Below are 41,411 nucleotides of genomic sequence, written 5' to 3' on the forward strand. Positions count from 1 at the left end.
AGCTGGCCGAGCAGACCGCGCTGCTGGAGCGCGACGCCTTCGAGCGCATCGGCGTGGCCGACGCGGAACTGCCGCGCGCCAGCATCCCGGTCGCGGTCAACCACGACAGCATGGAGACGTGGTTCCCCGAGGCCGCGCTGGCCTTCGCCCAAGTCAGCAGCACCACCCTGGACCTGCATACCGAGGACCAGGACCACACCGCCGCGCTGCTGCGCCAGGGCGCGGTGCTGGGCGCGGTCACCACCCTATCCGAGCCGGTGCAGGGCTGCCAGATCCACGCACTGGGCAGCATCCGCTACGCCGCCACCTGCACCCCGGCGTTCCACGCCCGCCACTTCGCCCGGGGCGTCACCGCGCAGGCGCTCGCGCAGGCGCCGGTGCTGGTGTTCAACCGCAAGGACGACATGCAGGCGCGCTACGCGCAGCGGCTGGCCGGCTCGACGCAGCCGCTGGATGCGCCCACGTGGTGGATTCCCTCCACCCGCGCCTTCGTCCACGCCAACCTCGGCGGGCTCGGCTGGACCATGAACCCGCTGCCGCTGGTGCGCCGCCACCTGGAAAGCGGGCGGCTGGTCTACGTCAAGGCGCGCGCGTGGGAGGACGTGCCGCTGTACTGGCAGCACTGGAAGGGCGAAGTGGCGTCGATGGCGCAGCTGACCCGCGCGATCCTGCAGGCGTCGTCGGCGCTGGTGCGCAAGCGGCGTTGAGGATGGCGCGATGCCGTTGGGCGTCGCCTTGCTTGCGCCGCATCGGCAGTCACCGGGAAGGCCCTGTACGGGGCAAGCCCCGTACCTACGGCGTATATGCGGGGCTTGCCCCGCATGCAGCATTTCGCCGGGACGATGACACCCGCGACAGGCGGTTTCAGCCGTGCGCCAGCGCGTATTCCAGCGCGCCGCGCACCGCGGCCACCTGCGCGTCGTCGCATTGTTCCGGCGTGGCCTTCGGGCTGTCCGGGTACACCTCGGTGGTGGTGGTGTAGCGCGCGTCGCTGATGCCGGCGCACAGGCCCAGTGCCTTGAGCGGGTATTCGATGACGCCGTGCGCGACCACCGGCGAGCCGATGATCCGGCCATCGCCGTCGGCCGGCGCGATGTGCGTCACCTTCGCCACCGCCTCGATCACCGCCTGCTGGAACGCCGGCTGGCGGTTCTCGCTGTCGTCCACCAGGTAGAAGCCGTCGGGGATTTCGCCGGGCTCGAACGGCTTGCCGTCGCGCGCGGCCAGCGCCGGCCGGAACTCGCTCTCGTCGGTGTCGGTGGTTTCGTGCAGGTCGATATGCATCAGGAAGCGGCCGCGCAGCGGCGCCACCAGCGCCATCAATGCCGCCGATTCCGGTGCCGGGCTGTCGATCACGAAGGAGCGGTTCGGGTCCAGCGCCAGCGCGTTCCAGCGCTGGATGCGCTCGTAGCCCCACGGGCTCACGCAGGGCACGACCAGCAGGTTGCAGCGGCCGGTGTAGTCGGCGGCGTGCCGGTCGACGAACTTCAGCGCGCCCTGCACGCCGCTGGTTTCGTAGCCGTGCACGCCGCCGGTGACCAGCATCACCGGCAGCGCGTCGTCCCAGCCGCGGCTGCGGATCGCCAGCAGCGGATAGTGGCCGGAGGGGTAGTCCAGCTGCCCGTACTGCGAGACATCGAAGCGCCCGCGCAGCGCGTCGATCTTCGCCACCACCTCGTCCGCATGGCTGCGCTGCACCCGCTGCCGCGCCAGCCATTGCGCCCGCTCCTGCGCTCCCCAGGCCTGGCCGGGGGTTCCGATGGGATAAAAGGCGGTGGTCATGGCGGCTCCTCGTTGGTGCGGAAAGGCCCGCACTCTAAACCGTGGCGGCGCGCCGCGGGCGGCTGGGCTCCCGTAGGCGTGGGGCTTGCCCCACGCGATGCTTTACAGGCCCCATGCGGGGCAAGCCCCGCATCTACGGGGTCGATTGCTCCAGCAGCATGGCGATGTCCTCGTCCTTCTGCTGCCACAGGCCGTTCATCCATTGCTGGAAACGGGCGCGGAAGCCGCGGTCGCCCTGGTAGTCGCCACCGGCCAGTTCGGCCGGGATCGGCCATTGCCGCACCAGCACCTTCACCTGCGGCACGCGGTTGGCCATCAGGTCGAGCATCGACGGGATGCCCTTGGGATAGACGATGGTCACGTCCAGCAGCGCATGCAGGCCCTGCCCCATCGCGTCGAGCACGAAGGCCACGCCGCCGGACTTGGGCTTGAGCAGGTACCGGAACGGCGAGGACTGGCCGTCGTGCTTGGCGCGGGTGAAGCGGGTGCCCTCGACGAAGTTCATCACCGCCACCGGGATGTCGCGGAATTTCTCGCAGGCCCGGCGCGTCACTTCCATGTCGCGCCGGCCCAGCTCGGGGTTCTTCGCGATCTGCTTGCGGCTGTAGCGGCCCATGAACGGGAAATCCAGCGCCCACCATGCCAGCCCCAGCACCGGCACCCAGAACAGCGAGCGCTTCAGGAAAAAGCGCAGCAGCGGGATGCGGCGGTTGAACACCTTCTGCAGCACCACGATGTCCACCCAGCTCTGGTGGTTGGCCAGCACCAGGTAGTGGCCGTCGCGCGCCAGCACGGCATCGCCGCCCACCTCGAAACGGGTATCGGTGAACAGGCCGATCATCGTGCTGTTCACGCCGATCCAGCTCTCGGCCAGCCCGGTCAGCAGCGGGTTGCAGGCGCGCCGCACCGCGGCCAGCGGCAGCACCGCCTTGAACAGCGCCACCACGAACAGCGGCACGCAGTGCAGCAGCGTGTTGAGTGCGATCAGCAGCAGGATCGGGACGATGCGGAACCATTTCATCGCAAAAGCGGGCGCGCGCGTGGCAAAAGGTGGCACAGGGTAGCAAACCGCCCCACTCCCGCCTGGCCGCGGCAGGCGGCTCTGTTAACCTGTCGCGATGACACGACCTGCCGATTCCCCCGCTTTCCCGCCGATGGCGCAACGCTTCCGCGGTTTCCTGCCGGTGGTGGTGGACGTGGAAACCGGCGGCTTCGACTGGAACCGGCATGCACTGCTGGAAATCGCCGCCATTCCGCTGGAAATGGACGAAAACGGCCTGCTGCTGCCCGGCCAGACCAGCTGCGCGCACGTGGTGCCGGCCGAGGGCACCGACATCGACCCCAAGTCGCTGGAGATCACCGGCATCGTGCTCGACCACCCGTTCCGGCTGGCCAAGCCCGAGCGCGAGGCGCTGGAGCACGTGTTCGCGCCGGTGCGCGCGGCGCTGAAGAAGCACAACTGCCAGCGCGCGATCCTGGTCGGCCACAACGCCCATTTCGACCTGAATTTCCTCAATGCGGCGGTGGCGCGCAGCGGCCACAAGCGCAACCCGTTCCATCCGTTCAGCGTGTTCGACACGGTGACCCTGGCCGGCGTGGCCTACGGGCAGACGGTGCTGGCGCGCGCGGTGCAGGCCGCCGGTTTCGAATGGGACGCCAACCAGGCGCACAGCGCGGTCTACGACACCGAGCAGACCGCGCGGCTGTTCTGCCAGATCGTCAACGGCTGGCCGCAGGGCGGCCGCTGACCGGTGCGGCCCGGCCACTGGTCGGGCGGCGCGCGTGGCGGCGGGTTGCATGCGTGTCGACCAACGGTCGGCACCCACCGTGGTGCATCCCCCTGGCGGTAGCGCTTGATCGCTGATCGGACGACGTAGGTCGGGGCTACCGCCCCGATGGCTTCTGCGATGCACCAATGCGGAATGTCGGGGGCATAGCCCCGACCTACGGTTTCCGGAGGAATGCCCCCGGCAAGCTGAGCGGGAACTCAGCCGAGGCAGATGCGGTCGCGGCCCTCGCTCTTGGCCTGGTACAGCGCCTTGTCGGCGCGCTGGAACAGCAGCGTCGGGGTGCGGTCGCCGGGGCCGAGCAGCGCCAGCCCGGCGCTGAACGTCACCCGCAGGTCGTCGATGCCGGCCCAGCTGCGCTGGGAGTGGAACAGGCCGCGCAGGCGCATGCACACCAGTTCGGCCTCCTCCAGCGTGGTGTCGTTGAGCAGCAGCGCGAACTCCTCGCCGCCCAGCCGCGCCGGCAGGTCCGAGTCGCGGCTGCTGGCGGCCAGCAGCCGCGCCACCTCGCGCAGCACCTGGTCACCGACGCTGTGCGACCAGGTGTCGTTGACCCGCTTGAAGTGGTCGATGTCCAGCGCCACCAGGCACAGCGGCTGGCCGCTGCGCTGGGAGCGGGCGAAGTCGCGCGCCAGCCCTTCGTCGAAGGCGCGGCGGTTGGGCAGGCCGGTCAGCGGGTCCTCGTGCGCCTGCCGCTCGAAGGCGTCGGCCTGCTCGCGCAGGCGCTCGGCCAGCGCGGCCTTTTCCTGGTTGGCGGCCAGCAGCCGCTCGGCCTGTTCGCGCAGGTCGGCGGTGCGCTCGGCCACCTGCTGCGCCAGGCGGGTGCTGCGGGTTTCGTGGCGGTGGATCAGGTAGCGGTACAGCGCCACCAGCGCCAGCAACAGCAGCACGACGGCACCGGCCTGCACGTCGCGCCGCTGCCACAGCCGCGGTTCGACGGTGAAGCTCCACGCCGCGCCGCTGCCGCTCCAGTGCCCGCCCGGGTGCGCGGCGGAGATGTGCAGGGTGTAGTCGCCCGGCGGCAGGCCGAGGAACTCGACGCTGCGCTGGCCGCCGCGCTCGATCCAGCCTTTGTCCAGCCCTTCCAGCCAGGTGCGGTAGCGGATGCGGTCGGACATCAGGTAGCTCAGGCCCACGTAGTCCACCGTCACCCGGCGCCCGCCCGGCAGCGAGTTGCGCTGCGTGCCCTGCCAGCGCACCGGCACGCCGTCCACGCTCACGCCCTCGATCACCGCCGGCGGCGGCAGGCGCTCGCGGAAGCGCAGCAGCCGCAGCGGGTCGACCGTGCTCACCCCGCCGGCGGTGGCCACCCAGAAGGTGCCGTCCCGGCGCAGCAGCGCCGACGGCCCGGTGCTGCCGTTGGCCTGCGCGTTGGACATGCCGTCGATCTCGTTGTAGTGCTCCACCGCGAGCTTCGGGCTGCGGCCGTCGGCCACGTCCTCCAGCGCGCGCATGTCGGTGCGCAGCACGCCGCGGTTGCTGCTGATCCAGACGTTGCCGAGGCGGTCGGGCACCATCTGGAACACGGTGTCCACCGGCATGCCCTGCTCCAGCCCCACCCGCGCCAGCTTCCCGTCGCGGTAGCGGTACAGGCCGCGGTCGCTGGCGATCCACATCGCGTTGCCGATCTGCAGGAAGCCGAACACGCTGCGGCCGCCGCCCAGTTCGTCCAGCGCCAGCCGCTGCACGCCGTCGTCGCGCAGCACGCGCACGCCCTCGATGGTGCCGATCCACAGCGCGTCGTCGGCGCTGTACAGCGCGGTCACCAGCCCGGTGGGCAGGCCCGGGGTGGCCGGCACCTGCACGCGGCCGTCCTCGATCCGCACCACCCCGCGCTGGGTGCCCAGCCACACGCCGTGGCCGCCGTGGTCGGCGGCCATCACCCGCACGTTGCCGCCGGGCAGGCCGTCGGCCGCGTCGAAACGGCTGACCCTGTCGCTGCCGGCGGCGATGCGGAACACGCCGTCGCCGAAGGTACCGGCCCACACGTCGCCGGCGCCGTCGCGCGCCAGGCTCAGTATCGAAGGTGGCTTGCCGGCACGGTTGCGCAGCGGCACCGGGGCGATGCGGCCGTCGCGCTCCATCCGGTCCAAGCCGGAGGCGCCGCCGATCCACAGCCGGCCGCGGTCGTCCTCCAGCAGCGCGCGCGCATAGTCGCCGCTCAGGCCGTCGCTGTGGGTATAGCTGCTGAACAGGGTTTCGCGCAGCCGGTACAGGCCGCCGTTGGCGCCGGCCCAGATGCTGCCTTCGGCGTCCTCCAGCAGCGAGACGATGCGCCCGCGCGGCGGCATGCGCGCATCCGGCATGTGCTCCACGCCGTGGTTGCCGACGCGGAACAGGCCCTGGTTCTCGGTGCCCAGCCACAGGTCGCCGTGGCGGTCCTGCAGCATCGCGGTGGCGTGGGTGATGCCGGGCAGCCGCCGTACCAGCTGCGGGCGGTCGCCCTGCAGGCGGTACAGCGCGCCGTCGGCCACGATCCACAACACGCCATCGGGCGCGCGGTAGGGCCAGACCACGCCGTGCGACAGGCCGTAGTCGTCCGGCACCCGGCGCAGCACGCCGTCGGTGCCGCGCACCACCAGCCCGTCCAGGGTGCCCACCCATACCCGGTCCTGCGCGTCGACCTCCATCCAGGTGTGGGTCATGCCCATCGGCACGCCGGGCGGCGGCGGCTCGAACACGAATTCCCCGTCCGCGCTCAGGTAGCCCAGGCCGCGGCCTTCGTACAGCAGCCACAGCCGGCCCTTGCTGTCCTTGCGCATGGCCTGGATCAGCACCTCCGGCGCCGGCGCCTGCCGCGGCCAGCCGTCCCAGCGGCCATCCAGCGCGCGGCGCAGCACGTTGCCGCGCGAATCGCTGATCCACAACGCGCCATCCGAATCCACGTGCAGGGCGCCGACGCCGTTGTCGAGCAGGCCCGGCGTGGAGCCGCGATCGTAGACGATGAAGTCCAGGCCGTTGTAGCGCACCAGTCCTTCCCAGGTGGCGAACCACAGGTGGCCCTCGGGGGTTTGGGCGATGGCGCGCAGCGAGTTGTGCGGCAGCCCGTTGCGCGAGGTCCACATGTCGATGGCGTAGTCGCGCAACGGCGGGGTGGCGTCGGCCGCGCTGCCGGGGTCGGCGGCAAGGGCCGGCGGCGGCAGGCACGCCCCCCACAGCAGCACCAGCCACGCCGCAAGCACTCTTGCCGGGAACCATGCCCGCCGGGGCGGCGACGACATCGGGGCGGTACGGGCAGGCCGGGGTGGGGTCATGGGTACGGCGTGGGTGGATTCGGCATATGGTAGGGCGCCCGCCCCACCGGCGCAGCCCGCGCCGGCCCGCCATTCATGGCGCATCAGGCCAGCCGCCCCGCGCTCTCCACCCGGTTGCGGCCGCCGTTCTTGGCGCGGTACAGCGCCGCGTCGGCGGCCTGCATCAGCGCATCCAGCCCGGCCCCGCCCGCGCCTTCGACCACGCCGATGCTGACCGTGACCGGCAGGCCCTGCGCCACCTCGGCCAGGTCCGAATCCTGCACCGCCGCGCGCAGGCGCTCGCACAGCGCCAGCGCCGCCGGCAGCGGCAGCCCCGGCAGCAGCAGCACGAACTCCTCGCCGCCGTGGCGGGCGATGAAATCGCCGGGCCGGCAGGCCTCGCCCGCCACCTGCGCGAAGCGGCGCAGCACCGCGTCGCCGGTGGCGTGCGAACGCTCGTCGTTGATGCGCTTGAAGCGGTCGATGTCCAGCACCGCCAGCGACAATGCCGCGCCCGCCTGCATGCGCGCGATCTCGGCCGCCGCGCGCTCCTCGAACGCGCGGCGGTTGGGCAGGCCGGTCAGCGCGTCCTGGTGGGCCTGCCGCTCCAGCAGCCGCGCCTGCGCGCCCAGGCGGTCGAGCAGCCCCTGCTTCTCGCGGTCGGCCTCGGCCAGTTGCTCGGCCTGCCGCTTCAGGTCGCCGGTGCGCTCGTCCACCAGCCGCTCCAGCCGCGTGGTATCGCGCCGGTACTGCGCCAGCCGCCGCCGGTACAGGCCGAACGCCAGCAATGCCAGCGCCAGTGCCGCGGCCACGCGTACCGAGGCGCGCTGCCACCAGTACGGTTCGATGCGCAGGTGCAGGACCGCGCCCTCGCCGGTCTGCGCGCCCTCGCCGTTGGCCGCCTCCACCCGGAAGGTGTAGTCGCCCGGCGGCAGCGAGGTGAACTCGACGGTGCGGTGGCTGCCGCGCGGCACCCAGTCGCGGTCGAAGCCGTCCAGCCGGCTGCGGTAGCGCACGCCCTGCGGCGACAGGTAGGTCAGCGCGGCGTAGGAGATCGCCAGGCGCCGGGTGCCGGCCGGCACCCGCACTTCGCCCGGCTCGACGAACGACAGCGGCCGGCCATCGGCCAGCAGCCCTTCCACCACCACCGTCGGCGGCGGCAGTTCGCGGAAGCGGCGCATGCGCTCGGGCTGCACCACCGCCGCGCCGCCGGCGGTGGCGAACCACACCGCGCCATCGCTGGCCAGCAGCGTGCTGGTGCCGGAGCCGCCATTGCCCTGCGCATTGGCCATGCCGTCGCGGTTGCCGTACAGGTCCACGCCGACCCGTTCGGCGCGGCCATCGGCCACCGCGTCGAGCTGGGCGTAGTCCATGCGCAGCACGCCGCGGTTGCTGCCCAGCCACGCCGAGCCGTGGCCATCGACCACCATCTGGAACACCGCGTCCACCGGCAGCCCCTGTTCCAACCCGACGTGCGCCAGCGTGCCGCCACGCAGCCGGTACAGGCCGCGGTCGCTGCTGATCCACAGGGCGTCGCGGGCGGCGTCGTGGTACAGCGCCAGCACCCGGCGGCCATCGTCGTCGCCGTCCCCCAGCGGGATCCGCTCGGCCACACCGTCGGCATAGCGGTACAGGCCGGACAGGGCCGCGATCCACAGTTCGCCGCGCTCGGTTTCCAGCAGCGCGTGCACCAGCGTGCGCGGCAGGCCGGGGGCCTGCAACGGCTGCACCACGCCATCGCGCAGCAGCCCCACGCCCTGCCGGGTGCCGATCCACAGGCCGCCGTCGCGGGCGCGCGCCAGCGAGCGCACGTGGTTGTTGGGCAGGCCGTCGTCGTGGTCGTAGCGGGCCAGCGTGTGGCCGTCGCGCAGGCGGTACAGGCCGTCGCCATAGGTGCCGGCCCACAGCTCGCCGTCGAGCGCGAGCAGGGCCAGCACCGACACCTCGCCGCGGTTGGCGTTGGCCGGCTGCAGCACGACGTGGTGGATGCGGCCATCGGGCTCCACCGCGTCCAGCCCGCTGCTGCCGCCGATCCATACCCGGCCCTGCCCGTCCTCGGCCAGGGTGCGCACGAAGTCGTTGCCCAGCCCGGCCTGCACGCCGATGGTGCCGAACAGGGCCTCGCGCAGGCGGTACAGGCCGCCGTTGACCCCGGCCCACAGGCTGTGTTCGTGGTCCTCGAACAACACCGCCACCCGGCCCTCGGGCAGGCCCATGCCGCGCCCGACCTGCTCGACGCCGTCCTCGCCCACCCGCAGCACGCCGCGGTTCTCGGTGCCCAGCCACAACGTGCCGTAGCCATCCTGCAGCAGCGCGGTGATGCGCCCGGCCCGCGGCAGCGTGCGCCACGCGCGCAGTTCGTCGCCATGCATGCGGTAGAGCGTGTTGCCGGCCACCACCCAGATGCGCCCGTCCGGCGCGCGGTACGGCCAGGCCAGCCCCGGCGGCAGCTTGAAGGTGGCCGGGGCCGGCAGCAGGCGGTTGCCATCCACGTACATCAGCCCGCGCAGGGTGCCGATCCACAACCGCCCGTCCTCGCCCTGCGCCGGGCGGATGCCGACGAAGCCGCTGCCCTGCTCCGCCGGCCGCAGCAGGTCGAAGCGGCCGCTGGCCGGTTGCAGGCGGCCCAGGCCGGTGCCGTTCAGGGTGATCCACACCTGCCCCTGCGCGTCCTCGAACACGCCGTCGATGACGGTGCCGGGCAGGCCCTCGGCGCGGCCCCAGTAGCGCAGCCGGTCGCCGGACTGCCAGCGGCCGAGGTTGCCGCGCGAGTCGGCGAACCACAGCCCGCCGTTGCGGCCGGCGTACAGCGCGGCGATGGCGCTGTCGCGCAGCGCCGGCTGGCTGCGGCGGTCGTACAGGCGGAACTCGTTGCCGTTGTAGCGCACCAGCCCTTCCCAGGTGGCCAGCCACAGGTAGCCCTCGCCGCTCTGGGCCATATCGTTGATGGTGTTGTGCGGCAGGCCGTCGCGGGTGGTCCAGACGTCGTGGGTGTAGTCGCCGAGGTCGCCGTTGACGCCGGCGGCCAGCGCCGCCGGGGCCATGCACAGGGCCAGCAGCAGCGTCCACGCCCCGATGCACCGGTGCATCCACCGCGGCGGGGGCGTGAGCTGGGCTGGCGCGGGCGTCATCGCGGCCATGCTACATGAACGCGGAAGGTGAATGCCGTGCGTGGCGCTGCATGGCGCGCCTTCCGATCCGACACATTGCGTGAGCAATCGTGAGGCAACCGCCCTGCCATCCCGGCGGGCGATCCACGATGAACGCGATTGGTTCATTGACAGGGAACGTTGGACGCGCAGCCGTCAACGCCGCGCCGGATTCCAGGCCGGGGCCGGCCAGTTGACCACCGCCTCCAGCCCGCCCTCGGGATGGTTGCGCAGTTGCAGCGTGGCGCCGTCCTTCTCGGCCAACGCACGGGCGATGGTCAGGCCGAGGCCGGCGCCGCCGGTTTCGCGCGAGCGCGAGGTTTCCAGTCGCAGGAACGGGGTGAACACCGCTTCCAGTTCCTCCGCCGCCAGGCCGGGGCCGTCGTCGCGGATGCGTACTTCGACCTGCCCATCGCGCACCTCGGCGCGGATGCGCGCGGCGTGCCCGTACTTGACCGCGTTGTCCACCAGGTTGGAGAACAACCGGTGCATCGCCAGCGGCCGCAGCATCAGCACCGCGCCGCAGCCCTGCTCGAAGGCCACCGCATGGCCGGCCTCGGCCGCGTCCTCGGCCACGCTTTCCAGCAGCGAATCCAGATCGAGCGCGGCGCGCTGCTCGGCGCTCTCGGCGCTGCGCGCCAGCTCCAGCCCTTCGCGGATCAGCGCCTGCATCGCGGCCAGGTCGGCGATCAGGCGCTCGCGCAGTGCGTCGTCGGCGACGTTCTCCAATCGCAGCCGCAGCCGCGTGACCGGGGTCTGCAGATCGTGGGTGATCGCCGCCAGCATCTGCGTGCGTTCGCCGAGGTGGCGTTGCAGGCGCTGCTGCATGGCGTTGAACGCCTCGGCCGCGCGCCGCACCTCCAGCGGCCCGGCCACCGGCAGCGGGTCACGCTGCAGGTCCTGCCCCAGCTCGGTGGCGGCGGCGGCCAGCCGTTGCAGCGGGGTGCTGGCGATGCGCGCCACCACGTAGGCCAGCACCGCGATGGCCAGCGCCAGCAGCGACAGGAACAGCGGGTCGAACGCCGAGCCGGCGCTGCGCGCCACCGCCGGGTATTCCAGCGCCAGCCGCAGCGGCGTGCCGTCGCTCAGCTGCAGCTCCACCAGCCGGCAACGCGGCGGGGTGAAACCGGGGTCGCGTTCGCGCGGGTGGCGGTGCCCGCCGCGCTCGCGCGAGGGCATGAACTCCGGCAGCGGCGGCAGGCAGCTGCGGTAGCTGGTGGCGCGCACGCGCGCGGCGGCCACCGGCCCCTCGCGCCGGGCGAGGACGTCCATCAAGTCGCGATCGTCGTCGCCGGTGCGGTAGTCGCCGCGCACCGCGCGCACGCTCGGCCCGCCCACCGCCAGCAACCGCGAACGCAGTTCCGGGTTGCCGTCGAGCAGGTTGACGAAGCCCTGCAGGCGGTCGGCGATGCGCGCCAGGTTCTGCCGCTCGAACTCCTGCGCGCGGCGCATCCCGGCCAGCGCGGTGGCGCCGATCGCCGCGGCCATCATCCCCAGCAGCAGGATCACGAACAGCCGCCCGGCCATCGACGACAGGAACCGCCGCAGCCGCGTCATTCCAGTTCCACCGCGCTGGCGAACACGTAGCCCTCGTTGCGCACGGTCTTGACCAGCCCGTCGCTGCCGCCGGCATCGCCGAGCTTCTGCCGCAGGCGGCTGACCTGCAGGTCGATGGCGCGGTCCTGCGCCTCGTAGCTGCGGCCGCTGCTCAGCGCCACCAGCTGTTCGCGCGAGAGCACCTTGTTGGCATGCGCAACGAACACCCGCAGCAGCCGGAACTCGGCGCCGGACAGCATCACCACGCGCCCGGCCGGATCGACCAGGTGGCGGCGCTCGAGGTCGAACACCCAGCCGGAGAACGTGGCCCGGCGCATCGCCAGCGGTTCCAGGTTGGCCGGCAGCGCCTCGGTCCGGCGCAGCACGTTGCGGATGCGCGCCAGCAGTTCGCGCGGCTCGAACGGCTTGGCCAGGTAGTCGTCGGCACCCATCTCCAGCCCGAGCACGCGGTCGATCGGCTCGGCGCGGGCGGTGAGCATGATCACCGGCGTGGAAGAGCGCGCGCGCAGCTCGCGGCACAGCGACAGCCCGTCCTCGCGCGGCAGGTTGAGGTCGAGCACGATCAGGTCGACGTGTTCGCGCGCCAGCGCCTGGCGCATCTGCGCGCCATCGGCGGCGGTGCTCACCGCGTAACCGGCGCGGCCGAGCTGCTCGGCCAGCAGGCCGCGGATGTCGCTGTCGTCGTCGACCACCAGCAGGCGGTGCATGGTTTGGGTTTCCTTCATGGCGCCAATGATCCCCGCTCGCGCGCCGGAATGCGCGCCCGCGCGTGTTTCGCACTGCATCGACCGCACCGCTTGATACACGGCGATACACCATACCCGCCCGCCGACACACGCCGACACATGCCGTGCGTTGTGGCCGCCGTGCGCGCCGGCCAGACTGTCGCCGACGCCGCATTCAGCGGCCCCGAGCGCGAGACCACCGTGAAGTTGCCCCTGCCCAAGACCCGCCGCAACCGCCTCCTGCTGGCCGCCGCCCTGCTCGTGGCGGTCGCCGCCGCCCTCTACTGGGGCCTGCGCAAGCCGGCCGCGCCCTCGCTGGCGACCTCGCCGGTGACCCGCGGCAACCTGGAGCAGACCGTGGACGCCACCGGCGTGATCGACGCCTACACGCTGGTCAGCGTCGGCGCCCAGGCCTCGGGCCAGATCAAGTCGCTGAAGGTGCAACTGGGCGACGTGGTCAAGCAGGGCGACCTGATCGCCGAGATCGATTCCACCACCCAGCAGAACAGCCTGATGAACGCCGAGGCGGCGCTGGAGAACATCCGCGCCCAGCGCGCGGTGCAGCAGGCCACCCTGCGCGAGGCCGAGCTGGCGTTCGCGCGGCAGAAGCAGATGCTGGCCGACGAGGCCACCTCGCGCGCCGAGTACGAAAGCGCCGAGGCCAAGCTGGCCACCGCGCGGGCACAGGTGCGCGCACTCGACGCGCAGACCCGGCAGCGCGAAACCGAGCTGGGCACCGCCCGCGCCAACCTCGGCTACACCCGCATCACCGCACCGATCGACGGCACCGTGGTGGCGGTGGTGGCCGAGGAAGGCCGCACCGTCAACGCCAACCAGTCGGCGCCGACCATCGTCAAGCTGGCGCGGCTGGACCTGGTGACGGTCAACGCCGAGATCTCCGAGGCCGACGTGGTCAAGGTCAAGGCCGGCATGCCGGTGTACTTCACCATCCTCGGCAACCCGGACCACCGCTACGAAGCGAAACTGCGCACGGTGAACCCGGCGCCGGCCTCGATCAGCTCGGACAGCACCAGCAGCAGCTCGTCCTCGTCCAGCTCCAGCTCGGCGGTCTACTACAACGCGCTGTTCGACGTGGAGAACCCGGACGGCACCCTGCGCATCGACATGACTGCGCAGGTGTCGGTACTGCTGGCGCAGGCCAGGGACGCGCTGCTGATCCCCACCGTCGCGCTCGGCCCCAAGGTGCCCGAGGGCGGCCCCGGCCGTGCCGAAGGCGACGCCCCGCGCCAGCGCGGCAGCGGCAACGCGGCACGCGCGCAGGGCGACGGCGCACAGCGCCCGCGCCGCCAGCAGCAGCCCGATGCGGCCGCACTCGCCACCAGCAACAGCTACATCGTGCGCGTGGTCGGCAAGGACGGCCAGCCCGAGCCGCGCCGGATCAAGGCCGGCCTGAACAACGGCTCCAGCGTCGAGGTGCTCGAAGGCCTGGCCGAAGGCGACCTGGTGGTGGTCGGCGAAGTGACCGACGCCGAGCGCGCCAGCGCCCGCAGCACCATGCGCGGGCCGATGATGATGGGCGGCCCGCGCCGATGAACCAGCCGCTGCTGCAACTGCGCGACCTGCGCCGCGAGTTCCCGGCCGGCGAGGACACCATCGCCGTGCTCAAGGACGTCAACCTCGACATCCATGCCGGCGAGATGGTCGCCATCGTCGGCCAATCCGGCTCGGGCAAGTCCACGCTGATGAACATCCTCGGCTGCCTGGACCGCCCCACCGTCGGCTCCTACAAGGTGGCCGGGCGCGAGACCGGCAGGATGGAGCCGGACGAACTGGCCGAACTGCGCCGCGAGCACTTCGGATTCATCTTCCAGCGCTACCACCTGCTCGGCGACCTCGACGCGCGCGGCAACGTGGAAGTGCCGGCCGTCTACGCCGGCACCCCGGCGGCGGCGCGGCGCCAGCGTGTCGAGGCGCTGCTGGCGCGGCTGGGGCTGGACGAGCGCATGGGCCACAAGCCCGGCCAGCTGTCCGGCGGCCAGCAGCAGCGCGTGTCGATCGCGCGCGCGCTGATGAACGGCGGCGAGGTGATCCTGGCCGACGAGCCCACCGGCGCGCTGGACAGCGCCTCGGGCGAGGAAGTGATGAAGATCCTCGGCGAGCTGCATGCCGAGGGCCACACCATCATCATCGTCACCCACGACATGCACGTGGCCGAGCACGCCCAGCGCATCATCGAGATCCACGACGGCGAAATCGTCGCCGACCGCCGCAACGACAAGGCCCCGGCATTCCAGCCGCAGCGGCGCACGGCACCGCCGAAGACCGGCGGCAGCACCTTCCAGGCCGCGCGCGACCGCTTCCTCGAAGCCTTCCGCATGGCCCTGCTGGCGATGAACGCGCACCGCCTGCGCACCTTCCTGACCATGCTCGGCATCATCATCGGCATCGCCTCGGTGGTGTCGGTGGTGGCGATGGGCAACGGCTCGCAGCAGCAGATCCTGCAGAACATCAGCGCGCTGGGCACCAACACCATCGACGTGTACCCCGGCCGCGGCTTCGGCGACATGCGCTCGGGCCGGGTGCAGACGCTCAAGGGCAGCGACGCCGACGCGCTGGCCACGCAGAGCTACATCGACAGCGCCACCCCCAGCGTGTCCAGTTCGGTGACCGCGCGGGTCGGCAACAAGGCCGCCTCGGCGCAGGTCAGCGGCATCGGCGAGCAGTATTTCCGGGTCAAGGGCATGACCCTGGTGTCCGGCCGCTACTTCGACGCCGGCGAGGTCAAGGCACTGGCGCAGGTGGTGGTGATCGACGAGAACACCGCCAGCCAGCTGTTCGGCGGCGACGACCCGCTGGGCCAGGTGGTGCTGCTGGGCAACGTGCCGGCGCGGGTGATCGGCATCGCCAAGCGCCAGTCGATGGGCTTCGGCGGCAGCACCAGCCTCAACGTGTGGGTGCCCTACACCACGGTGATGGCGCGCATGCTCGGCCAGAGCTACCTCAGCAGCATCACCCTGCGGGTCAAGGACGACACGCCGATGGACGCGGCGCAGTCGGCCATCACCCGGCTGCTGACCCTGCGCCACGGCACCGAGGATTTCTTCCTCAGCAACACCGCCGAGATCCGCGAGACCATCGAGTCCACCACCCGCACCATGACCCTGCTGATCGGCGCCATCGCCGCCATCGCGCTGGTGGTGGGCGGCATCGGCGTGATGAACATCATGCTGGTGTCGGTGACCGAGCGTACCCGCGAGATCGGCGTGCGCATGGCCGTGGGCGCACGGCAGAGCGACATCCGCCAGCAGTTCCTGATCGAGGCGGTGCTGGTGTGCCTGCTCGGCGGCGTGCTCGGCATCGCCCTGGCGCTGGGCATCGGCTGGGCGTTCAAGAGCTTCGGCGCCAGCTTCACCCTGCTGTTCTCCACCGGCTCGATCGTCACCGCCTTCGCCTGCTCGACCCTGATCGGCGTGGCGTTCGGTTTCCTGCCGGCCCGCAACGCCGCCCAGCTCGACCCGGTCGAGGCATTGGCCCGCGAATGAAGATGACCATGAACCGTTCCTTCCGTCCCCTGCTGCTCTCCGCCGCCCTCGCCGTGCTGGTCGCCGGCTGCGCCACCACGCCCAGCGCCGACCCGGCCGCCGACCTGCGGGTGCCCACCGGCTACGGCCGCGGCGATGCCGCCGCCAACGCGCCGGTGCAGGCCATCGAGCGCGACCTCACCGCACCGCCGGCCGACGTCCGCGCCGATGCGTGGTGGCAGGATTTCGCCGACCCGCGGCTGGACCGGCTGGTCGAGCGCGTGCTCGACGGCAACACCGACATGGCCTCGGCCGGCCTGAAGCTGGAGCGCGCCCGCGCGCAGGCCGGGCTGGCCGGCGCCGAGCTGTGGCCGCAGGCCTCCGGCTCGGCCAGCGCCAACGGCAGCCGCGCCATCGACAGCGGCGACGATTGGTCGCGCAACCACAGCGCCGGCGTTTCACTGGGCTGGGAACTGGACCTGTGGGGCAAGCTGCGCGGCCAGCGCGACATCGCCCGCTGGGAAGCGCAGGCCACCGCGCAGGACCTGCAGAACACCGTGCTCAGCCTGATCGGCCAGAGCTGCGAGCTGTACTGGCAGCTGGCCTACCTCAACCAGGCCATCACCAGCGGCCAGGCCAACCTGGAGCGGCTGGAGCGCACCGCCGCGCTGGTGCAGTCGCAGTTCGATGCCGGCGCGGTGTCGCGGCTGGAGGTGCGGCAGGCGCGGCAGAACATCGAGAGCCAGCGCGCCGCGCAGGCGCAGCTGGAACAGCAGCGGGTGGAAACCCGCAACGCCCTGACCGTGCTGCTGGACGGCCAGCCGTGGCCGCTGGCCGACGAACCGCAGGACCTGGACATCGCCCACAGCCCGGCCATCGCCGAAGGCCTGCCGGCCGAACTGCTGGCGCGCCGCCCCGACCTGCGCGCGGCCGAACTGCGGCTGCGCCAGTCGCTGGCCAACATCAAGGTCACCGCCACCAGCTACTACCCCAGCCTGAGCCTGACCGGCTCGGTCGGCAGCTCCGCGCCCTCGCTCGGCGACGTGCTGCGCAACCCGGTGGCGACGCTGGGCGCGGGCCTGAGCCTGCCGTTCCTGAAGTTCCGGCAGATGCAGCTGAACATCGACTCGGCCGACCTGTCCTACCAGATCGCCGCCAACGACTTCCGCAAGACGCTGCACACCGCCCTGTCGGAAGTGGACAACGCCCTGTCCGCGCGCGAGCGGCTGGCCGAGCAGGTCGCCGCAGCACAGGCCTCGCACGACGAGGCGGTGGAAATCGCCCGCCTGTACGAAGTGCGCTACCGCGCCGGCGCCACCGACCTGCGCACCTGGCTGGAAGCACAGCAGACCCGCCGCAATGCCGAACTGTCGCTGGCGCAGGCCCGCCGCAGCCAACTGGTCAACGACGTGACCCTCTACAAGGCGCTGGGCGGTGGCGCCTGAGTAGCACACCATGGGAGCGTGCCTTGGTGCGCGATGGGACATCACCGGTACATCTCAGCAGAAACCCCTTCTCCCAACTCATCTGCCGATGGGAACGGGCGATGGTGCGCAGTGCTCTCTACATGGCGACGGTCGTGGCTATGCGGCACGACCCGGTCATCCGGGCCTGTTACGAGTGGCCGGTAGCGGCAGGGCGACAGCGGGCCATCACAAAGCCGAAGGGCCCCTGTCTCTCATGACCTGCGGGCAACCCACCCCTTGAAGGTGAATGCGCAATAGAAAAGGACGATGTCCGTGAATCCGGCCTCGCGCAGCAGATCGGCGTCCTGCTCGGGCGAGAGCACGGGCAATCGCTCCTTGATTGCCATGCTGCCTTCGGCCTGCACCGCAGGCACGCCAGACGCGGCCGCGAATGCCGCATTGCGCGCGAGCCACCGGTCTCCGGCAGCACCTCCAATGGGAAAGCTGTGATGCGCGACGACAAGGGACGCCCCGGGCTTGAGCCGCATAAATATTTGCTTCAACGTCTGCAGGCGTTCAACTGGCGGCAGGAAATGCAGCGTCAGCAGGCAGACCGCGCCATCGAAGGGCGCCTTGGGCGCACTATCGATATAGCCTTCGTGCAGGCGCACGCGCGGCATCAGTGATCCCAGAGTCATGCGGGCCAGGTCGAGCATACGGGCGGATGGATCGATGCCGTCGAAGTGCCAACCTGGCTGCATCTCGGCAATGGCCTTCAATTCCATCCCACCACCGGCGCCGAGCACCAGGATGCGTGCGTCGGCAGGCGCGTGCTCGGCCAGCAGCACGCCCGCCATCCGGTGCAGGTCCCGAAGGCCCGGTACGATCTTCGCAGTCCTCTCTGCATAGCCCGATACAGCAGCCGGGTCGGAGAACAGCGTCATCGAACACGGCCTTCGGCTTGCACGGGAACGATGGTTTCGGGCCAAAGCAGCGAACGATGGACCTGGGCACCTGCCATGGCACCGTTGCCCACGGCCAGCGACACCGAATGGGGTGCCCGCGCCACGTCACCGCAGGCAAATACCCCACTCACCGAGGTCCTGCTCTCGGCATCGGTGAGGATCTGCATGCCCATGGGCGTCTCTTCCAACACGCAGCCCATTGCCTCGACCAGAGAACCAGAAGGAGAAGTGCGTGTCGCTGTAAACAGGCCAGCAAATCGGAGTAGACGCCCGTCGGCCAGCATCACGTCGGCATGTCCCTCGATTCTGTCAATGGCTGTCTCCTCGATCATTACGCCCCGGCGCTCCAGGGTGGACCTGACCTCTTGACTCAGTTCCACAGCGCCATTGACGAGCAGGGTCACACTGCCCCAATCGGTCAGCAGTTCGGCCTGGTGGATGGACATCGGGCCCGTACCGACAATGCCAATGCAGCCTTGGCCGAGTTCGTATCCATGGCAGTAGGGACAATGGAAGATCGCCGTGCCCCAACGCTCGGCGAGGCCCTCGACTGCGGGCAACTGATCGGCTACGCCGGTGGCCAGCAAGATGCGGCGGCCTCGGTACGCTCCGCCGTCAGACGTCTTGACGGTGAATTCATCCACCTGCCCCGTAACGGCTTCGACCCGGCCTTCAAGCCAGTTCAGTGTCGAATAGGCCCCGAGTTGGCGGCGCGCGCTCGCTGCGATCTCGCCGGGGGGGACGCCATCCTGACCAAGAAACCCGTGCGAATGGCGGGCGAAACGGTTGCGCCGCTCGCCCGCATCGATCACCAGCACGGACCTGCGCGCACGCACCAGTTGCAGGGCTGCGGCCATTCCCGCATAGCTTCCACCGATGACGATGACGTCGTGGTGCATGGTCACCCCCTTTTGCGTCGTGCCGCCGCATGCCGGCGCGCGAAGTCAGCGGCCAGATCGGCGAGGGTGACTTCCGAGAACCGCTTCAGCAGCAGCGCCTCGGCTTCGGCAATAGTGCCTTCGAGCGCGGCATTCACCACCTGCTCGACCAGGCACTCCGGTGCCTCGTTGCGGTTGCCGATGGCAAACATGGCCGGTTCGCCCAGTGCTTCGTGCAACTGGCGAAGGGTGACGGAGCCAAGGTCGGCATGGATGCGCCATCCACCCGCGTGGCCTCGATCCGAAGTCACGATACCTGCCTCCCGCAAATACCCCATGGTGCGCCGGACGACGACCGGGTTGGTGCCCAGGCATTGGGCCAGGGCGTCGGAAGTGATCGGCCCCTCCTGCTCGGCCATGTGCAGCAGCGCGTGCAGGACGGACGACAGGCGGCTGTCGCGTTTCATGTAACTAACGATGTTTCATATCGAAGTGCATGTCAAGTCCGATCTGGACCGTGGACTCCGTCAAGCCGACTGCGCTTGATACTCAGGACAACTGTCCGTGCCTCCAGAATCAAATGGCCTGGAAATCCACGATCACTTCGCCCAGCCCAGATCCGGCTCGGCGTGGTAGTCGATACCCATCGCATCCAGATGCCCGCGCAGCGCGCCCACGCGCTGCACGAAGCCGGCGTAACCGCGCTGCCCGGCCGGGCTCCACGCCAGTTCCGCGGTCGCCGCCAGCCGCGGCCACAGCCGGTTGTCCGCCGCCGCGTCGGTGTGCACCAGCTCCGTCCACAGCGCCGCCTCGATGCCCACCGCGGTCGTGAATGGCGCCGGGTCGAAGCCGTAGAGCCGCGCCAGCGGCACGCCCTCCTTGCGGCACCAGTCGTAGGTTTCGGGCTGGCCGGCGTAATTGCCGTGGTCGATGTAGAAATACGAGCACGGCGACAGGATCAGCGGGTGTCCCTTCGCCACCGCCGCACTGATGTCGTAACCATCATTCCAGAGCTGAAACACCACGTCGGGGTTGGTATCGGCCACCGACCCCTCTTCCCACGCGATGGCGGTGCGCCCCATTTCCTCCACCATCGCCGCGGTGCGGGCCACGAAGTCGGCATACAGCGGGTGCTTGATCTCGTCGCCGCCGATGTGGATTTCCTTGGACGGGAAAACCGCCAGCACCTCTTCCAGCACGTTGCGGACGAAGGGATACACCACCTCCGGCTTGTCCAGGCACAGCACGCTGAAACCCACTTCCAGCCCCGAATAGGGCGACAGGTTCTCCACGTCGTCGCAGGCCAGCTCGTTGTACGAGGCCAGCGCCGCCTGCACGTGGCCGGGCATGTCGATCTCCGGCACGAGGGTGATACCGCGCGCCTGCGCGTAGGCCACCAACTCTCGCAATTCTTCCTGCGTGTAGAAGCCGCTGCGGCCGCCCTTGACCGCGCTGGCGCCACCGATCTCCACCAGCTTCGGGTAGCGCTTGATCTCGATGCGCCAGCCCTGGTCGTCGGTCAGGTGCAGGTGCAGCCGGTTCAACTTGAAGAAGGCCATGCGGTCGATGGTCTTCTGCAGGTATTCGACCGGCAGGAAGCTGCGCGCCACGTCCAGCGAAAGGCCGCGCCAGCGATAGGCCGGGGCATCGGTGATGACGACATGCGGCAGCGCGTAACCCGGCTGTGCCCGCGCCGGCAGCAACTGGCGCAGGCTCTGCACCGCATGCAGCAGGCCGACATCGGTCTGCGCGCTCAGGCGGATGTCGTCGGCCACCACCAGCCGGTAGCCCTCCTCGCCCAGCGCCGCATCCTCCACCAATTGCAGGTGGATGCGCGTTGCCGCCGCATCATCTCTGGCGATGCCCAGCCCGGCCAGCGCCTCGGCCAATGCGCGCTTCGCATCGGGCGCGGCCTCGGCCGCATCCACCGCCACCGCGCCGGAAATCTGCAATTCGCCGGGCTGCGTTTCCACCGACTGCGGCACCGGCACGAGATGCAATGGCAAGGCAGCGGCCTGCGACGACGGGCCACACGCGATGCCCGCGACGGCGAGCAGGCAGGCCAGCAGGGTTTCAGGCTTGATCGGCGATTTCATCTCGGCAGGCAATCCGGGCGAAGGAGTCGCAGGCATTCTGCATGGCCCCGGCCGGCCCCACCACCCGGATCACCCGCGGCAGGCCAAGCCGCCCTTCCGTACCTGACGAAACACCGGCAAAGCCCGCCTACAAGGTCCGCGTGACGTCGGCGCCACGCCCGGCGAGGAAACCCGCGGCTTCCTGCTGCTGCGCGGTCGAAAGCGCATGGACGACCACCGCGCCGCCACCGGCCGCGATCGCCTTGCGCACGGCCTGGATGTAGCGATCGTGATCCGGACGCAATGCCACCAGCCCGCCCAGGAACAGGCCGCCGATCGCCCCGTACAGCACCCACCAGCCGCCCGCGGCCCACGGCGAACTCTCCACGTACGGCACGCCCGCCCACATCATCGCCGCGAACACCAGGCCGCCCACCACCGCGCCGAGCAGGCACAGTTTGAGGTGCGCGAGCACGATCGTGCGCCAGATGCCGCCGCCTTCCGGCTCCAGCTTGATGTCGACGTCGCGGGTGTCCGCGGTGATCACCTTCACCTGCGCGGGCTGGAAGCCCAGTTGTTCGACCAGCTCCACCGCCGCCGCCCGCGCCGATGCCGGCATCGGGAAGACCGCAGCCAGCTTGCTGTTGGACACCTCACCGGTAATGGGATTGTCGGACATGGCCAACTCCTGCTACTCGGGATTGCCCTCCGTTTAGCAGTTCCACGGTGGAAAACACGTGAGACGGCATGCCCGTTCGCAACGCGTCGTTCACAGGGCGACCGGGGGGGGTTCAGCATCCCTCCACTGAAAGAACGGCAGGACAGCCGTCTTTCACGGCGAAGCCACCCAAAGGGTGACGCACAAGGATATGCGTCATGAAAAAACGCACACGCCCAATGACTGGCTCTTGGCCCGGTACATGGCCGCGTCCGCGGCGCGCAGGTAGTCATCGATGGTCGCCAGGCCGGATTCGCTGCTGACCAGCCCGATACTCGCACCGCTGGCCACGGTGTGCGCGCCGATCTCATAGGGCACCGCGAGGGCGGCGGCAATCTGCCGGGCGCGGTCGGCGGCTTCGGCCGGATCGATGGATTCGAGCAGCACGTTGAACTCGTCGCCGCTCATGCGCGCGACCAGATCGACCGTGCGCACGCAGGATTCGAGCCGGCGCGCCACCTGTTGCAACAACTGGTCGCCCACATGGTGCCCCAGGGTGTCGTTGACAGTCTTGAACCGGTTGAGGTCCAGCAGCAGCACCGCGAACATCGTGGTGCCACCGCGTGTCGGCACCTCATCGCCTCTCGCGGCCTCGTTCCGGTGCAGCGCGATGGCATGCGCGAGGCGGTCGCGGAACAACGGCCGGCCGGGCAGGTTGGTCAGGGCATCGTAGGAACTGCCGCGTTCGGCCAGGTCGCTCAACGAACCCGCCATGCGCACGGCGACGCCGTCCTCGAACTCGGCGACCCCGCGCCAGTTGACCCACACCAGCCGCCCCGAGCGGTGGAACGCGCGGAAATCCACCGAAAAGTTCGGGCTGTCCCCCGACAGGTGCCTGCGGTAGGCGGCCTGCACCCGCCCGCGGTCATCGGGATCGATCAGCTGCTGGAGAAAATGCCAGCCCCCGTCGTGCACGTGGTGGGTGCCGCCCAGCCCGACGATCTCGTGGAAGCGCTCGGACGCATGCAGCGCATCCGTCCGCAGGTCCCAATCCCAGATGCCGTCGTTGGAGCCGCGGGTGGCGAGCGAATAGCGGTTGTCGGAGCGCAGCAGCTCCAGCTCCGTGTTCTTCTGCCGGGTCACGTCGATCATCAGGCCGATCATGCGGTTCGGCCGCCCCGGCTCGACCACCGCGCGGCACAGGTCGCGCACCCACACCACCTTGCCGGACTTGGCGATCAGCCGGTAACTCATCTCGTAGGCATGGCTGTGCGTGGCGTTGTACGCGGCATCGTCGATGACCAGGGCTTCCGCCAGATCGTCGGGGTGCACGCGCGAGCGCCAGAAACCCGGATCGGAACGCCATTCCTCCACCGTGTAGCCGAACAGCCGCTCGACCTGCGGACTCAGGAAGGTATTGCCCACGCCGCGCTCGGCTTCCCAGACGACGCCATCGATGGTTTCCAGCAGGCGCAGGAAGCGCTGGCGGACCTCCACCAGTACCTGCTCGGTGACCTCGGTGATCTCGATCAGCACGCCTTGGCGGCTGATCACCCGCTCCGCCGCATCCAACTCCGGGTGGAGCTGCAGCCGCATCCAACGATAGTCCGCGTCGGCGAAGCGCAGCCGGAACACCGGCATGCCCGAGCGCAGGGTGCCGACGTCGTCGGGATGCACGAATTCAAGCAGGGACCGGCCGAGCGCCGTCTCCAGCGGATGGCCGGTGAGCGTGTGCCACGCCGGGTTCAGGTAGGTGATCTCCCACAGCGCATCGGTTTGCACCACCGCCTCGGGCAGGAGTTGCAGCAGGTGTGCGGAGGGCGTGGAGGTGGTGGGCATGCGGAATTATGGTCATCGAAGCATGATCGTCCAGTCCAGCACGGCGGCGGGCATGAATGACGTGACTGTCACATTTCGGCGAAATGGGAACAGGTCATGCCCTCTTTGGTACAACGCTTTGCAGGCGTGTGGCCCGCGCGCCTATCAGTCGAATCATGCCCCCGCAATCAATTAAGCGCCCCCTTTTCCTCCTTTCGTTTTCCCTAATCGAGTGGAGGCAAGTCAAGGGTTTCGAGTATCTCATTTTTGTCTTGATGACTGAGCCATATCAAGAAACCTCGATCCACCACATTCAATCGTAAATTCGTTTGATCGTAATCGAGAACGAGAGGCTTAATGTCCTTCTTGACCTGCAGAGCAGCTGCGGCCTGAAGCGCCTGAGTTATGTTCCCAGCAATCAGATTACTTCCATTTGGATGCTTTCGCACCAGAACACGCCTGATTTCAGCAAGACGGAGTCCCTTTTCTAGCTGCTCCGCAGTTGCAGCGAAAATTGGATAAAGCAACCACTTATACATCTGCAATTGTGTATCTTGAAACCCATCAGCAAATTGCGTAAGGAAAGAATTGTACCTCCCCCTTTGATTATTGACTACGGCCCGAACAAGCCCGCCAACATCAACACCGCCACCAACTTCGCGAAGCTCATCCTGAGTTCTGTTTATGCCAGCATCTTTACAAATCTTGTGACAGGCCTCCTGAAGAATGGCAACGCTTCCTTCACACTCGACAATCAAACTCTTTTTAGTAGCGCCTGCGAACCGGATATTCAAGAGCGCCTCGCCAGCCTCCACTACCTCTCCTAATTCCTCAGGCTTCCATTCATCCGCATCAATAGCTGTCACCCGACCACTAAGATCACCATTATAAACAGTCAACCTATTTTCTTCGAGCCACACACCGACAACTATGAAACAAAATTTCGAGGCCTCATGAAAAGCCTTGAGAGAAACAGAAAAATCTTTCTGCGTCTCAACTGGCAAATAATGAAAATCCTCTAGAACGATGTATTTATTAAAGCCAATCTCAGTCAATGCAGCGATTATGTCATTCACATCCCCAGCTTCAATTTCCAACGCCTTCGTGACAACTTCTTTTGCATCCAACTTGTCTTTCGAGCCCCCAACATCGACTCCTACACCCAAGGATTTGACGGAAAATTTCGCCTCAATTTTCTGCCTACCTTCAGACGTCTTTTTTGTAGAAAGAGTAATTTCGTATCCAGCACGCTTCAAAATGTTGGAATGAAGATCAGAAAGATCCCACTTATTTGAGCAATGAACAGTAATGTAGTCAGCGTCATTTAAACAATGCTTACGCAGAGATGTCTTACCTTGCTTAGAACTACCAAATACAACAATGTGCTTCTCTCTTGTAAGGTTCTCTACGAATTTTGAATCGACTTTCTCTCGCCCAACATAATTCATTGGCAAATCACGGGAAATGCCAAAAACGTCATCGGTCATATGCACGACTTCTGCGGGCATCGCTTCCTCCAATTGAGTCTTACCTCCGCTTAACAAGCGGAAGAATCTTCCCAGCATGTTTTACCTCTAAGCGGAAGAGCCGCGCCCGCCTACATGTTGCGCCGATATTCCCCACCCACCTCATACAACGCATGGCTGATCTGCCCGAGGCTATGGGTCTTCACCGCTTCCACCAGCGATTCAAACACATTCCGCCGCTCCCGCGCAGTCGCCTGTAGCGCTTTCAGCCCATCGGCAGCATAGCCGTTGCGGCTGCCCTGGTAGCCGGCCACGTTGTCAATCTGCTGGCCCTTTTCTTCCTCGGTCGAACGGATCAGCTCGATCTCGGTAGCCACCTCGCCGGCGTGCTCCTTCGGCAGGAACATGTTGACCCCAACCAGCGGCAGGCTGCCGTCGTGCTTCTTGTGTTCGTAGTACAGGCTTTCTTCCTGGATCTTGCCGCGCTGGTACATGGTGTCCATCGCGCCGAGCACGCCGCCGCGCTCGCTGATCGCCTCGAACTCCTTGTACACGGCCTCTTCGACGATGTCGGTGAGCTTGTCGACGATGAAGCTGCCCTGCCACGGGTTCTCGCAGAAGTTCAGCCCCAGCTCCTTGTTGATGATCATCTGGATCGCCACCGCGCGGCGCACGCTTTCCTCGGTGGGCGTGGTGATGGCTTCGTCGTAGGCGTTGGTGTGCAGGCTGTTGCAGTTGTCGAACAGGGCGTACAGCGCCTGCAAGGTGGTGCGGATGTCGTTGAACTGGATTTCCTGCGCGTGCAGCGAACGTCCGGAGGTCTGGATGTGGTACTTCATCATCTGGCTGCGCTCGTTGGCGCCGTAACGCTCGCGCATCGCGCGCGCCCAGATGCGGCGGGCGACGCGACCGATGACGGTGTACTCCGGGTCCATGCCGTTGGAGAAGAAGAACGACAGGTTAGGCGCAAAGTCGTCGATCTTCATGCCGCGCGCGAGGTAGTACTCGACGATGGTGAAGCCGTTGCTCAGGGTGAAGGCCAGCTGGCTGATCGGGTTCGCCCCGGCCTCGGCGATGTGGTAGCCGGAGATCGACACCGAGTAGAAATTGCGGACGCCGTTGTCCACGAAATACTGCTGGATGTCGCCCATCATCCGCAGCGCGAACTCGGTGGAGAAGATGCAGGTGTTCTGCGCCTGGTCCTCCTTGAGGATGTCGGCCTGCACCGTGCCGCGCACGGTGCGCAGGGTTTCGGCCTTGATCCGCGCGTAGGTGTCCGCGTCCAGCAACTGGTCGCCGGTGACGCCAAGCAGGCCGAGGCCGAGGCCGTCGTTGGTCGGCGGCAGCTCGCCGTGGTACTGCGGGCGCTGGCGGCCTTCAAACAATCGCGCGATCTGCTTTTCCGCCTCGGCCCAGCGCGCCGGGTCGGCCTTAAGGTATTTCTCCACCTGCTGGTCGATGGCGGTGTTCATGAACATCGCCAGGATCATCGGCGCCGGGCCGTTGATGGTCATCGACACCGAGGTGGTCGGCGCGCACAGGTCGAAGCCGGAGTACAGCTTCTTCATGTCGTCCAGCGTGGGGATGTTGACGCCGGAGTTGCCGATCTTGCCGTAGATGTCCGGGCGCGGCGCCGGGTCCTCGCCGTACAGGGTGACGCTGTCGAACGCGGTGGACAGGCGCGCGGCCGGCTGGCCGACGCTCAGGTAATGGAAGCGGCGGTTGGTACGCTCGGGCGTGCCTTCGCCGGCGAACATGCGGATCGGGTCTTCGCCGCTGCGGCGATACGGGTAGACGCCGCCGGTGTACGGGTACGCGCCGGGCAGGTTCTCTTTCTGCAGGAACACCAGCAGTTCGCCCCAGCTACGGTAGGTGGGTGCGGCGATCTTCGGGATCTGCTGGTGGCTGAGCGATTCGCGGTAGTTCTCGACGCGGATGGCCTTGCCGCGCACCTGGTATTCGTTGACCTCGTCGGTGATCGACTTCAGCCGGGCGGGCCATTCGCGCAGCAGGCGCAGGGCTTCGGAATCCAGCGATTGCACCGCATCGTTGTAACGCTGGCGCAGGGTCAGCAGTGAGCGGTCGACCGCTGCCTGAGCCCCTCTCCCCTCGGGAGAGGGGTTGGGGTGAGGGTGCGAGGTCGCAAGATGGTCGGCAGCCGAACCCTCTCCCCCAGCCCCTCTCCCGGCGGGAGAGGGGAGCAAAGCATCGGCCGCATACAGTTCCAGCGCGGCCGGCAACCTGTCGTCGCCCAGCTCCTTCAACGCCTGCCAGCAGCCCTGCGCACGTTCGGCGACTTCCGCCTGCGATTCGATGCGGGCGTTGATCGCCCTGCCCTGCTCGGCGATCTCAGCCAGGTAGCGCACGCGGCTGCCGGGAATCAGCACCGTGGCGCGCGGCTCCTTGAGCGTGGTGTCGATGGCCGGCACCCAATCGCAGCCCCCTTCCATTCCCGCGTCCCCGTTCCCCGTTCCCCGCTTTTCGCGCAACAACCGGCACAGATTGGCGAACATCCAGCTGATGCCCGGGTCGTTGAACTGCGAGGCGATGGTCGGGTAGACCGGCACGTCCTCGTCCTTCATCTGGAAGGCGACGCGGTTGCGCTTCCACTGCTTGCGCACGTCGCGCAGCGCGTCCTCGGCGCCGCGCTTGTCGAACTTGTTGAGCACCACCAGCTCGGCGTAGTCGAGCATGTCGATCTTTTCCAGCTGGCTCGGCGCGCCGAAGTCGCTGGTCATCACGTACATCGGGAAATCGACCAGGTCCACGATCTCCGAATCGCTCTGGCCGATGCCGGCCGTCTCGACGATCACCAGGTCGAAATCCAGCGACGTGAGGAAGCCGATGCAGTCGCGCAGCACGGTATTGACCGCCGCATGCTGGCGGCGGGTGGCCATCGAGCGCATGTACACGCGCGGGCTGCGCAGCGAGTTCATGCGGATGCGGTCGCCCAGCAGCGCGCCGCCGGTGCGGCGGCGGGTGGGATCGACCGAGACCACCGCGATGCGCATCTGCGGGAAGCTGGCCAGGAAACGGTTGAGCAATTCGTCGGTGACGCTGGACTTGCCGGCGCCACCGGTGCCGGTGATGCCGATGACAGGAGCGCGCCGGGAATGGGGAACAGGGAACGGGGAATGGCCGTCCACCCTGGCCCATTGCTTGCGGAGCTTCTCAAGCTCGGCGTCACCATAAGCACCGTCCTCGATGGCCGAAAGCATCCGGCCAATACCAATTTCGTCGTCAATGCCGGGTTTGGCCAAAACATCCCATTCCCTGTTCCCCGCTCCCTGTTCCCGCGCGCCGCCGGCGCGCTTCACCACGTCCTCGATCATCTCCACCAGCCCCATCTTCATGCCGTCGTTGGGGTGGTAGATGCGCTCGACGCCGTAGTCCTGCAGCTCGCGGATTTCCTCCGGGGTGATGGTGCCGCCGCCGCCGCCGAACACGCGGATATGGCCGGCGCCGCGCTCGCGCAGCATGTCCACCATGTACTTGAAGTACTCCACGTGGCCGCCCTGGTAGGACGACAGCGCGATGGCGTCGGCATCCTCCTGCAAGGCCGCGCGCACCACGTCCTCCACCGAGCGGTTGTGGCCCAGGTGGATCACCTCCGCGCCCTGCGACTGGATCAGCCGGCGCATGATGTTGATGGCCGCGTCATGGCCGTCGAACAGGCTGGCGGCGGTGACGAAGCGCAGCGGCGAGCGGACCTCGTCCAGGGCGGTGGACGGCGGCTGCGGGAGGTGGGGGGCGGGGGTACTCATGGGGCGTGCGACATCCTGTTTCCGTTGAAACCGATGATAGGGCCGCGTGCCCGGCAGGTCAGGTTGCAGCGCAGCGTGACCGGTGCCTCCCGCGGTGCTCCCACGCGCCATCGGCGGCCTCGACAACCGCCGGCCGCCGAATGCATTAGAATGGCCGCCCGCGACCCGTCACCCCAAGGACGAAGTCGCATTTTTTGTTTTACGGCCCACCATTTACCCGCAGGATCACGGACGTTGCCGCAGCAGCGCCCATCGGAGCATCCATGCTTTTCGACACCCTCGAAACTTCCGGCCACGAGCAGGTCGTGTTCTGCCACAACCGCGATGCCGGCCTGAAGGCGATCATCGCCATCCACGACACCACCCTCGGCCCGGCCCTGGGCGGCGTGCGCATGCGCCCCTACGCCAACAGCGACGACGCGCTGCGTGACGTGCTGCGGCTGAGCCGCACCATGACCTACAAGAACGCGCTGGCCGGGTTGAACGTGGGCGGCGGCAAGGCGGTGATCATCGGCGACCCGAAGGCCGCCAAGAGCGAGGTGCTGTTCCGCGCCTTCGGCCGCCAGGTCGAGGCGCTGGGTGGGCGCTACATCACCGCCGAGGACGTCGGCACCGACGTCAACGACATGGAGCACATCTACCTGGAGACCGGCTACGTCACCGGCGTGCACCAGGTCCACGGCGGCTCCGGCGACCCGGCCCCGTTCACCGCCTACGGCGCATTGCAGGCGCTGATGGCCTCGGTCAACCGCAAGTTCGGCCACGAGGAAATCGGCAAGGTTTCCATTGCCGTGCAGGGCCTGGGCCACATCGGCATGGAGCTGGTGAAGCTGCTGCGCGAGCGCGGCGCCAAGCTGCACGTCACCGACCTCGACCCGGCGCTGGTGGAACGCGCGGTCGGCGAATACGGCTGCGAGGCGGTCGCGCCCGAGGCCATCTACGATGTCGCCGCCGACGTGTTCGCGCCCTGCGCGATGGAAGGCGTGATCGGCATGGAAACGCTGGACCGGCTCAAGGCCAAGGTCATCTGCGGCACCGCCAACAACCAGCTGGCCAGCCACGCGGTGGGCGACGAACTGTTCAAGCGCGGCGTGTTGTGGGCGCCGGACTACGTGGTCAACGCCGGCGGCGTGATGAACGTGTCGCTGGAGATCGACGGCTACAACCGCGAGCGCGCCATGCGCCTGATTCGCAGCATCTACCACAACCTCGAACGGATCTTCGACCGCTCCGAGCAGGACGCGGTCTCGCCGCAGCGCGCCGCCGACCGCATCGCCGAGGCCCGCATCGAAGCCATCGGCAAGCTGAAGATGCCGATGGGCCGGGCCACGCCGCGGATGTGCCGCCTGCGCGGCGAGTGAATGCCCGGCGGCGTGCGTTCAGCGCGCGCCGAACAGCAGCAATGCGCTGATCAGCACGCCCATCAGCAGGGCGCTGAGCAGCAGCCACGGCCAGCGCCGCTGCCGTGGCCGCGCCACCAGCGCCGGCCGGGTTTCGGCGGCCGGCACGGCCTCTTCGGCAACGGCCGGCAGGTAGGTCGGGGCGGCGCCCAGCGGCACCTCCAATACGAAGCGCTGGTTACCCTCGAACACCACCTGGTCGCCCGCGCGCAGCCAGCAGTGACGGACCGCGACGCCATTGACCCGGCAACCGTCGGGCGAGCCGAGGTCGCGCAACAGCACCCGCTCGCCGTGGCATTCGAAACGCGCCTGCAGTTCGGGGAACACCGGGTCGTCGATGACGATGTCCGCCGCCGCATCGCGGCCGATGGTGCGCGGCCGGTTCAGGGCGTGGGCGCGGCCGTGGTGCTGGCCGCCGACGCCGCGCAGCAGCACACGCTGGTCTTCGCCGTTTCCGGTGATCGCCTCGGGCGCCTGCGGCGGTTGCGTGGCCGGCGCGCAATCGCCGCGCAGCAGCATCTCCACGCCATCGGCATGCACCGAGTCGCCGGCGCGCAGCAGCGCCATGCGCCGCACCGGGCGGCCGTTGACGTGGATGCCGCGCACGCCACTGGCGACCTGCAGCCACAGGCCGCGTTCATCGGTGCAGAAGCGCGCCAGCAGCAGCGGGCCGACGCTGTCGTCGCCCAGCCGCACCTGCCCGCTGGCGTCCCGCACGATGCGCTGCATGCCCGGACCAAGGGCTTGATCTGGCTGCTGGCGGTTGCCGAAATGGACTTGCAGTGTGCGCACCGGCGGCAGACTAGCAGGTCCACGGGACATGCAGAAGCTGGCTATGGGGCTTGGACTGCGCCGCGCATGTCCGCACAATGCCGCACCATCCCCACGCGGTCCCGCGAGTCCCTTCCCCATGTCCAGCATCGACATCCACCATGCCCATTCCCTGTCCGACGAAAGCGCGCACGCGGCCATCGCCGAGGTCGCGCGCAAGCTGCAGGAGCGCTTCGAGGTCAGCACCCGCTGGGAGGGCCGGAACCTGCACTTCGCCCGTGCCGGGGTCGAGGGCGCGATCGAGATGCTGCCCGGCGCGGTGCGGGTGAAGGCCGAGCTGGGCTTCCTGCTGTCGGCGATGAAGGGCATGGTCGAATCGGAAATCCGCCGGGTGCTGGCCGAGAAGCTGGGCTGACCCGCACCGGGCCTGGCCGATGCCCGCGGCGGAGTGAAATCTGTTGCGCCGCGCCAATGCCGCCGTTATCATAGGCGGCTCCTTCGGGGTGTAGCTCAGTCTGGTAGAGCGCTACGTTCGGGACGTAGAGGTCGCAGGTTCGAATCCTGTCTCCCCGACCAAGATCGACAAAAGCCGGCCTCGGGCCGGCTTTTGTTTTTGTCGCCACGCCGCCGCTTCCGGGCCAGCGGCGGGCGATGCCGGGAATCGCTCCCCGCGGTTCCCCTGTTTTCGCGGGCGCCGCCCCCTGCGGCCGCCCGCGCCGGAGTTCCGCCATGCCCCACTCTCCCGCCCGCGGCCCGCATGCTCCCCTGCTCAAGGGCCGGCTGCTGGCCTTCGTCGCCGTCGTGCTGCTGGCCGCCAACCTGCGCAGCGCGGTCACCTCGCTGACGCCGCTGCTGGACCGGCTGGGCCAGACCTTCGAGTTCGGCAGCACCATGACCGGCGTGCTGGGCATGATGCCCACCGCCGCCTTCGCCCTGTTCGGCCTGGTCACGCCGCGGCTGATCCGCGCGATCGGGCTGGAGCGCACCGCGGTGCTGACCATGCTGCTGGCCACCGCCGGGCTGCTGCTGCGCGCCAGCGCCGGCGGCGTCGGCATGCTGCTGGTCGGCTCGGCGGTCGCGCTGGCCGGCATGGGCATCGGCAACGTGGTGGTGCCGCCGCTGGTCAAGCGCTACTTCGCCGACCGCGTCGGCACCCTGAGCACGCTCTACATCACCGTGCTGCAGGCCGGCACCATGCTGCCGGCGCTGCTGGCGGTGCCGGTGGCCGACCGCTTCGACTGGCGCATCTCGCTGGGCATGTGGGCGCTGCTGTCCACCGCCGCGCTGCTGCCGTGGCTGCTGCTGGCGCGGCATGCGCCGCGTGCGCAGGCCGCCGCCGCTGCCGACGGCCCGCATGCCGCCGGCAGGGTCTGGAAGACCCCGCTCGGCTGGGGCATGGCGTTGATGTTCGGCATGACCTCGCTGGGCACCTACTCGCTGTTCACCTGGCTGCCCAAGGTGATGGTGGAAGCCGGCGCCAGCGAGGCCTTCGGCGGGGTGATGGTGGCGCTGTATTCGGCGATCGGCCTGCTGCCCTCGCTGCTGGTGCCGGCGCTGGCGGTGCGCATGCGCAACCCGTTCCCGATCGCGGTGCTGGTGTTCGGCCTGAACGCGGTCGCCTTCGCCGGCCTGCTGTGGGCGCCGATGGCCGCGCCGTGGCTGTGGGTGACCATCGCCGGGCTGGGCCCATCCACCTTCCCGCTGGGCCTGACCCTGATCAACCTGCGCACCCGCACCCCGAGCGGCTCGGCGGCGCTGTCCGGCTTCATGCAGGGCGTGGGCTACAGCCTGGCCTGCCTCGGCCCGCTGCTGTTCGGCTGGCTGCACGAACTCGGCGGCGGCTGGGCATGGTCGTTCGCGTTCCTGATGCTGTGCTCGCTGGTGCTGCTGGTCGCGGCGTGGTTCGCGTGCAGGCCGCAGCAGCTGGAAGACCATTGGTAGGTCGGGGCCACGCCCCCGACGTCCGCAAAGGGCCGACGAAAACGCCGGGGATGTAACCCCGGCCTACGGCCTCAGCCCCGCACCTGCCCCTCGCCGCGCACCACGAAGCGCTCCACTGTGAGCGCCTCCAGCCCCATCGGGCCGTAGGAATGCAGGCGCGTGGTGGAGATGCCGATCTCCGCGCCCAGCCCCAGCTCACCGCCGTCGGAGAAGCGCGAGGAGGCGTTGACCATCACCACCGCCGAGCGCAGCGCATGCACGAAGGCCTCGGCATGGGCCGGGTTGCCGGTGGCGATGACCTCGGTGTGGTCGGAGGTGTGGCGCTGGATGTGGGCGATGGCGTCATCGAGCGAGTCGACCACGCGGATGGCGAGGATCAAGTCCAGGTATTCGGCGGCATAGTCGTCCTCGTCCGCCGCCGATACACCGGGCACCAGGGCCTGCGTCGCGGCATCACCGCGCAACTCGACGCCGCGGGCGCGCAATGCATCGGCCGCCAGCGGCAGGAAGCGCGGCGCGATGCCGGCGTGCACCAGCAGGGTTTCCAGCGAATTGCAGGCGGCCGGGCGCGACACCTTGCCGTCGACCAGCAGGCCCAGCGCCAGTTGCATATCGGCGTCGTCATCGACGTACAAATGGCATACGCCCTTGTAGTGCTTGATGACCGGCACCCGCGCGTGCTCGGCGACGAAGCGAATCAGGCCCTCGCCGCCGCGCGGGATCGCCAGGTCGATGATGTCGTTCAGTTGCAGCAGTTCCAGCATCGTCTCGCGGCGCAGGTCCTCCACCAGCGTCAGCGCGGCATCGGCAAGGCCCGCCTCGCGCAGCGCGCGCTTCAGGCTGGCGGCGATCGCGGTGTTGGAATGGATCGCCTCCGAACCGCCGCGCAGGATCACCCCGTTGCCGGCCTTGATGCACAACGCGGCGGCGTCGGCGGTCACGTTCGGCCGCGCCTCGTAGATCATCGCGATCACCCCCAGCGGCACCCGCACCTTCTGCACGCGGATGCCGTTGGGCCGCAGGTAGTCACGGGTGACCTCGCCGACCGGATCGGGCAATGCGGCGACCTCGCGCAGTGCGTTGGCGACGCCGGCCAGGCGCTGCGGGTCCAGCGCCAGCCGGTCGAGCATCGCGCTGCCCACGCCCTTGTCGCGGGCGGCCTGCAGGTCGCGGGCGTTGGCGGCGAGGATCGCCGCGGCATCGACTTCCAGCGCCGCCGCCATCGATTGCAGCAGGGCCGAACGCGCCGCGGTGGAAAGCTGGCCGAGTTGCCGGGCGGCGTCGCGGCATTGCAGGGCAAGGGTCTTGATGTCGGTCATGGTTGCGGCTCGCATGCAGGAAGTTTCGTCCTTGCAGGAGCGACGCGAGTCGCGATGGAGCTTTACCGGCGAAGCCCCGTCGCGACTCGCGTCGCTCCTACGACAGCAGGACGAGGTCGTCGCGGTGGATCACGTTCTCGCCATAGTTGTAGCCGAGGGTGGCCTCGATGGTGCGCGAATGGCTGCCGGCGATGCGCCGCACGTCCACCGCCGAATACTGGCTGATGCCGTGCGCGATGCAGCCCCCGCCGTCGCGCACTTCGATCATGTCGCCGCGGCGGAACTCGCCCTGCACCGCGGCGATACCGCCGGGCAGCAGCGAGGCGCCCTTCTCTCGCAGCGCGCGCGCGGCGCCGCCATCGACCACGATCGCCCCCGGCTCGAGCGGCGCGTGCCGCAGCCAGTACTTGCGCGCGGCGATGCGCGAGCGCCCGGCGTGCAGGCGGGTGCCGCGCAGCCGGCCCTGCGCCAGCGCACGCACCACCTCGCCACTGCGGCCGTTGAACAGGCAGGTGTCGATGCCGGCCGCGCCGGCCTTCGCCGCCGCCTGCAGCTTGGTGTGCATGCCGCCGGTGCCGGCCGCGCTGCCGCTGCCACCGGCCATCGCCAGCACCTCGGCGGTCAGTTCGGTTACCTCGTTGATCGGCCGCGCCTGCGGATCGCGGCGCGGGTCGGCGGTATAGAGGCCGTCGATGTCGGTGGCGATGAACAGCGCATCGGCATCGACCAGCGCGGCGACGATGGCGGCGAGGTTGTCGTTGTCGCCGAGCTTGAGCTCATCGACGGAGACGGTGTCGTTCTCGTTGACCACCGGCAATGCGCCCAGCGCCAGCAATTCATTGAGGGTGGCGCGCGCGTTGAGGTAGCGGCGGCGGTTGCGCAGGTCGTCGTGGGTCAGCAGCACCTGCGCCACCGGCCGCTCGAAGAAGCGCTGCCACAGCGCGATCAGCTGCGCCTGCCCGAGCGCGGCCAGCGCCTGCCGCGCGGCGATGGCGGCACCGGCTTCGGCCGCCCTCGGCAGGATGGCGCGGCCGGCCGCGACCGCGCCGGAGGAGACGATCACCACTTCCCTGCCGGCCAGCAGGTTGGCCGAGACGAACTGCGCCAGCCCCAGCGCGAAGCGCGGGCTCAGGCCACCGCCGTCGGCGGCCAGCAGGCTGCTGCCGATCTTCAATACCGCGCGCCGCCATGGCGGCAGCGCCTGTTCGGCGAAGGGCGAAGGGGCGGCCTCGTTCATGGGCTCAGCGGGTGTTCCACTCGTGCACGGTCAGGTCCGAGCAACCGTGGACGGCCAGCGGGTCGGTCGCGACGATGGCCCGTGCCGCGTCCATGTCGGCGACGTCGCGCAGCACGTAGGCACCACCGCTGCCATCGGCGAAACCGCCGGTCAGGTGCAGCAGCCCGCGTTCGCGCAGGTCGTCGAGGAAAGCCTTGTGCGGGGCGATGACCGACGTGTCGAACGCCGGCTTGCGCATGGCCATGACCAGATACAGCTTCACTTCGTTCTCCGTCGCATGAAGCGCCAGCGTCGATGTTGCACTGCCGCGCAATACATTTGGGCGATGCTTTCGTTTCCAACCAACGTAGGTCGGGGCTACGCCCACGACGCGGGGTATTGCAGATGCCGGGGACGTAGCCCCGACCTACGTCTCGTGGATGCGGGGCTTGCCCCGCATGGGGCATTGCCGTGAAGGCCTCCGTGCGGGGCAAGTCCCGCACCTACGGTTGCAGCGCCACCCAGCGTGCCTGCAGTTCTTCCAGCCGCAGGTCGGCGGCCGCGCCCGGCGACACCCGCGCGGCGAGGCTGCCTTCCGGCGTGCGCCCCTGCCCGGCCGTGTCCGCCGCGGCGGCGGCGGCCTTGTAGGCATCGCGGAACGGCACGCCGGCCACCGCCGCTTCCACCGCCACGTCGGTGGCGTACATGCCCGAGTCGATCGCGGCGCGGATGTTGTCGTCGCGCCAGTCGAGGTTGGACAGCAGCGCCGGCAGCAGTTCCAGCGCGGCCAGGCCGCGGCCGAAGCCGTGGAAGATCGCGCCCTTGGACGCCTGCAGGTCGCGGTGGTAGCCCGACGGCAGCGACAGCAGCTGCTCGATCTCGGTGCGCGCGGCGGCCACGCTGGCGTGGGTGGCGCGCATCAGCTCGATCACATCCGGGTTGCGCTTGTTCGGCATGATCGAACTGCCGGTGGTGTACTGCGCCGGCAGCGCCACGAAGGCGAACTCGCCGGTGGTGAACAGCGACAGGTCCCAGGCGATGCGGCGCAGGTCCAGGGTCGCCCCGCCGAGCGCTTCCAGCGCGGCCAGCTCGAACTTTCCGCGCGAGAGCTGGGCGTAGATCGGCGATACCTGCATGCGCGCGAACTCCAGCGCGCGCGTGGTGTGTTCGCGGTCCAGCGGCAGGTTGACGCCGTAGCCGGCGGCGGTGCCCAGCGGGTTGCAGTCGATCAGCCGGCGGGTGTCGGCCGCGCGCACCGCGTTGTCGATGAAGGCTTCGGCCCAGCCCGCCCACCACATGCCGGCCGAGGACACCACGGCGCGCTGGATGTGGGTGTAGCCGGGCAATGGCTGGGCGTGCTCGGCGGCGGCGCGGTCCAGCGCCACCTTCGCCACTTCGCGGCTGAGCTGTGCCACGCGCGCCAGCTTCTCCTTCAGCCACAGGCGGGTGGCGACCAGGATCTGGTCGTTGCGGCTGCGGCCGGTGTGGATCTTGCGACCGGCGTCGCCAAGGCGCTCGGTCAGCCGTGCCTCGATCGCCGAATGGCAATCCTCGTAGCGCTCGTCGAGCACGAACGCGCCGCTGCGGAAATCGCCGGCCAGCAGCGCCAGCTCACGCTTGAGCGCGGCCAGCTCGTCGGCCGAGAGGATGCCGATATGCTGCAGCCCCTCCGCATGCGCGGTGCTGGCGGCGATGTCGTGCAGGAAGAACTCGCGGTCGAGGATCACGTCGTCGCCGGCGAGGAAGGCCTGGATGTTGGCGTCTACCGCGACGCCGGGCTTCTGCCACAGCAGGTTGGTCATGTCGTTCTCCAAAATGCCTCGTAGGAGCGCACCTTGGTGCGCGATGGGTATTCCCGGGAAAGCTTCATCGCGCACCAAGGTGCGCTCCTACGGATTCAATGCGGAATGGCGGTCAGCTCGGGCAGGTCGAGGGCGATGTTGAGGTTCTGCAGCGCCTGCGTGGCCGCGCCCTTGAGCAGGTTGTCGATGGTCGCCACTACCACCACGCGCTTGTTGCCCGGCGCCATCGTGAAGCCGCCGACCTGCACGCCGTGGCGGCCGGCGATGCGGCTGACCCACGGCGCTTCGTCCACCACCTCAACCAACGGCTCGCCGGCATAGCGCTGCCGGTACAGCGCCATCACTTCCTCGCGCTTGAGCGGCTGCTGCAGCCACAGGTTCACGGTCATGCTGATGCCGCGGAAGTGCGGGGCCACGTGCGGCATGAATTCGACCTGCACGCCGAGCCGGGTGGACACCTCGCGCTCGTGGACGTGGTTGGTCAGCGCATACGGCATCAGGTTGTCGCGCAGCAGTTCCGGGTTGTTCTTGTCCGAGGGCGTGGTGCCTGCCCCCGAATACCCCGACACGCCGAAGCAGGCCGGCGGCCCGGCCAACCTCGACAGCAGCGGCACGATCGCCAGCTGCATGGCGGTGGCATAGCAGCCGGGGTTGCTGATGCGTTTCTGCCCGGCATAGGTGTCGCGGGTCAGTTCCGGCAGACCGTAGTACCAGCCGTTGTCGAAGCGGTAGTCGGCGGACAGGTCGACGATCACCGTGTCCGGCCGGGCCGCGTCCAGCGCGGCGACGAAGGGCTCGGCCTTGCCGTTGGGCAGGGCCAGGATCACCGCATCGGCGCCCTTGCCCGCCACCGCGGCGGCATCGAGGTTTTCATAGCGCAGCTCGCCGACATGGGCATCGTTGTGCTCGGCCACGCGCTGGCCGGCCAGCTCGCGCGAGGATACGAAGGCCAGTTCGACGTGCGGGTGCGCCGCCACCAGCCGGATCAATTCGGCGCCGGTATGGCCACGGGCACCGACGATGCCCAGCGTGAATTTCCTTTCGGTCATGAGTGCGAATCCAGAAGGTAGTGCAGGTGGCTGCGGACCGCCGGCCACTCGCTGTCGATGATGGAGAACACCACGGTATCGCGCGGCGTGCCGTCGGCGTGGCGCTTGTGGTTGCGCAGCACGCCGTCCTGCTTCGCCCCGAGCCGGGCGATGGCGGTGCGCGAGGCGTGGTTGAACCAGCTGGTCTCGAAGCCGACGGCGATGCAGCCCATCGCCTCGAACGCATGCCGCAGCAACAACAGCTTGGCCTCGGTGTTCAGGCCGGTGCGCTGTACCCGCCGCTGGTACCAGGTGTAGCCGATGTTCAGCCGTGGCACGCCCGCGTCCAGCGCATAGAAACGGGTGCTGCCGACCACCGCGCCGGCGGCGTCGCGGACCACGAAGGGCAGCGCCGTGCCCTGCGCCTGCGCCTCCAGCGCCGCGGCGACGTGCTGTTCCACGGCATCCGGCGCCGGCACGTTGGTGTACCAGCAGCGCGACAGTTCGCCGTCGCCCAGCGCCTGCCGCAAGGCCGGCGCGTGCGCCGCCTGCAGTGGTTCCAACACGACGTGGCGGCCGCGCAGTTCCGGCACCTGGCGCCATGCGGCATTGGCGGACGGGGCATTCATCCCTGCAGGCTCGCCTGGCGTTCGCCGCAGTGCTTCACGTAGCCGCGGATGCTGTCGAAGTCGCTGGCGCCGAACCAGAACACCTTCCAGTGGTCGAGCTTGTAGCAGCCGTCGGACTCGGCGTAATAGAAATGGTTGACCGCATTGCCGTTGCGCGAGCGCCAGAACAGCTGCGGGGTTTCCTCCAGCATCACGTTCCACACCGCGCGGCCCAGGCCCTCGCCCTGCGCGTCGTCGAGCACCGCGAACTTGTCTAGGTAGACGCCCTCGGCCTCGTCGGTGAGGATCACCGCGGTGCGGTAGTTCTCGCTGACGTAGGCGCGCAGCAGCTTCGTCTTCTCGAAGTAATCCGGCACCAGCGTGCGGCCGAAGCTGGATTCGATCAGCGCCTTCAGCCGCACGATGTCCAGCTGCTCCCACGCCGTCGCCTTGAGCACCTTCTCACCGCGCCGCACCAGCGTGCCCGAACCCTTGTGGGTGAACAGTTCCTTTGCCAGATCCGCCGGGCGGGTGATCGACACCGAGGATTCTTCCGGCAAGCGATCCAGCAGGTCCTTGATCTGCTCGATCTTGACCTTCATGCCGCCATGCAGCCACGGCTGCTGGATCAGGTGCTCGTACTCGGTGGACAGGTTGATCGAGTCGATCACCTTGCCGTCGGCATCGAGCAGGCCGCCGGTGCCGGTGAGGAAGATGATCTTGTACGGCTGCAGTTCCTGCACCAGCTCGTTGGCGGCGAAGTCGGCGTTGACGTTGAGGATCTGCCCGCTCGGCGTCTCGCCCAGCGAGGTGATGACCGGGATCGAACCGGCGCGCAGGCTGGCCTCGATCGGCGCGAGGTTGACCCGCTTCACCTCGCCGACCAGCCCGTAGATGCTCTGGTCGAGGTACTCGGCCTCGAACACGCCGCCGGTGATCGAGGTGGCGCGCGCACCGTTCTGCTGCAGCGCCTCGACCAGTTGCAGGTTCGACTGCTGGAACACCTTGCGCACGATCGCCAGCGCCTCGGGCGTGGTCACGCGCAGGCCGTCCACGGTCTGCTTCTCGATGCCGGCCGCCGACAGCTCGGCGTCCAGCTGCGGGCCGGCGCCATGCAGCACGATCGGGGTCAGGCCGACCTCCTGCAGGAACGACAGCGAGGACGTCAGCGCGTCGAGGTCGTCGCGCAGCACCGCGCCGCCGACCTTGACCACGGCGAAGCGCTTGGCGTCCAGCTGCGAGAAGCGCTTGAGGTACTGGCTGATCTCCTTCGCGCTGGCCATGCTCGAAAGCAGGCGCACGATGGTCTGGCGGGTCTGGCGGTGGGGCTGCATGGCGGGGGACATTTCGTTGGCTTGGGGAATGCGGGGCGGCTCAGGCGCCGCGCTGCAGGATGTGGTGGACCGACGCGACATAATGCTGCAGCTGCTCCAGCGTCACGAACTCGTCGGCGGTATGGGCCTGGGCGATGTCGCCGGGGCCGTAGACCAGCGCGGTATGGCCGGCGGCCGAGAACAGCGAGGCTTCGGTCCAGAAATCCACCGCATTGCCGATCGGCAGGCCCAGTTCGTCGGCGACGTCGCGCGCGGCAAGGCGGCGTTCCTCGGCACGGGCAATGTCGCCCGACGGCAGGCTCGGGCCGCGGAAGGTTTCCTCGAAATGCGCGGCGGCCGGCTCGGCAAAACCGGCGAACGTGGCCAGCAGCTGGTCGATATCCATCGACGGCAGCGGGCGGAAACCGAAACGCAGCTCGGCTTCCGGCGCGATCATGTTGGCCTTGATGCCACCTTCGACCCGGCCGATGTTGAAGCGCAGCCCGGTCAGCCCGCCGAAACGCGCATGCGCCAGCGACTCGACGTGGTCCAGCGCGCGACCGCCCCAGCGCATCGCCTGATGCAGGGCACTTGCCGCCGCATCCTGCTTGCCCGAGGCATGGCCGGCGCGGCCCTTGAAATTCATCAGCACCGAGCTGATGCCGCGATGCGCCAGCACCGCCTCGCCCATCGTCGGCTCGGCGGCCAGCACGGCTTCGTATGGGATGCCGCGGGCGAGGAAGGCGGCGATGCAGCGCGGGTCGTTGGCTTCCTCGTCGGAGGAGAACAGGAACGCGGCATCGCCATCGGTGGCGTTTGCGGCAGCCACCAGCGCGGCGGCAGCACCCTTGATGTCGCATACGCCGAGGCCGACCACACGGTCATCCAGACGCCGCATCACGTGCGGGTCGGCGCTCCAGTGCGGCGAATCCGGCACCGTGTCCAGGTGCACGTTGAACAGATACTTCGGCGTGCCGCGCACCGCGTACAGGCTGACTGCGCCGGCACCGTGATCGGTCACCTCGACGTCGAAGCCCGGCAGATTGGCGCGCAGATAATCGAAGATGCCGCCGGTGGTGATCGCACGCGGCGGGTTGCGGGTGTCGAAGGACACCAGCTTTTCGAGGTGCGTGAGGGTGGATTCGAGGAGTTCGGTCATGGGATCGGATCGCGGCAATGGCAGGCAGGCTCCCTTCTCCCTGCGGGAGAAGGTGCCCGAAGGGCGGATGAGGGGCGAGCGGAGTCCATGATGTTTGAGCCATCGGGAC

The 41,411-nt window shown here is 68.9% G+C and carries 31 protein-coding genes and 1 tRNA gene; 9 read left to right on the forward strand and 23 right to left on the reverse strand.

Annotated features, from left to right (window positions below; all coding sequences use genetic code 11):
* Window positions 1-707 (forward strand): ArgP/LysG family DNA-binding transcriptional regulator (locus ABB34_RS08885; RefSeq protein ID WP_057640963.1); only part of this gene is annotated, 707 nt, incomplete at its 5' end.
* Window positions 708-864: 157 nt separating this feature from the next.
* Here the strand turns inward: ABB34_RS08885 and ABB34_RS08890 are convergent.
* Together ABB34_RS08890 and ABB34_RS08895 are read right to left on the reverse strand one after the other, a co-directional pair.
* Window positions 865-1,782: a M14 family metallopeptidase gene (locus ABB34_RS08890; protein ID WP_057640964.1), complete on the reverse strand. Its 918-nt coding sequence runs from the start codon at window positions 1,780-1,782 to the stop codon at window positions 865-867.
* A gap of 133 nt (window positions 1,783-1,915) precedes the next feature.
* Entirely contained in the window at window positions 1,916-2,803 is an 888-nt protein-coding gene (locus ABB34_RS08895; RefSeq protein ID WP_057640965.1) for an acyltransferase, read from the reverse strand.
* A 97-nt stretch (window positions 2,804-2,900) separates the two neighbouring features.
* Between ABB34_RS08895 and rnt the strand changes: the two genes are divergently transcribed.
* A complete protein-coding gene (rnt, locus tag ABB34_RS08900; RefSeq protein ID WP_057640966.1) occupies window positions 2,901-3,530 on the forward strand; it encodes a ribonuclease T in 630 nt (209 codons plus the stop codon).
* Between the two features lie 239 nt (window positions 3,531-3,769).
* Here rnt and ABB34_RS08905 read toward each other — a convergent pair whose 3' ends face one another.
* The 4 genes from ABB34_RS08905 to ABB34_RS08920 all read right to left on the reverse strand — a co-directional run bounded on the left by ABB34_RS08905 (window position 3,770) and on the right by ABB34_RS08920 (window position 12,215).
* Window positions 3,770-6,790, reverse strand: a complete 3,021-nt coding sequence (locus tag ABB34_RS08905; RefSeq protein ID WP_083490129.1) for a ligand-binding sensor domain-containing diguanylate cyclase — start codon at window positions 6,788-6,790, stop codon at window positions 3,770-3,772.
* A 116-nt stretch (window positions 6,791-6,906) separates the two neighbouring features.
* On the reverse strand, window positions 6,907-9,891 hold the full coding sequence (locus tag ABB34_RS08910) for a ligand-binding sensor domain-containing diguanylate cyclase (protein ID WP_083490130.1): 2,985 nt from the start codon (window positions 9,889-9,891) through the stop codon (window positions 6,907-6,909).
* Window positions 9,892-10,107: 216 nt separating this feature from the next.
* A complete protein-coding gene (locus ABB34_RS08915; RefSeq protein ID WP_057640967.1) occupies window positions 10,108-11,508 on the reverse strand; it encodes an ATP-binding protein in 1,401 nt (466 codons plus the stop codon).
* The gene (locus ABB34_RS08920) at window positions 11,505-12,215 is read right to left on the reverse strand and encodes a response regulator (RefSeq protein ID WP_152979562.1); all 711 of its coding nucleotides are present in this window, start codon (window positions 12,213-12,215) and stop codon (window positions 11,505-11,507) included. Before ABB34_RS08920 ends, ABB34_RS08915 begins: the two co-directional genes overlap by 4 nt.
* 219 nt (window positions 12,216-12,434) lie before the next feature.
* Between ABB34_RS08920 and ABB34_RS08925 the strand changes: the two genes are divergently transcribed.
* Genes ABB34_RS08925 through ABB34_RS08935 form a run of 3 tightly spaced genes read left to right on the forward strand, consistent with a single transcriptional unit; the run spans window position 12,435 to window position 17,160 of the window.
* Entirely contained in the window at window positions 12,435-13,787 is a 1,353-nt protein-coding gene (locus ABB34_RS08925) for an efflux RND transporter periplasmic adaptor subunit (RefSeq protein WP_057640991.1), read from the forward strand.
* Entirely contained in the window at window positions 13,784-15,736 is a 1,953-nt protein-coding gene (locus tag ABB34_RS08930) for a MacB family efflux pump subunit (protein WP_057640969.1), read from the forward strand. The genes ABB34_RS08925 and ABB34_RS08930 overlap by 4 nt, the downstream gene beginning before the upstream one ends.
* A gap of 8 nt (window positions 15,737-15,744) precedes the next feature.
* A complete protein-coding gene (locus tag ABB34_RS08935; protein ID WP_245625428.1) occupies window positions 15,745-17,160 on the forward strand; it encodes an efflux transporter outer membrane subunit in 1,416 nt (471 codons plus the stop codon).
* Window positions 17,161-17,393: 233 nt separating this feature from the next.
* Here the strand turns inward: ABB34_RS08935 and ABB34_RS08940 are convergent, their stop codons facing one another.
* From ABB34_RS08940 to ABB34_RS08975, 8 genes are all read right to left on the reverse strand, one after another.
* Window positions 17,394-18,065 carry a class I SAM-dependent methyltransferase gene (locus ABB34_RS08940; protein WP_057640971.1) on the reverse strand — a complete coding sequence of 224 codons (672 nt, stop codon included), beginning with the start codon at window positions 18,063-18,065 and terminating at the stop codon, window positions 17,394-17,396.
* Entirely contained in the window at window positions 18,062-18,985 is a 924-nt protein-coding gene (locus ABB34_RS08945) for an NAD(P)/FAD-dependent oxidoreductase (protein WP_057640972.1), read from the reverse strand. Before ABB34_RS08945 ends, ABB34_RS08940 begins: the two co-directional genes overlap by 4 nt.
* A gap of 2 nt (window positions 18,986-18,987) precedes the next feature.
* A complete protein-coding gene (locus tag ABB34_RS08950) occupies window positions 18,988-19,431 on the reverse strand; it encodes an Rrf2 family transcriptional regulator (protein WP_057640973.1) in 444 nt (147 codons plus the stop codon).
* A gap of 132 nt (window positions 19,432-19,563) precedes the next feature.
* Window positions 19,564-21,060 carry a beta-N-acetylhexosaminidase gene (locus tag ABB34_RS08955; RefSeq protein WP_057640974.1) on the reverse strand — a complete coding sequence of 499 codons (1,497 nt, stop codon included), beginning with the start codon at window positions 21,058-21,060 and terminating at the stop codon, window positions 19,564-19,566.
* Window positions 21,061-21,187: 127 nt separating this feature from the next.
* On the reverse strand, window positions 21,188-21,718 hold the full coding sequence (locus ABB34_RS08960) for a hypothetical protein (protein WP_057640975.1): 531 nt from the start codon (window positions 21,716-21,718) through the stop codon (window positions 21,188-21,190).
* A 195-nt stretch (window positions 21,719-21,913) separates the two neighbouring features.
* The gene (locus ABB34_RS08965) at window positions 21,914-23,536 is read right to left on the reverse strand and encodes a sensor domain-containing diguanylate cyclase (protein ID WP_057640976.1); all 1,623 of its coding nucleotides are present in this window, start codon (window positions 23,534-23,536) and stop codon (window positions 21,914-21,916) included.
* 203 nt (window positions 23,537-23,739) lie between these two features.
* Entirely contained in the window at window positions 23,740-25,080 is a 1,341-nt protein-coding gene (locus ABB34_RS14900) for a hypothetical protein (RefSeq protein WP_211258188.1), read from the reverse strand.
* Window positions 25,081-25,112: 32 nt separating this feature from the next.
* Window positions 25,113-28,745, reverse strand: a complete 3,633-nt coding sequence (locus tag ABB34_RS08975) for a methylmalonyl-CoA mutase family protein (RefSeq protein ID WP_057640978.1) — start codon at window positions 28,743-28,745, stop codon at window positions 25,113-25,115.
* A gap of 263 nt (window positions 28,746-29,008) precedes the next feature.
* Here ABB34_RS08975 and ABB34_RS08980 point away from each other — a divergent pair, with 263 nt between their 5' ends.
* Complete coding sequence (locus ABB34_RS08980; RefSeq protein WP_057640979.1) at window positions 29,009-30,106, forward strand: Glu/Leu/Phe/Val dehydrogenase dimerization domain-containing protein; 1,098 nt, start codon at window positions 29,009-29,011, stop codon at window positions 30,104-30,106.
* 18 nt (window positions 30,107-30,124) lie between these two features.
* On the opposite strand, the gene ABB34_RS08985 is transcribed toward ABB34_RS08980, so the two are convergent.
* A complete protein-coding gene (locus ABB34_RS08985; protein WP_161808904.1) occupies window positions 30,125-30,937 on the reverse strand; it encodes an FHA domain-containing protein in 813 nt (270 codons plus the stop codon).
* Window positions 30,938-31,055: 118 nt separating this feature from the next.
* Here ABB34_RS08985 and ABB34_RS08990 point away from each other — a divergent pair, with 118 nt between their 5' ends.
* The 3 genes from ABB34_RS08990 to ABB34_RS09000 all read left to right on the forward strand — a co-directional run bounded on the left by ABB34_RS08990 (window position 31,056) and on the right by ABB34_RS09000 (window position 32,857).
* Window positions 31,056-31,331, forward strand: a complete 276-nt coding sequence (locus tag ABB34_RS08990; protein ID WP_057640981.1) for a polyhydroxyalkanoic acid system family protein — start codon at window positions 31,056-31,058, stop codon at window positions 31,329-31,331.
* A gap of 84 nt (window positions 31,332-31,415) precedes the next feature.
* Window positions 31,416-31,492 (forward strand) — tRNA-Pro (locus ABB34_RS08995).
* Window positions 31,493-31,645: 153 nt separating this feature from the next.
* Window positions 31,646-32,857, forward strand: coding sequence for a CynX/NimT family MFS transporter (locus tag ABB34_RS09000; RefSeq protein ID WP_057640982.1), 1,212 nt, complete (start codon window positions 31,646-31,648; stop codon window positions 32,855-32,857).
* A 71-nt stretch (window positions 32,858-32,928) separates the two neighbouring features.
* On the opposite strand, the gene ABB34_RS09005 is transcribed toward ABB34_RS09000, so the two are convergent.
* From ABB34_RS09005 to ABB34_RS09040, 8 genes are all read right to left on the reverse strand, one after another.
* Window positions 32,929-34,191 (reverse strand): glutamate-5-semialdehyde dehydrogenase, encoded by a 1,263-nt coding sequence (locus ABB34_RS09005; protein ID WP_275452840.1) that lies wholly within the window; start codon window positions 34,189-34,191, stop codon window positions 32,929-32,931.
* Window positions 34,192-34,273: 82 nt separating this feature from the next.
* Complete coding sequence (gene proB, locus ABB34_RS09010) at window positions 34,274-35,413, reverse strand: glutamate 5-kinase (protein WP_057640984.1); 1,140 nt, start codon at window positions 35,411-35,413, stop codon at window positions 34,274-34,276.
* Window positions 35,414-35,417: 4 nt separating this feature from the next.
* Complete coding sequence (locus tag ABB34_RS09015; RefSeq protein ID WP_057640992.1) at window positions 35,418-35,657, reverse strand: YciI family protein; 240 nt, start codon at window positions 35,655-35,657, stop codon at window positions 35,418-35,420.
* Window positions 35,658-35,895: 238 nt separating this feature from the next.
* The gene (locus tag ABB34_RS09020; protein WP_057640993.1) at window positions 35,896-37,194 is read right to left on the reverse strand and encodes an argininosuccinate lyase; all 1,299 of its coding nucleotides are present in this window, start codon (window positions 37,192-37,194) and stop codon (window positions 35,896-35,898) included.
* 95 nt (window positions 37,195-37,289) lie between these two features.
* The gene (gene argC / locus ABB34_RS09025) at window positions 37,290-38,243 is read right to left on the reverse strand and encodes an N-acetyl-gamma-glutamyl-phosphate reductase (protein ID WP_057640985.1); all 954 of its coding nucleotides are present in this window, start codon (window positions 38,241-38,243) and stop codon (window positions 37,290-37,292) included.
* A complete protein-coding gene (locus ABB34_RS09030) occupies window positions 38,240-38,851 on the reverse strand; it encodes a GNAT family N-acetyltransferase (RefSeq protein ID WP_057640986.1) in 612 nt (203 codons plus the stop codon). Before ABB34_RS09030 ends, argC begins: the two co-directional genes overlap by 4 nt.
* Window positions 38,848-40,176: an acetylglutamate kinase gene (locus tag ABB34_RS09035; protein ID WP_057640987.1), complete on the reverse strand. Its 1,329-nt coding sequence runs from the start codon at window positions 40,174-40,176 to the stop codon at window positions 38,848-38,850. The genes ABB34_RS09030 and ABB34_RS09035 overlap by 4 nt, the downstream gene beginning before the upstream one ends.
* A 28-nt stretch (window positions 40,177-40,204) precedes the next feature.
* The gene (locus ABB34_RS09040) at window positions 40,205-41,302 is read right to left on the reverse strand and encodes an acetylornithine deacetylase (protein WP_057640988.1); all 1,098 of its coding nucleotides are present in this window, start codon (window positions 41,300-41,302) and stop codon (window positions 40,205-40,207) included.
* Window positions 41,303-41,411: the final 109 nt, after the last annotated feature.

Origin of the sequence: Stenotrophomonas daejeonensis (assembly GCF_001431505.1) — a bacterium.
Classification (GTDB): domain Bacteria; phylum Pseudomonadota; class Gammaproteobacteria; order Xanthomonadales; family Xanthomonadaceae; genus Stenotrophomonas; species Stenotrophomonas daejeonensis.

Bases quoted from the DNA above. Each gene is read 5' to 3' on its own strand.
- ABB34_RS08890 (WP_057640964.1), bottom strand. From the start codon at position 1,782: ATGACCACCGCCTTTTATCCCATCGGAACCCCCGGCCAGGCCTGGGGA.
- ABB34_RS08895 (WP_057640965.1), bottom strand. From the start codon at position 2,803: ATGAAATGGTTCCGCATCGTCCCGATCCTGCTGCTGATCGCACTCAAC.
- rnt (WP_057640966.1), top strand. From the start codon at position 2,901: ATGACACGACCTGCCGATTCCCCCGCTTTCCCGCCGATGGCGCAACGC.
- ABB34_RS08905 (WP_083490129.1), bottom strand. From the start codon at position 6,790: ATGTCGTCGCCGCCCCGGCGGGCATGGTTCCCGGCAAGAGTGCTTGCG.
- ABB34_RS08910 (WP_083490130.1), bottom strand. From the start codon at position 9,891: ATGCACCGGTGCATCGGGGCGTGGACGCTGCTGCTGGCCCTGTGCATG.
- ABB34_RS08915 (WP_057640967.1), bottom strand. From the start codon at position 11,508: ATGACGCGGCTGCGGCGGTTCCTGTCGTCGATGGCCGGGCGGCTGTTC.
- ABB34_RS08920 (WP_152979562.1), bottom strand. From the start codon at position 12,215: ATGCACCGCCTGCTGGTGGTCGACGACGACAGCGACATCCGCGGCCTG.
- ABB34_RS08930 (WP_057640969.1), top strand. From the start codon at position 13,784: ATGAACCAGCCGCTGCTGCAACTGCGCGACCTGCGCCGCGAGTTCCCG.
- ABB34_RS08935 (WP_245625428.1), top strand. From the start codon at position 15,745: ATGAACCGTTCCTTCCGTCCCCTGCTGCTCTCCGCCGCCCTCGCCGTG.
- ABB34_RS08940 (WP_057640971.1), bottom strand. From the start codon at position 18,065: ATGACGCTGTTCTCCGACCCGGCTGCTGTATCGGGCTATGCAGAGAGG.
- ABB34_RS08945 (WP_057640972.1), bottom strand. From the start codon at position 18,985: ATGCACCACGACGTCATCGTCATCGGTGGAAGCTATGCGGGAATGGCC.
- ABB34_RS08950 (WP_057640973.1), bottom strand. From the start codon at position 19,431: ATGAAACGCGACAGCCGCCTGTCGTCCGTCCTGCACGCGCTGCTGCAC.
- ABB34_RS08955 (WP_057640974.1), bottom strand. From the start codon at position 21,060: ATGAAATCGCCGATCAAGCCTGAAACCCTGCTGGCCTGCCTGCTCGCC.
- ABB34_RS08960 (WP_057640975.1), bottom strand. From the start codon at position 21,718: ATGTCCGACAATCCCATTACCGGTGAGGTGTCCAACAGCAAGCTGGCT.
- ABB34_RS08965 (WP_057640976.1), bottom strand. From the start codon at position 23,536: ATGCCCACCACCTCCACGCCCTCCGCACACCTGCTGCAACTCCTGCCC.
- ABB34_RS14900 (WP_211258188.1), bottom strand. From the start codon at position 25,080: ATGCTGGGAAGATTCTTCCGCTTGTTAAGCGGAGGTAAGACTCAATTG.
- ABB34_RS08975 (WP_057640978.1), bottom strand. From the start codon at position 28,745: ATGAGTACCCCCGCCCCCCACCTCCCGCAGCCGCCGTCCACCGCCCTG.
- ABB34_RS08980 (WP_057640979.1), top strand. From the start codon at position 29,009: ATGCTTTTCGACACCCTCGAAACTTCCGGCCACGAGCAGGTCGTGTTC.
- ABB34_RS08990 (WP_057640981.1), top strand. From the start codon at position 31,056: ATGTCCAGCATCGACATCCACCATGCCCATTCCCTGTCCGACGAAAGC.
- ABB34_RS09000 (WP_057640982.1), top strand. From the start codon at position 31,646: ATGCCCCACTCTCCCGCCCGCGGCCCGCATGCTCCCCTGCTCAAGGGC.
- ABB34_RS09005 (WP_275452840.1), bottom strand. From the start codon at position 34,191: ATGCGAGCCGCAACCATGACCGACATCAAGACCCTTGCCCTGCAATGC.
- proB (WP_057640984.1), bottom strand. From the start codon at position 35,413: ATGAACGAGGCCGCCCCTTCGCCCTTCGCCGAACAGGCGCTGCCGCCA.
- ABB34_RS09015 (WP_057640992.1), bottom strand. From the start codon at position 35,657: ATGGCCATGCGCAAGCCGGCGTTCGACACGTCGGTCATCGCCCCGCAC.
- ABB34_RS09020 (WP_057640993.1), bottom strand. From the start codon at position 37,194: ATGACCAACCTGCTGTGGCAGAAGCCCGGCGTCGCGGTAGACGCCAAC.
- argC (WP_057640985.1), bottom strand. From the start codon at position 38,243: ATGACCGAAAGGAAATTCACGCTGGGCATCGTCGGTGCCCGTGGCCAT.
- ABB34_RS09030 (WP_057640986.1), bottom strand. From the start codon at position 38,851: ATGAATGCCCCGTCCGCCAATGCCGCATGGCGCCAGGTGCCGGAACTG.
- ABB34_RS09035 (WP_057640987.1), bottom strand. From the start codon at position 40,176: ATGTCCCCCGCCATGCAGCCCCACCGCCAGACCCGCCAGACCATCGTG.
- ABB34_RS09040 (WP_057640988.1), bottom strand. From the start codon at position 41,302: ATGACCGAACTCCTCGAATCCACCCTCACGCACCTCGAAAAGCTGGTG.